The organism is Phyllobacterium sp. YR531 (genome assembly GCF_000282595.1).
Classification (GTDB): domain Bacteria; phylum Pseudomonadota; class Alphaproteobacteria; order Rhizobiales; family Rhizobiaceae; genus Phyllobacterium.
The window spans coordinates 1-57,671 of record NZ_AKIZ01000030.1; the positions used below are offsets into that span (position 1 = coordinate 1).

Annotated in this window: 51 protein-coding genes and 2 pseudogenes; 25 read left to right on the forward strand and 28 right to left on the reverse strand. The window is 52.3% G+C overall.

Annotated elements, in window-relative coordinates; all coding sequences use genetic code 11:
- Nucleotides 1-46 precede the first annotated feature (46 nt).
- From PMI41_RS17175 to PMI41_RS17225, 11 genes and pseudogenes are all read left to right on the forward strand, one after another.
- Nucleotides 47-499 carry a hypothetical protein gene (locus tag PMI41_RS17175; RefSeq protein WP_008126958.1) on the forward strand — a complete coding sequence of 151 codons (453 nt, stop codon included), beginning with the start codon at nucleotides 47-49 and terminating at the stop codon, nucleotides 497-499.
- A pseudogene (locus PMI41_RS17180) lies at nucleotides 496-783 on the forward strand (SelT/SelW/SelH family protein); the annotation flags it as partial. The gene PMI41_RS17175 and the pseudogene PMI41_RS17180, both read left to right, overlap by 4 nt.
- A 137-nt stretch (nucleotides 784-920) precedes the next feature.
- On the forward strand, nucleotides 921-1,874 hold the full coding sequence (locus tag PMI41_RS17185) for a sugar-binding transcriptional regulator (protein ID WP_008126960.1): 954 nt from the start codon (nucleotides 921-923) through the stop codon (nucleotides 1,872-1,874).
- 156 nt (nucleotides 1,875-2,030) lie between these two features.
- The gene (locus PMI41_RS17190; RefSeq protein WP_244423970.1) at nucleotides 2,031-3,296 is read left to right on the forward strand and encodes a sugar ABC transporter substrate-binding protein; all 1,266 of its coding nucleotides are present in this window, start codon (nucleotides 2,031-2,033) and stop codon (nucleotides 3,294-3,296) included.
- Between the two features lie 89 nt (nucleotides 3,297-3,385).
- Nucleotides 3,386-4,258 (forward strand): sugar ABC transporter permease, encoded by an 873-nt coding sequence (locus PMI41_RS17195; protein ID WP_008126963.1) that lies wholly within the window; start codon nucleotides 3,386-3,388, stop codon nucleotides 4,256-4,258.
- Between the two features lie 4 nt (nucleotides 4,259-4,262).
- Nucleotides 4,263-5,093: a carbohydrate ABC transporter permease gene (locus PMI41_RS17200; protein WP_008126966.1), complete on the forward strand. Its 831-nt coding sequence runs from the start codon at nucleotides 4,263-4,265 to the stop codon at nucleotides 5,091-5,093.
- A 42-nt stretch (nucleotides 5,094-5,135) separates the two neighbouring features.
- Nucleotides 5,136-6,134, forward strand: a complete 999-nt coding sequence (locus PMI41_RS17205) for an ABC transporter ATP-binding protein (protein WP_008126968.1) — start codon at nucleotides 5,136-5,138, stop codon at nucleotides 6,132-6,134.
- Between the two features lie 29 nt (nucleotides 6,135-6,163).
- Nucleotides 6,164-6,940: an L-iditol 2-dehydrogenase gene (locus PMI41_RS17210; RefSeq protein WP_008126970.1), complete on the forward strand. Its 777-nt coding sequence runs from the start codon at nucleotides 6,164-6,166 to the stop codon at nucleotides 6,938-6,940.
- A 60-nt stretch (nucleotides 6,941-7,000) separates the two neighbouring features.
- Nucleotides 7,001-8,479: a mannitol dehydrogenase family protein gene (locus PMI41_RS17215; protein WP_008126973.1), complete on the forward strand. Its 1,479-nt coding sequence runs from the start codon at nucleotides 7,001-7,003 to the stop codon at nucleotides 8,477-8,479.
- The gene (locus tag PMI41_RS17220; protein ID WP_008126974.1) at nucleotides 8,479-9,165 is read left to right on the forward strand and encodes an HAD family hydrolase; all 687 of its coding nucleotides are present in this window, start codon (nucleotides 8,479-8,481) and stop codon (nucleotides 9,163-9,165) included. The genes PMI41_RS17215 and PMI41_RS17220 overlap by 1 nt, the downstream gene beginning before the upstream one ends.
- Nucleotides 9,162-10,745, forward strand: a complete 1,584-nt coding sequence (locus PMI41_RS17225; protein ID WP_162130130.1) for an FGGY-family carbohydrate kinase — start codon at nucleotides 9,162-9,164, stop codon at nucleotides 10,743-10,745. The genes PMI41_RS17220 and PMI41_RS17225 overlap by 4 nt, the downstream gene beginning before the upstream one ends.
- 1 nt (nucleotide 10,746) lies before the next feature.
- On the opposite strand, the gene polA is transcribed toward PMI41_RS17225, so the two are convergent.
- The gene (gene polA, locus PMI41_RS17230) at nucleotides 10,747-13,698 is read right to left on the reverse strand and encodes a DNA polymerase I (RefSeq protein WP_040855670.1); all 2,952 of its coding nucleotides are present in this window, start codon (nucleotides 13,696-13,698) and stop codon (nucleotides 10,747-10,749) included.
- 415 nt (nucleotides 13,699-14,113) lie between these two features.
- On the opposite strand from polA, the gene PMI41_RS17240 reads away from it, so the two are divergent.
- Together PMI41_RS17240 and PMI41_RS17245 are read left to right on the forward strand one after the other, a co-directional pair.
- Nucleotides 14,114-15,502, forward strand: coding sequence for a M20/M25/M40 family metallo-hydrolase (locus PMI41_RS17240; protein ID WP_008126978.1), 1,389 nt, complete (start codon nucleotides 14,114-14,116; stop codon nucleotides 15,500-15,502).
- Nucleotides 15,503-15,514: 12 nt separating this feature from the next.
- Nucleotides 15,515-16,132 carry a ribonuclease D gene (locus tag PMI41_RS17245; protein WP_008126979.1) on the forward strand — a complete coding sequence of 206 codons (618 nt, stop codon included), beginning with the start codon at nucleotides 15,515-15,517 and terminating at the stop codon, nucleotides 16,130-16,132.
- A gap of 3 nt (nucleotides 16,133-16,135) precedes the next feature.
- Here the strand turns inward: PMI41_RS17245 and PMI41_RS17250 are convergent, their stop codons facing one another.
- The 6 genes from PMI41_RS17250 to PMI41_RS17280 all read right to left on the reverse strand — a co-directional run bounded on the left by PMI41_RS17250 (nucleotide 16,136) and on the right by PMI41_RS17280 (nucleotide 22,930).
- Nucleotides 16,136-17,248, reverse strand: a complete 1,113-nt coding sequence (locus PMI41_RS17250) for an acyltransferase family protein (RefSeq protein ID WP_008126981.1) — start codon at nucleotides 17,246-17,248, stop codon at nucleotides 16,136-16,138.
- Nucleotides 17,249-17,767: 519 nt separating this feature from the next.
- Entirely contained in the window at nucleotides 17,768-18,880 is a 1,113-nt protein-coding gene (locus PMI41_RS17260; protein WP_008126984.1) for a glycosyltransferase, read from the reverse strand.
- A gap of 24 nt (nucleotides 18,881-18,904) precedes the next feature.
- Nucleotides 18,905-19,939: a glycosyltransferase family 2 protein gene (locus PMI41_RS17265; RefSeq protein WP_008126985.1), complete on the reverse strand. Its 1,035-nt coding sequence runs from the start codon at nucleotides 19,937-19,939 to the stop codon at nucleotides 18,905-18,907.
- Nucleotides 19,940-19,972: 33 nt separating this feature from the next.
- Complete coding sequence (locus tag PMI41_RS17270; RefSeq protein WP_008126986.1) at nucleotides 19,973-20,653, reverse strand: hypothetical protein; 681 nt, start codon at nucleotides 20,651-20,653, stop codon at nucleotides 19,973-19,975.
- A gap of 103 nt (nucleotides 20,654-20,756) precedes the next feature.
- Entirely contained in the window at nucleotides 20,757-21,605 is an 849-nt protein-coding gene (locus PMI41_RS17275; protein WP_008126988.1) for a DUF1365 family protein, read from the reverse strand.
- The gene (locus PMI41_RS17280) at nucleotides 21,602-22,930 is read right to left on the reverse strand and encodes an NAD(P)/FAD-dependent oxidoreductase (protein WP_008126989.1); all 1,329 of its coding nucleotides are present in this window, start codon (nucleotides 22,928-22,930) and stop codon (nucleotides 21,602-21,604) included. Before PMI41_RS17280 ends, PMI41_RS17275 begins: the two co-directional genes overlap by 4 nt.
- 147 nt (nucleotides 22,931-23,077) lie before the next feature.
- Between PMI41_RS17280 and PMI41_RS17285 the strand changes: the two genes are divergently transcribed.
- The 4 genes from PMI41_RS17285 to PMI41_RS17300 are packed head-to-tail and all read left to right on the forward strand — an operon-like array spanning nucleotide 23,078 to nucleotide 26,048.
- Nucleotides 23,078-23,749, forward strand: a complete 672-nt coding sequence (locus PMI41_RS17285) for a sigma-70 family RNA polymerase sigma factor (protein WP_244423968.1) — start codon at nucleotides 23,078-23,080, stop codon at nucleotides 23,747-23,749.
- Nucleotides 23,750-23,753: 4 nt separating this feature from the next.
- On the forward strand, nucleotides 23,754-24,401 hold the full coding sequence (locus PMI41_RS17290; RefSeq protein ID WP_008126991.1) for a ChrR family anti-sigma-E factor: 648 nt from the start codon (nucleotides 23,754-23,756) through the stop codon (nucleotides 24,399-24,401).
- Nucleotides 24,402-24,403: 2 nt separating this feature from the next.
- Complete coding sequence (locus PMI41_RS17295; RefSeq protein ID WP_008126992.1) at nucleotides 24,404-25,264, forward strand: alpha/beta hydrolase; 861 nt, start codon at nucleotides 24,404-24,406, stop codon at nucleotides 25,262-25,264.
- Nucleotides 25,257-26,048: a DUF1295 domain-containing protein gene (locus tag PMI41_RS17300; protein WP_008126993.1), complete on the forward strand. Its 792-nt coding sequence runs from the start codon at nucleotides 25,257-25,259 to the stop codon at nucleotides 26,046-26,048. The genes PMI41_RS17295 and PMI41_RS17300 overlap by 8 nt, the downstream gene beginning before the upstream one ends.
- Here the strand turns inward: PMI41_RS17300 and PMI41_RS17305 are convergent.
- Complete coding sequence (locus PMI41_RS17305) at nucleotides 26,042-26,455, reverse strand: DUF2177 family protein (protein WP_008126994.1); 414 nt, start codon at nucleotides 26,453-26,455, stop codon at nucleotides 26,042-26,044. The two genes, PMI41_RS17300 and PMI41_RS17305, sit on opposite strands and share 7 nt — an antisense overlap.
- 169 nt (nucleotides 26,456-26,624) lie before the next feature.
- Here PMI41_RS17305 and PMI41_RS17310 point away from each other — a divergent pair, with 169 nt between their 5' ends.
- Nucleotides 26,625-28,799: a transglycosylase domain-containing protein gene (locus PMI41_RS17310; protein WP_008126995.1), complete on the forward strand. Its 2,175-nt coding sequence runs from the start codon at nucleotides 26,625-26,627 to the stop codon at nucleotides 28,797-28,799.
- 58 nt (nucleotides 28,800-28,857) lie between these two features.
- Here the strand turns inward: PMI41_RS17310 and glpK are convergent, their stop codons facing one another.
- Nucleotides 28,858-30,348, reverse strand: a complete 1,491-nt coding sequence (glpK, locus tag PMI41_RS17315) for a glycerol kinase GlpK (RefSeq protein WP_008126996.1) — start codon at nucleotides 30,346-30,348, stop codon at nucleotides 28,858-28,860.
- 124 nt (nucleotides 30,349-30,472) lie between these two features.
- On the opposite strand from glpK, the gene PMI41_RS17320 reads away from it, so the two are divergent.
- The gene (locus PMI41_RS17320; protein WP_008126998.1) at nucleotides 30,473-31,222 is read left to right on the forward strand and encodes an SDR family oxidoreductase; all 750 of its coding nucleotides are present in this window, start codon (nucleotides 30,473-30,475) and stop codon (nucleotides 31,220-31,222) included.
- Nucleotides 31,223-31,277: 55 nt separating this feature from the next.
- Here the strand turns inward: PMI41_RS17320 and xylA are convergent, their stop codons facing one another.
- Genes xylA through PMI41_RS17335 form a run of 3 tightly spaced genes read right to left on the reverse strand, consistent with a single transcriptional unit; the run spans nucleotide 31,278 to nucleotide 35,295 of the window.
- Complete coding sequence (gene xylA / locus PMI41_RS17325; protein WP_008126999.1) at nucleotides 31,278-32,588, reverse strand: xylose isomerase; 1,311 nt, start codon at nucleotides 32,586-32,588, stop codon at nucleotides 31,278-31,280.
- Nucleotides 32,585-34,039, reverse strand: coding sequence for a xylulokinase (gene xylB, locus PMI41_RS17330; protein ID WP_008127001.1), 1,455 nt, complete (start codon nucleotides 34,037-34,039; stop codon nucleotides 32,585-32,587). The genes xylA and xylB overlap by 4 nt, the downstream gene beginning before the upstream one ends.
- Before the next feature lie 14 nt (nucleotides 34,040-34,053).
- Nucleotides 34,054-35,295 (reverse strand): ROK family transcriptional regulator, encoded by a 1,242-nt coding sequence (locus tag PMI41_RS17335; protein ID WP_008127002.1) that lies wholly within the window; start codon nucleotides 35,293-35,295, stop codon nucleotides 34,054-34,056.
- A 206-nt stretch (nucleotides 35,296-35,501) separates the two neighbouring features.
- On the opposite strand from PMI41_RS17335, the gene xylF reads away from it, so the two are divergent.
- The 3 genes from xylF (at nucleotide 35,502) to PMI41_RS17350 (ending at nucleotide 38,728) form a co-directional block, all read left to right on the forward strand.
- The gene (gene xylF, locus PMI41_RS17340) at nucleotides 35,502-36,545 is read left to right on the forward strand and encodes a D-xylose ABC transporter substrate-binding protein (RefSeq protein WP_008127003.1); all 1,044 of its coding nucleotides are present in this window, start codon (nucleotides 35,502-35,504) and stop codon (nucleotides 36,543-36,545) included.
- An 81-nt stretch (nucleotides 36,546-36,626) separates the two neighbouring features.
- Nucleotides 36,627-37,934 (forward strand): sugar ABC transporter permease, encoded by a 1,308-nt coding sequence (locus tag PMI41_RS17345; protein WP_008127004.1) that lies wholly within the window; start codon nucleotides 36,627-36,629, stop codon nucleotides 37,932-37,934.
- A 14-nt stretch (nucleotides 37,935-37,948) separates the two neighbouring features.
- Complete coding sequence (locus PMI41_RS17350; RefSeq protein WP_008127006.1) at nucleotides 37,949-38,728, forward strand: ATP-binding cassette domain-containing protein; 780 nt, start codon at nucleotides 37,949-37,951, stop codon at nucleotides 38,726-38,728.
- Between the two features lie 51 nt (nucleotides 38,729-38,779).
- On the opposite strand, the gene PMI41_RS17355 is transcribed toward PMI41_RS17350, so the two are convergent.
- The 15 genes from PMI41_RS17355 to sppA form a co-directional block, all read right to left on the reverse strand.
- A complete protein-coding gene (locus tag PMI41_RS17355; RefSeq protein ID WP_008127008.1) occupies nucleotides 38,780-39,358 on the reverse strand; it encodes a NifU family protein in 579 nt (192 codons plus the stop codon).
- Nucleotides 39,359-39,458: 100 nt separating this feature from the next.
- Nucleotides 39,459-39,947 carry a universal stress protein gene (locus PMI41_RS17360; RefSeq protein ID WP_008127009.1) on the reverse strand — a complete coding sequence of 163 codons (489 nt, stop codon included), beginning with the start codon at nucleotides 39,945-39,947 and terminating at the stop codon, nucleotides 39,459-39,461.
- 42 nt (nucleotides 39,948-39,989) lie between these two features.
- Nucleotides 39,990-41,069 carry a tryptophan--tRNA ligase gene (gene trpS, locus PMI41_RS17365; RefSeq protein ID WP_008127011.1) on the reverse strand — a complete coding sequence of 360 codons (1,080 nt, stop codon included), beginning with the start codon at nucleotides 41,067-41,069 and terminating at the stop codon, nucleotides 39,990-39,992.
- Between the two features lie 87 nt (nucleotides 41,070-41,156).
- Complete coding sequence (locus PMI41_RS17370; RefSeq protein ID WP_008127013.1) at nucleotides 41,157-41,543, reverse strand: VOC family protein; 387 nt, start codon at nucleotides 41,541-41,543, stop codon at nucleotides 41,157-41,159.
- The gene (murJ, locus tag PMI41_RS17375; protein ID WP_008127014.1) at nucleotides 41,540-43,138 is read right to left on the reverse strand and encodes a murein biosynthesis integral membrane protein MurJ; all 1,599 of its coding nucleotides are present in this window, start codon (nucleotides 43,136-43,138) and stop codon (nucleotides 41,540-41,542) included. Before murJ ends, PMI41_RS17370 begins: the two co-directional genes overlap by 4 nt.
- Nucleotide 43,139: 1 nt before the next feature.
- Nucleotides 43,140-45,953, reverse strand: coding sequence for a [protein-PII] uridylyltransferase (locus PMI41_RS17380; RefSeq protein WP_008127016.1), 2,814 nt, complete (start codon nucleotides 45,951-45,953; stop codon nucleotides 43,140-43,142).
- Between the two features lie 90 nt (nucleotides 45,954-46,043).
- Entirely contained in the window at nucleotides 46,044-48,743 is a 2,700-nt protein-coding gene (gene mutS / locus PMI41_RS17385; RefSeq protein ID WP_052025936.1) for a DNA mismatch repair protein MutS, read from the reverse strand.
- Between the two features lie 129 nt (nucleotides 48,744-48,872).
- Complete coding sequence (locus PMI41_RS17390) at nucleotides 48,873-49,712, reverse strand: GNAT family N-acetyltransferase (RefSeq protein ID WP_040855702.1); 840 nt, start codon at nucleotides 49,710-49,712, stop codon at nucleotides 48,873-48,875.
- A gap of 164 nt (nucleotides 49,713-49,876) precedes the next feature.
- Entirely contained in the window at nucleotides 49,877-50,374 is a 498-nt protein-coding gene (gene lspA, locus PMI41_RS17395; protein ID WP_008127025.1) for a signal peptidase II, read from the reverse strand.
- Nucleotides 50,375-50,387: 13 nt separating this feature from the next.
- Complete coding sequence (locus PMI41_RS17400) at nucleotides 50,388-51,257, reverse strand: RNA methyltransferase (RefSeq protein ID WP_008127027.1); 870 nt, start codon at nucleotides 51,255-51,257, stop codon at nucleotides 50,388-50,390.
- Nucleotides 51,254-52,201: a class I SAM-dependent rRNA methyltransferase gene (locus tag PMI41_RS17405; RefSeq protein ID WP_244423972.1), complete on the reverse strand. Its 948-nt coding sequence runs from the start codon at nucleotides 52,199-52,201 to the stop codon at nucleotides 51,254-51,256. Before PMI41_RS17405 ends, PMI41_RS17400 begins: the two co-directional genes overlap by 4 nt.
- 189 nt (nucleotides 52,202-52,390) lie before the next feature.
- Complete coding sequence (locus PMI41_RS17410) at nucleotides 52,391-53,356, reverse strand: ornithine cyclodeaminase family protein (RefSeq protein WP_008127029.1); 966 nt, start codon at nucleotides 53,354-53,356, stop codon at nucleotides 52,391-52,393.
- Between the two features lie 26 nt (nucleotides 53,357-53,382).
- Complete coding sequence (locus PMI41_RS17415; RefSeq protein WP_008127031.1) at nucleotides 53,383-53,715, reverse strand: LapA family protein; 333 nt, start codon at nucleotides 53,713-53,715, stop codon at nucleotides 53,383-53,385.
- Between the two features lie 37 nt (nucleotides 53,716-53,752).
- On the reverse strand, nucleotides 53,753-54,037 hold the full coding sequence (locus PMI41_RS17420) for an integration host factor subunit beta (RefSeq protein WP_008127032.1): 285 nt from the start codon (nucleotides 54,035-54,037) through the stop codon (nucleotides 53,753-53,755).
- A 78-nt stretch (nucleotides 54,038-54,115) separates the two neighbouring features.
- Nucleotides 54,116-55,102 (reverse strand): signal peptide peptidase SppA, encoded by a 987-nt coding sequence (gene sppA / locus PMI41_RS17425; RefSeq protein WP_040855707.1) that lies wholly within the window; start codon nucleotides 55,100-55,102, stop codon nucleotides 54,116-54,118.
- A gap of 251 nt (nucleotides 55,103-55,353) precedes the next feature.
- Here sppA and lptC point away from each other — a divergent pair, with 251 nt between their 5' ends.
- On the forward strand, nucleotides 55,354-56,091 hold the full coding sequence (lptC, locus tag PMI41_RS17430) for an LPS export ABC transporter periplasmic protein LptC (RefSeq protein ID WP_008127035.1): 738 nt from the start codon (nucleotides 55,354-55,356) through the stop codon (nucleotides 56,089-56,091).
- Here the strand turns inward: lptC and PMI41_RS25485 are convergent.
- Nucleotides 56,083-56,226, reverse strand: a complete 144-nt coding sequence (locus PMI41_RS25485) for a hypothetical protein (protein ID WP_162130129.1) — start codon at nucleotides 56,224-56,226, stop codon at nucleotides 56,083-56,085. The genes lptC and PMI41_RS25485 overlap by 9 nt on opposite strands.
- Between PMI41_RS25485 and PMI41_RS17435 the strand changes: the two genes are divergently transcribed.
- Nucleotides 56,225-56,755 (forward strand): LptA/OstA family protein, encoded by a 531-nt coding sequence (locus PMI41_RS17435; protein WP_244423969.1) that lies wholly within the window; start codon nucleotides 56,225-56,227, stop codon nucleotides 56,753-56,755. The genes PMI41_RS25485 and PMI41_RS17435 overlap by 2 nt on opposite strands.
- 119 nt (nucleotides 56,756-56,874) lie before the next feature.
- A pseudogene (lptB, locus tag PMI41_RS17440) lies at nucleotides 56,875-57,603 on the forward strand (LPS export ABC transporter ATP-binding protein); the annotation flags it as partial.
- Nucleotides 57,604-57,671: the final 68 nt, after the last annotated feature.

Consider the following 57,671-nt stretch of genomic DNA (forward strand, 5'->3'; position numbering starts at 1 on the left):
GACGCAAAAGCGGGCGTGGCAACGATAAACCTCGGAGAAAATTAGCATGCGCAAACAATCATGGCCGAACGAACTCATTCCATTTTGCAAATTCATACCCGACCCGCTGCCGGAATTGCCGATTAAACGTTGGCCAAGGCATCCGGTGCAGACGGATGAGCAGTACGAGGCCCAGTGGGAAATGAACAAGCGGACTCACCGGCGCCATGTGGTTATGCTGGCGTTGTTTCAGGGCATGGCAACAGCGTACGGTTATCACAAGACTTGCAACAAGGCCGTATGCCGTCGCAAGCAATGCTGCACGGGATGGCGCGCGCGCAACTCGGTCGACAATTATGATGTCCCGCTTTTCCCGCTATGCGGAACTATTGAAATGGCTGAGCGGGCGCGAGCAGGCGTGCGTGAGATGCTGGCAATTCTGATATCCGGTCACAACCCGGTCGTTGCGCCGGACGGCACCTTACATCCCAGCGAGAAAATGGTAGTAGAGGAGACATGACAACGAAACCTCGCATTTCCATTACTTATTGCACCCAATGCAGCTGGATGCTGCGCGCCGCCTGGATGGGGCAGGAACTGCTTTCCACCTTTGGCGCTGATCTGGGTGAAGTGGCGCTTATCCCCGGCACTGGCGGCATTTTTGAAATCCATGTCAATGACGATCTCATTTGGGAGCGCAAGCGCGATGGCGGGTTTCCCGAAGCCAAGGTGCTGAAACAGAGAGTGCGCGATATTGTCTGGCCGGAGCGCGATCTCGGACATTCCGACGGGCATAAGGCGAGCGGTGCGTCCTTCGACAAGCTCAGGATGAGGGAGGAAGAGCCTGCCAAAGATGAGAGGGAGACTGCCATCATTCCTCATGGTGAGCTTGTCGAACCACGCATAACGGGAGTTCCAGCATCCCGAGATGAGGCAGGCAAATGAGTAAGCCAGAGGTTACCACAACTAAACTTGATGATGCGGCGCGCGCTGGCTGGCTCTATTATGTTGCCGGTAACACGCAGGATGAAATTGCGGCAAAGCTTGGAGTATCACGCCAGTCGGCGCAGCGCATGGTTTCACTGGCGGTGTCGGAGGGGCTGGTAAAAGTCCGGCTGGATCACCCAATTGCCAATTGTCTCGATCTGGCAGCGCGGTTGACCGCGCGTTTTGGCCTGAAAATGGCGGAAGTGGTGCCGACTGATCCGGGTTCCAATTCAACCACGCTTGGCGTTGCCGATGCGGCGGCGGCGGAAATGACCCGTTGGCTCAAGACCGAAACGCCGGTTGTTGTCGGGATAGGCACCGGGCGCACGCTGAAAGCAGCAATCGAGATTCTCTCGCCCATTGATTGCCCGCAGCACAAGGTGGTGTCGCTGACGGGGAATATCGCACCGGACGGCTCGGCTGCCTTTTACAACGTCATTTTTAATATTGCGGAAAAGATCAAGGCGCGCAGTTTCCCGATGCCGCTGCCGGTCATTGCCTCTTCGCCGGAAGAGCGCGAACTCCTGCACAGCCAGCCGATGATTCGCTCCGTGCTGGACCTTTCGGCCAAGGCTGATGTGGCCTTTATCGGCATTGGTGATCTGGAAGATGATGCGCCGCTTTATGTCGACGGTTTTATATCCAAGGCGGAGTTGCTGGCTCTGCGGCAGGCTGGCGCCGTGTGTGAAATTGTCGGCCACGCCTTTGATCGCAATGGTGTAGCCATAGAAGGTTTGACCAATGAGCGCGTCGCAAGTGCGCTTATCCCTTCGCGTGAGACTGCAATGGTCATTGCCATCGCCAAGGGTGAAAAGAAGATGCCGGGCATTGCGGCCGCGCTCAAGGGCAATCTTATCAACGGTTTGATTACCGACGAGCGCACAGCCGAAGCTCTTCTGGCGGGCTGATTTACCTCCGATTGTGCACTGCAGCGACGAATTGCACTTGACTCATTTCGCCCATGTGTGAGTATTTGCCCACACTACAAGCAATTGCTCATAACATTCGGGAGGAATGAAATGTTTAAGAGAACGCTTCTGCTCGGCGCGGTTTCCGTCGCGGCAATGGTCAGCTTTGCCCATGCTGAGACTTTGACCATTGCAACGGTCAACAATGGCGACATGGTTCGCATGCAGAAACTGACCGATGATTTCACCAAGAAGAATCCGGACATCAAGCTGGAATGGGTAACGCTCGAAGAAAACGTCCTGCGCCAGCGCGTCACAACCGATATTGCCACCAAAGGCGGCCAGTATGACGTGATGACCATTGGCACCTATGAAGTGCCGATCTGGGCCAAGCAGGGCTGGCTCCTGCCGCTCGACGGTCTGGGTGCAGATTATGACAAGGCTGATCTCCTGCCTTCGATCAGCGATGCCGTTTCGGTTGATGGCAAGCTTTATGCTTCGCCATTCTACGGCGAAAGCGCAATGGTGATGTATCGCAAGGATTTGGCTGAAAAGGCTGGTGTGACCATTCCGGAAAAGCCAACCTGGGACCAGATTGCTGAAGCTGCGAAGAAGATGACGGACAAGTCCACAGAGACTTACGGCATCTGCCTGCGTGGCAAGGCCGGTTGGGGCGAAAACATGGCGCTGTTGACAGCAACAGCCAACTCTTTCGGCGCACGCTGGTTTGATGAAAAGTGGGCACCGCAGTTCGACCAGCCAGAATGGAAGAAGGCGCTGACATTTTACGTTGACCTGATGAAGGAAGCTGGTCCTGCCGGTGCTTCGTCAAACGGGTTTAACGAAAACCTCGCTCTGTTCCAGACCGGCAAGTGCGGTATCTGGATTGATGCTACGGTCGCGGCTTCCTTCGTGACCAACCCGAAAGAGTCGAAGGTTGCTGACAAGGTTGGCTATGCACTGTTCCCGACAGGCGGTGTGGAAAACCACGGCAACTGGCTATGGGCATGGAACCTCGGCATTCCTGCTGGCACACAGAAAGCAGAAGCTGCACAGAAGTTCGTTTCTTGGGCAACAGACAAAGCTTACACGGAACTCGTAGCGAGCAAGGAAGGCTGGGCGAACGTTCCTCCGGGCACACGCACTTCGCTTTACGCAAATCCGGAATATCAGAAGGCTGCGCCTTTCGCCAAGATTACGCTGGATGCGATGACTGCTGCCAATACCAGCAAGCCGACAATCAAGCCTGTGCCTTACACGGGTGGCCAGTTCGTTGCCATTCCCGAGTTTCAGGGTCTTGGTACGGCAGTCGGTCAGCAGTTTTCTGCAGCACTGGCTGGTTCTGTAACCGTAGATCAGGCCTTGCAGAGCGCACAGGCACTGACCACCCGCGAAATGACAAAGGGCGGTTACATCAAATAGAATCCTCCTGGCTCCGGGCGGTTTCTGGCGCGAATGCCAGAAGCCGCCCGGGCCTCCTTTTTCAATAATCGCTGTATTGGATCCTGACCATGGCTACGCTTCAGACACGCGCAACTGCCCGTATCATGATGTCGCCCGCCGTCATCCTCTTGTTTTTGTGGATGATCGTGCCGCTTGTCATGACGCTGTACTTCTCATTCCTGCGCTACAATCTCCTGATGCCGGGAACAGAGGAATATGTTGGATTTCTCAATTATCGGTACTTCCTGACTGATCCGGCGTTCTTCACTGCCCTTGGCAATACGCTGCTGCTTGTTGGCGGGACGCTGTTGATCACCGTTATCGGCGGAATCCTTTTGGCGATTGTTCTCGACCAGCCATTCTGGGGGCAGGGTATTGTCCGCCTTCTGGTTATTGCGCCGTTTTTTGTCATGCCCACCGTTTCCGCACTTGTGTGGAAAAACATGCTGATGCACCCGGTCAACGGGTTATTTGCATGGATAGCGCGAACGTTTGGATTTGCACCGGTTGACTGGTTCGCCCAAGTCCCGCTGTTTTCCATTATCCTGATTGTCGCCTGGCAATGGTTGCCATTTGCCACGCTTATATTGCTCACAGCGCTGCAGTCGCTGGACGGGGAGCAGATTGAGGCGGCTGAAATGGATGGTGCCGGACCGCTATCGCGATTCATTTATCTCGTTCTGCCACATCTGTCGCGCGCGATAACGGTCGTCATTTTGATCCAGACGATCTTCCTTCTCAGTGTTTTCGCCGAAATTCTTGTGACAACAAATGGTGGTCCAGGTCTGCAGACGACCAACATTGCTTACCTGATCTATTCGCAAGCGCTTTTGCAGTTTGATGTGGGTGGAGCGTCCGCCGGCGGTATCGTTGCGGTCATCCTTGCCAACATCGTTGCCTTCTTCCTCATTCGCCTCATCGGCAAGAACCTGGAGAGGTAGAAACATGGCCCGCTCAGTTACGACGCAACGCAAGCTCATTTTCACGATCATCGGCTGGAGTATCGGGTTCCTGATCTTCTTTCCGATCCTGTGGACTTTCCTGACGAGCTTCAAGACAGAAGGCACTGCGGTTGCAACGCCGCCGCAGTTCCTGTTTTTTGATTGGACTCTGGAAAACTACCACGAAGTGCAGAGCCGCTCTGATTACGGCAAGCACGTTATGAACTCCATTGTCATTTCGGTCGGTTCGACCCTGCTTGGATTGGCACTGGCCATACCGGCAGCATGGGCTATGGCATTTTCGCCGACCAAGCGCACAAAGGACATTCTGATGTGGATGCTTTCCACAAAAATGATGCCTTCGGTTGGTGTACTCGTTCCGCTCTATCTGATTTTCCGTGATTGGGGTTTGCTGGATTCTCGACTGGGTCTGGTCGCAGTTCTGACCATGATCAACCTGCCGATTATTGTCTGGATGCTCTACACTTACTTCAAGGAAATCCCGGGTGAAATCCTTGAAGCCGCGCGTATGGATGGCGCATCATTGATGAAAGAGATCATCTATGTGCTGACACCGATGGCAGTTCCGGGCATTGCTTCGACTATGCTCCTGAACATCATTCTTGCGTGGAACGAAGCATTCTGGACGCTCAATCTGACCGCCGCAAATGCTGCACCTCTGACCGCCTTCATTGCTTCATATTCGAGTCCGGAAGGGCTGTTTTGGGCAAAGCTGTCGGCTGCATCGACTATGGCTATTGCCCCGATCCTGATCATGGGCTGGTTTAGCCAGAAGCAACTCGTTCGCGGTTTGACCTTTGGCGCCGTCAAATAACTTCTGACCTTTGGCCCGGCCAAAAGAGATGGGAATAATATTATGGGAAGCATAACACTCGAAAAAGTCTCGAAGTCGTTTGGCACCACTTCGGTCATTCCTGAGATCGATCTTGAAATCAATGACGGCGAGTTCGTTGTTTTCGTTGGGCCATCAGGCTGCGGAAAGTCGACATTGTTGCGCATGATAGCGGGTCTGGAAGACTTGTCGGGCGGGCGTATCATCATTGATGGCAAGGATATGTCGAACGAGGCACCAGCCAAACGCGGGCTATCGATGGTGTTCCAATCTTACGCGCTCTATCCGCATATGAGCGTCTATCAGAATATAGCGTTTCCGTTGAAGATGGATGGTCAGGAAAAGTCTGCTATCGACAAAAAAGTCAAAGATGCAGCGCATACCCTTAACCTGACCAGCTATCTGGATCGCAGGCCCGGCCAACTGTCGGGCGGCCAGCGCCAGCGCGTTGCCATCGGTCGCGCGATTGTGCGCCAGCCTAAGGCGTTTCTGTTTGATGAGCCGCTATCCAATCTTGATGCTGCTCTGCGCGGCAACATGCGTCTGGAGATCAGCGATCTTCATCATCAACTCAAGACCACAATGATCTATGTTACGCATGATCAGGTGGAAGCCATGACCATGGCTGACAAGATCGTTGTGCTTAATGCCGGCAGAATTGAACAGGTAGGCTCACCACTCGAGCTTTATAAAAGCCCGAGGAATGTTTTTGTGGCGGGTTTCATCGGCTCGCCGCGCATGAACCTTGTCAGTGGCGCTGCAGCTGAAAAGCACAACGCCACAACGTTGGGTGTGCGGCCGGAGCATGTGCAAATTTCCAAAACTGAAGGTGCCTGGAAAGGCACGGTCGGCGTTACCGAACATCTGGGCTCTGACACTTTCATTCATGTCGATGCAGATGGAGTTGGCAAGATAACGGTCCGCGCGGACGGTGATTTCGCGACGGAACATGGCCAGTCAATTTATCTCACTCCAGATCCAAACCGTTTGCATCGCTTTGATGCGAACGGTCAGGCCATCTAAGGCATATACGGGAAAGACAGGCATTCGAAATGAGCAGGCTTGCAGGCAAGACCGCATTTATCACGGGTTCAGCACGAGGCATCGGTCGTACGTTCGCCGAGGCCTACATACGCGAAGATGTAGATCATGTGGTGATAGCTGATATCAATCTGGAACGTGCGCAGCAGACGGCAACCGAACTGGGCAGCCAAGCTTATGCTGTTCAGCTTGATGTGAGCAGCCAGAGTTCAATAGATGCCGCTGTTTCGCAGGCTGTCGAGAAGTTTGGTGGCATCGATATTCTGATAAACAATGCCGCTCTTTTTGATCTTGCTCCCATCGTCGAAATCACCCGCGAAAGCTACGACAAGCTGTTTGCCGTGAATTTTGCGGGCACTCTATTTACTTTGCAGGCCGTTGCGAAAACCATGATCGAGCGTGGCAAAGGCGGCAAAATCATCAATATGGCCAGTCAGGCAGGACGTCGCGGTGAAGCGCTTGTTGCAGTGTACTGCGCGACGAAAGCTGCCGTTATTAGCCTGACCCAATCCGCAGGTTTAAATCTCATCGAGCATGGCATCAACGTGAACGCAATAGCGCCCGGCGTGGTGGATGGCGAGCACTGGGAAGGGGTCGATGCCCTTTTTGCAAAATATGAAAACAGGCCGCGCGGTGAGAAAAAGCGCCTTGTTGGCGAAGCTGTACCTTTCGGCCGCATGGGAACTGCAGAAGACCTGGCGGGGATGGCGGTATTCCTTGCCTCCAGCGACAGTGATTACGTTGTTGCGCAGACCTACAATGTCGATGGCGGCAACTGGATGAGTTGAGTTTGAGGCATGCAGCAATTGCTGCCCTCCTTGCATGAATGAAGAGAAGGGTTGATCCCGATGACCGTTAAACTTTCGCAAAAGGCTTTGCAGGATTTGCCCGCCAATGTCGGTGTTCCGGGCTACAAGCAATCGGACCTAAAAGCTGGCATCATCCATTTCGGCATTGGAAACTTTCATCGTGCTCATCAGGCTGTTTATCTTGATGAACTCTTCAATGCCGGAACTGATCACGAATGGGGTCTGGTCGGGGCTGGTGTTTTGCCATCTGATGAAACGATGCGCCTGAAATTGAAAGATCAGGACTGGCTGACGACGGTAGTGGAACAGGATAGCGGGCATCGCGCGGCGCATGTCACATCTGCAATGATCGATTATCTCCAGCCCGGAGATGCTGCTAACACGATCACTCGGCTTGCAGACCCGAAAATCCGCATTGTTTCAATGACTATTACTGAAGGCGGATACTTCATCGACCCCGCTTCTGGAAAGTTTAACCCTGAGCATCCGGCCATTGCTGCAGACGCAGCCAATATAGACGCACCGAAAACCGTATTTGGTTTGATCCTCGCAGGCCTTATTCGCCGGCAAAAAGAAGGCACACCTGCGTTTACAGTCATGTCATGCGACAATATTCCAGGGAATGGTCATGTCACCAGCGATGCTATCAGTGGCCTTGCTGCATTGATTGATCCTGCGCTTGCAGATTGGGTCAAACAGAATGTCGCTTTTCCAAATGGTATGGTTGATCGAATTACACCGGCAACGACAGATCGCGAACGCAACCTTTTGGCGACAGATTTTGGCGTTGAGGATAACTGGCCGGTATTTTGCGAGCCGTTCAAACAGTGGGTGCTTGAGGATCACTTTCCGACAGGCCGCCCGGCATTGGAAAAGGTTGGTGTGACTTTCGTCCAAGACGTGGCACCTTACGAGTTGATGAAAATCCGCATACTGAACGGTGGTCATGCGGCAATTGCCTATCCGGCATCTTTGATGGATATCCACTTCGTCCACGAAGCTATGGAAGAACCGCTGATACGTAATTTTCTGGCGAAGCTGGAACGCGAAGAAATCATTCCCGTGCTTCCACCGGTGCCGGACATGCCTTTCGATGAATATTTCGACTTGATCGTCCGGCGTTTTTCCAATCCGAAGATTGGAGACACCATTCAGCGGCTCTGCCAGGACGGTTCCAACAGACAGCCCAAATTTATCCTTCCAACCACTGCGGACAGGTTGAAGGCCGGGGAAAGTATTACCGGGCTCTCGCTGGTTTCGGCGCTTTGGTGCCGATTCTGCGCCGGTACAACCGATAGTGGTAAGCCGACGGACTATCTGGATGCCAGTGCTGAACGTTTGAAGATTGAGGCTCTGAAAGCCAAGGATGATCCGAAGGCATTTCTTGCCATGACCGATATTTTTGGCGATGTAGGAACAACGCCGGTTTTCGTCGAATCATTTTCGCGTATTCTCCGGACACTCTGGGAAAAAGGCGCGCGCGAAACCTTGAAGCTCTATCTCGAAGACAGACTGTGATGCCAGATCCCTCGCTCGTCATATTTGATTGCGATGGAGTGCTTGTCGATAGCGAGCCGATTTCGATAGCCGTATTGCTGGAGATGATCGGCAAGAGTGGCGTTACCATGTCTGAAGACGAAGCCTATGATCGTTTTCTCGGTCGAAGCATGGCAACCATCAGCAAGGTTCTGCACGAAGAATATGGGTTTGCCGCGAGTGAGGCAGACCTGGACGAGATGCGGAACAACCTCTACAGCCGCTTTGGATCGGATCTTAAACCTATCCCCGGTATTGCCGAAACACTAAAATGTTTGCATCTTCCCCGTTGCGTGGCATCCTCAAGTCAACCTGAGCGCATCCGATTGTCGCTAGAGTTGACGGGTCTGATTGATCTGCTCGATCCCCACATTTTCAGCGCGACAATGGTTAAGAACGGTAAACCTGCTCCGGACCTGTTTCTTTTCGCAGCCAATACCATGAATGTAGATCCGACTGACTGTGTGGTTATTGAGGATAGCCCGGCAGGTATTCAGGCCGCCAAGGCCGCAGGTATGCGTGTGTTTGCATTTACTGGTGGAACGCATTCACGTGGCGGCAGGCTTGAGTCAAAGCTTGCGTCTCTTGGCCCAACCCTTATATTCAACGACATGTTGCAATTGCCAGGCCTACTCGCATCGCAGGAAGCCGTACTGAAAGTTCGTTGATGCCACAATTTGTCTGCGCTGTAGATGTTGGCACAGGAAGCGCCCGTGCGGGCATTCTGGATGCAAAGGGCAATCTTCTTGGCCGCGTTGAACACCCGATCCTGATGAATCGTCCGATGGGCGATCACGCAGAACATGATTCGGAAGATATCTGGAAATCCGTTTGCATAGCCGTTCAGGGTGCCGTTGCTGCGGCTAAAGTCAGCCCCGCTGATGTTGTTGGATTGAGCTTTGATGCTACATGTTCATTGGTCGTGCGTGATAAGCAAACGGAACAGCTTACCGTATCAACCTCCGGCGAACGGCGCTGGGATACCATCGTGTGGCTGGATCATCGCGCGCTTGATGAGGCTGATGAATGTACGGCAACCGGCCATAAAGTTCTCGATTTCCTGGGTGGCGTTATGTCTCCGGAAATGCAAACGCCAAAATTGATGTGGCTGAAACGCCATCTACCTGCGACATGGGAAAAGGCAGGCTACTTCTTTGACCTTGCTGATTACCTCAGTTGGAAAGCGACGGGTTCATTGGCACGGTCGCAATGCACATTGACCTGCAAATGGACTTATCTTGCCCATGAGGAGCATGGATGGCAGGCGGATTACCTGAAAACGATTGGTCTGGAGGACTTACTTGAACGTGGTCACCTGCCGGAAGTTGCAAGCCCTGTAGCAACCGATCTTGGCGCGTTGACCAGTGAAGCAGCAAAGGCATTGGGCCTCACAACCAGTTGCCAGGTAGGTGCTGGTCTGATTGATGCTTTTGCTGGTTCGCTTGGAGTCCTTGGTGGCTTTGCTGGTGATCTTTCGCAAATTGACCGCCATCTTGCATTGATAGCTGGAACATCAAGCTGCCTGATGGCGCTGTCACAGGAGCCAATTTCTTTCCGTGGCGGTTGGGGGCCATATCATGGTGTTGCGCTTCCGGATGTCTGGCTGAGTGAGGGAGGTCAATCCGTGACCGGTGCCCTACTCGACCATATCATCCGTTGGCATGGTGCTGGTGGTGAGCCCAATGGTGATCTGCATAGAAAAATCACAGCACGAATCATGGAGCTTCGCGCTGCAGAACCCGATCTTGCAAATCGCCTGCACGTCTTGCCAGACTTTCACGGCAATCGGTCACCGCTCGCAGATCCCCACGCGGTGGGCGTTATCAGCGGCCTGACGCTGGATTCATCATTCGACAGCCTCTGCCGTCTGTATTGGAGGACTGCCGTGGGCATATCACTTGGCGTGCGGCACATTCTTGATGCCTTTAATGACAAGGGTTACGCCATTGATACGATGCACGTTACCGGTGGGCACATCAAAAGCCCATTGCTGATGGAACTCTATGCTGATGCAACCGGGTGCACGGTTATCACCTCTGCAGCGGAAGACGCAGTACTTCTCGGCACAGCAATGGTCGCGGCAACTGCTGCCGGTATGTATCCCGATCTACCCTCAGCCTGCACTGCGATGAAACAAGGCGGGCGAGCCTGTCAGCCTGACCCGGCAGCACGCCAGCGGCTTGATCGCGACTATCGCATTTTTGTTGAAATGCACGCCCAGCGCAAAGCACTGGACGCGATACAATAGATTAGTGCGCAGCTTCCCAGTTTGAAGCTGCGCGTGCATCAACCTGTAGGGGAACAGAGAGGGAAATTGCGGGCATAGCTGCATTTTCCATTACTTCACGGATGACTGGTAGCGTTGCATCTACCTCCTCGTCACTTGTTTCGAAAACGAGTTCGTCATGTACCTGAAGCAGCATACGTGCTGAGAGCTTGGCTTCAACAAGTGCAGCGTCCATGCGCACCATGGCACGACGGATAATGTCGGCAGCAGAGCCTTGGATAGGTGCATTGATTGCTGCACGCTCATTGAACGCCCGCAGTTGCGGATTGGATGAGCGAATTTCGGGATAGTGCGCACGGCGACCGAAAATGGTTTCGACATAGCCGTGCTGGCGGGCAAAGGCTTTGGTTGCTTCCATATAGTCCTTGATGCCGGGAAAACGATCAAAATAGGTACGGATATACTGGCTGGCCTCTTCGCGGGGGATTGATAACTGGTTCGCAAGACCAAAAGCGGAAATGCCGTAGATAATGCCGAAATTGATAGCCTTTGCACGGCGTCGCACCTCAGAAGGCATGCCTTCGACGGGGACGCCAAACATCTCTGAGGCGGTCATGGCGTGAATGTCGATGCTGTCAGCAAAGGCTTGAGTGAGCTGCGGAATTTCAGCCACATGCGCCAGCACGCGCAGTTCGATCTGGCTATAGTCGGCAGATATCAGTTTGTTGCCCGGTGCTGCAATAAAGGCGGTACGAATCTTGCGGCCTTCGCTGGTACGTACGGGAATGTTTTGGAGATTTGGTTCTGACGAAGACAGGCGCCCCGTCGATGTCGCAGCCATCGCATAAGAAGTATGCACGCGCTTTGTTTGCGGGTGAATATAGCCAGGCAAAGCATCGGTATATGTTGATTTCAGCTTGGTAAGTTGCCGCCAGTCTACAATCTTGCGCGGTAGTTCATGGCCCTCAGCTGCAAGATCTTCAAGGAGTTGTGCCGATGTTGACCATTGTCCCGTCTTGGTCTTCGAACCACCGGGCAGGCCCATTTTCCCGAACAATATATCGCCCATCTGCTTGGGGGAACCAATGTTGATTTTCTCACCGGCAAGTTTGTAGATTTCTTCCTCGATCGCGGCCGCTGATTGTGCGAGGTCCCCTGATAGCCTCGACAATATCTGCCGATCAACACTTATGCCTCGTTCCTCCATCCGGGCAAGGACAGGAATAAGAGGGCGCTCCAGGCGCTCATAAACCGAAGCGAGACCATCGGCAACAAGGCGTGGCTTCAGCAATCGCCACAGACGCAAAGTGACGTCGGCGTCTTCGGCTGCATATTCAGTAGCACGTTCAATCTCAACCTTGTCAAATGTAAGCGAAGACTTACCAGATCCAATCAAATCCTTGTAGGCCAGCGGTTTATGGCCCAGCCAGCGGTCACAAAGACTATCCATGCTATGATGACCTTCACCAGCATCAAGCACATAAGAGATAAGCATGGTGTCATCGACGGGACGTAGATCGATGCCATGACGGTGCATCACCAGCCATTCATACTTCATGGAGTGAGCAATTTTCAGAACCGATGCATCTTCCAACATTGGTTTTAACAGGCGGAAAACTGCAGCTTCAGGGATCTGGTGCTCAAGAAGACCACCACCGAGCAAATCGCCATCACGTGACTTGTGGTTTATCGGGATATAGGCGGCACGCCCAGGCCGAGTGGCCAAAGACAAGCCAACGATTTCGGTCTGCATCGGGTCAGCAGATGTTGTTTCCGTATCGAAGGCCACAATACCTGACGCCATCGCCTCGTCGATCCAGATTTGCAGTGAAGCAGTATCGCGAATGGTTACATACGCGCTGCGATCAATCTTGCCCGAGAGTGCCTCGTCGGTGCGTGCTTTGACCAGATCAGCTGGAGTCGCGGCAATATTGGATGAACTGGGCTTGTTTGAAACGACTGTTTGGTCCGACGGTGTAGAAGCTGGACGGTTTGCGCTAGCTTCGCTTTTATCAAGATCGGGGCCATGTGCCTCTGCAACGGCTTCAATCTTCAGATTGGTTGCCTCAATCGCGCTGGCATCAACGCCAGTTGCTTCTGCGGCCCTGCGTGTCAGGGAGTTAAATTCCATGGATTTCAGGAAAGCCACAAGCTTGGGACCGTCCTGTGGTTCAAGTACGAAATCTTCCAGACCTATATCAATCGGGGTATCAGTTTTCAAAGTAACAAGCTGGCGTGAGATCAGCGCCTGCTCGGTATATTGAATGATGTTTTCGCGTCTTTTCTGCTGCTTGATCTCGCCGGCACGCGAAAGCAATGTATCCAGATCACCAAACTCCTCCAGCAACTGTGCTGCAGTTTTTGGTCCAATGCCGGGGATGCCAGGGACATTGTCGGTAGAATCGCCCGTCATTGCCTGCAGATCGATCATTTTTCCCGGCGGTACGCCCCATTTCTCGACCACCTCGGGGATACCGATCTGTTTATCCTTCATACTGTCGTACATGGAGACAAGTGGTGTCACCAATTGCATCAGATCCTTGTCGGAAGAGATGATTGTCACCTCTGCACCTGCAGCCTCCGCCATGCGGGCATAGGTGGCAATCAGGTCATCGGCCTCATATCCCTCTTTCTCGATACAAGGCAGGTTGAATGCTTTCGTCGCTTGCCGGATCAAGCCAAATTGCGGGATAAGGTCTTCCGGCGGAGCAGAACGGTTTGCTTTGTATTCCGGATAAATTTCCTTCCGGAAGGTTGTCGAAGAATAATCAAAAATGACCGCAAAATGTGTTGGCGTATCGCGCACCGAGGTATCACGCGCCTCGCGCAAAAGCTTCCACAGCATGTTGCAAAAGCCTGAAACTGCACCGACGGGCAAGCCATCCGATTTCCGCGTCAGCGGAGGAAGGGCATGGTATGCACGGAAAATATAGCCGGAACCGTCGACGAGGAAGAGATGATCACCTTTTTTCATGCAAACAGAAATAAATGAACATCCGCGAAAAGGGAATGATGAGTTGTGTTGTTTCACGCAACTCCTGTGGGCATCTTGACAGTCGGTATAGTTCACGCGTTTGTTACAAAGATGTAATCTTCTGTGCCCTTGAATTGCCACGGTTTGCCCCCCAAATCCAGTTCATCGACATTAGATCGATCTCTGGTTTTTAAGGCTCGTCCCCCGCCTGATACCAGTGTCGCAGTCACCCCATCCCCCTCTCCAGGGTTGACTGCAAATGAGTGTAGTAGTGATCTGGTCGCCTCTGGTCCCCCCGCCAAGGCGGCCATTTCTTTTGTGGCTACCTGCATGGCACTTTTTTGTGCTCCTTTTGCCAAAATGCGATAAGAAGAACTCCCTTCACGAATCCGGTCCACCAAATTCAGGAAATGCTATGTCCGCTTTAGAACCCGTGTTGAACGTGCTTGATAACAATCTCGACGAAAGCCTGAAGCGCCTCTTCGATCTGTTGCGAATCAAATCCATCTCAACCGATCCGGCATTCAAGGCAGAATGCCGCAAAGCTGCCGAATGGCTGGTTGCCGATCTCCAATCAATTGGTTTTGAAGCAAGCGTACGGGACACGCCTGGGCATCCGATGGTTGTGGGACACCATGCCGGGCCAAGCGAAGATGCACCACATGTGCTTTTCTACGGACACTACGATGTCCAACCGGTTGATCCACTCGAATTATGGGAAAACGACCCATTTGACCCAGCAATCAAAGATGCCGGTAATGGGCGCAAAATTCTCACAGGGCGAGGAACGTCAGACGACAAAGGACAATTGATGACTTTTGTCGAAGCCTGTCGTGCTTACAAGGAAGTACACGGCAAACTGCCGATAAAGGTTTCCATTCTATTTGAGGGCGAAGAAGAATCGGGCTCGCCGTCGCTGAAGCCATTCCTTGAAGCGCATAAGAACGAGTTGAAGGCTGATTTTGCACTCGTATGCGATACAGGTATGTGGGATCCTGAAACCCCTGCCATTTCAGTTGGATTACGAGGGCTTGTCGGCGAAGAAATTATTATCAAAGCGGCGGATCGCGATCTTCATTCGGGTATGTTCGGTGGTGCAGCAGCAAATCCGATCCGTATACTGACGAAGGTTCTTGCCGATATTCACGATGAAAACGGAGCTGTGACTATCCCCGGTTTTTATGATGGGGTGGAGGAAACACCGACCCAAATATTGCAGATGTGGGAGGGGCTGGGGGCTACGCCTGAAAACTTCCTTGGACCCGTAGGACTTTCTGTGCCATCCGGCGAAAAAGGACGTTCGGTGCTGGAGCTGATCTGGGCACGGCCCACGGCCGAGTTTAATGGTATAACCGGCGGCTATACCGGGCAAGGTTTCAAAACCGTCATTGCAGCGCAGGCTTCGGCAAAGGTTTCGTTCCGTCTGGTCCACAAGCAGAATCCGGTAAAAATCCGTGAAGCATTCAGGGCCTTCGTTCAGGCACGTATTCCAGCCGATTGCACGGTGGAGTTTCATGAACATGGCGGCTCGCCTGCCATCCAGCTTTCCTATGAATCACCGCTGCTATCCAAGGCAAAAAATGCCTTGAGTGATGAATGGCCAAATCCGGCCGTGCTGATTGCCATGGGTGGCTCTATTCCAATTGTAGGCGATTTCCAGCACATGCTCGGAATGGAATCGCTGCTTGTGGGCTATGGCTTGGAAGACGACCGTATTCATTCACCCAACGAGAAGTACGAGCTGAACTCTTTCCATAAGGGTCAGCGGTCCTGGGCACGCATTCTCGACGCTTTGGCCAAATAATAGGAAATTGATATGACGATCCGTTTTCATCGGAATGATTTGCCGGACTTGAGTAATTATCAGGTTGATGCCGTTGCAATCGATACAGAAACACTCGGTCTTAATCCGCATCGCGACCGGCTCTGTGTTGTCCAGATTTCACCCGGCGATGGTACCGCGGATGTTATTCAGATCGACAAGGGACAGATTGCAGCCCCTAACCTGGTGAAGCTTCTCGGAGATGATGCCATCACCAAGATTTTTCACTTCGGAAGGTTTGATCTTGCCGTATTGTTCCACACCTTCAAGGTTATGCCGAAGCCGGTATTCTGTACGAAAATCGCCTCGCGTCTGGTTCGTACTTATACGGATCGCCATGGTTTGAAGGAGATTTGCAGCGAACTGCTTGAAGTCAATCTTTCCAAACAGCAGCAATCGTCCGATTGGGCAGCGCCCCAGTTGAGCCAAGCCCAATTGGAATACGCTGCGTCTGATGTTCTCTATTTACATCGGCTGCGAGCCATTCTTCAGCAGCGTCTGGAGCGTGACAGCAGGGCTGAAGAAGCTGCTGCTTGCTTTGAATTTCTTCCTACGCGTTCCAAACTGGATCTGATGGGCTGGGACGAGCAAGATATCTTTGCTCACAGTTAGTCGTCACCGCGCAGCAGTTGCCACAACCGCCTCATTGCGTGGAGCGCGATCTATGTGCGCCCACGCTGGCCGTTTGAACAAAAACTGGCCATACCCGGTCAATTGGATGAGGCCATATAGAATTACCGGACCAATGACGCCGGATATCAGTGTCAGGAAAGATATTGTGCCGATATCCGAAATGATGCCACTTTTGAGCAAGACAGTGCGGGCTATCGCCATGGGTAGGAAGAACGCCAGATAAACGACGATAGAATGTGCCCCAAGCCAGCGAAGAGGCGAGGTAATCTGCTTCCAGGGTAAAGCTGCCATAAGGGAAGAGATTGAGACTATGGCTAATGCCCCGGCAAAACCGGCGATGAGTGAAATGACTGGAACAGTCGCCCACCCCCCGAGACCGCCGGAAGTATAGCTTTCCAGCGGTATCCAAGCGTTGAATGGTGTAGATGCGGGGTGGAAGACCAGCCAACCATTCAATACTGCCCATATGCATAAAATGATCGCCGCGACTGCTGGCCTTGCACGCAAAGTCTCTGCAAGTTTGAAAATAGCAGGCGCGAAAGCATATCCTGCATAGAAATAGACATAACGGCTGCAAAACTCGTCAATGACGAGCCAGCCCGTATGGATAGGTAATGTTTCCAGGAACGCAGCTGCTGCAAGGATCAGCCAGATGTTGGCTGCCTTCAACAGCCGGGTAACAATGAAGAAAATTGGCAGGAGATATATGAACCACAAAGTGCCGAACGGCTGCACGAAGGCCACTGCATAGGCCGTTGCAGCACCCGAGACGCCCGTTTCGCCGACAATGCCCGGGGCTTTGAACAGAAATTGAATGGTCAACCAAAGCACGTAAAAATAAGCGAAGTGCACGACCTTTCGGTCAACGTAGCGCAACCATGAGCGGTTGATGACAATGCTGAGAAAAAGACCGGAAATGAGGAAAAAGTCCGGCATGCGGAACGGTTGTGCAAAAGCAACAACGGGGTGCATCCATCCTGAAGCCCCAGCTTCGTTCTCGACACCCAGCACCGAATGCATCATTACGACAAAAATAATGCAGATGCCCTTGGCAATATCGACCCAGTCGACGCGTATCCTCTCCGCGGCATTCATTGATGTGCTCCCTGACCCCAGTTCGATCTTTGATACACGAAGAGTGAAAATAGGAAGTAAAATTCGGGTGATGCATATGGGGCGATGGGAAATAGTACAAAAACAAAAAAGCCGGGCAAGAGCCCGGCGAATTGTGAACGCTAATGCGTCCAGAGGGGAACACATAACGAGCGAAAAAATGGGAGGAGAACCGCTCGTTACGCAAGGAATAAAGTATAGCCGATAAAAGGAATTTTCAAGAGGCTGCAGATAATAATCTTTTGCTATTGAGCGGGTGCATCCTGCGTCTCTAATTGCCGCATATCTTTGCACACCCCATGCCCGCGCAGCTGACATCCGCCAAGACGGTACTGAGCTTCTGAATCGGGGGAGGGGCTAAGCCGCTTGATGGCGCCGCCGCCACAGCCGCTAATAGCAAGAGTAAGACCTGCAAGAATGAGATAGCGCATGAACGATTTCCTGATTGGTGGACCAAGACTAATGCCTTCGCGCTTGTTTCTCAATCGGCGCGGGGTCAAATCAAAGCAGCGCGCAGAACTTTCCCAAAGAAGGCTTTTCCGGAAGACGCGCGAGTTCTTCAAGTTGATCCATTGATCCGGCGAGGGTGAAGCGCTGATAGAGCCAAGGTTCAATCTCATATGGCGAGGATTCAAACGCCCGGATTCTTTCTGATAAAGCGTCAGGGTTTCCTGTCGGAACCAGCCACTCTGCGTAAGGGCCTGTTAAAATCTCGGACGGACCATAAGGGCAATCAGTGGATATGACCGGAGTTCCCGAAATGAAACTCTCGACCAGAACGTTGGGAAAGCCTTCAAGGTCGGATGAGAGTAACAAAGCTTCCGCACCAGCCATATACGCAAAAGGATTGTCGCGAAAATCAAGTGCCAATACACGGCCATCCAGTGCATGTTGCCGCGCCAGATCAATTGCTTCATCAGGCTTGTCCGTCAGGAGCAGGAGTTTGCGTGTCGACCCGCTGCGCCTCAAGCCCTCAAACAGCACGTCATGTCGTTTGGCTGCAGCAAAGCGACCAACGTGGATGTAATATGGCTCAGCAGGTAAATCGGCAGGCTTTTGCGCTGCCAACGCCTTTATATGTTCTACATCATAGCCATTGTGTACGAGGGTTGCTCGGGAAGGAGTGGCATTCAGTTTTGCGAGATCGTCAATGACGCCCCGAGACACGCCTATAACAGGTTTTCCGTGATAGATGGCGCGTAACAGCTGTCTGCGGCGTTGCCTTTTTTTCGGATTTGCAACACTGGCGATAAGCTCGGACGTAGCAATGTGAATCCAATGATGCACATTTATAAGTCCTGCTCTGGCGACGACACGGTCCGCTGGTGTCAACGAGGAAGAAACAAAATCAAAAGGCTGGATGCGGGTGGCCCGTTTGAACCATTGTCGCAGCCGCAGGGCAGATTTGATTTGCTGGATGATCCCGCTTAGTCGGTTCGTCGATCGGTCCAGAATTTCGAACTCAACACCATCGGGAATGGGCCTTGTTTCGCCATTGACCAGGGCAAGAATGGTCACGGAATGGCCACGCCTCGCGAGTTCACCAGCATAGCGCAGCCTTGAATAGGTTACTCCGTTCGGCCCCAGATCAGCTATGATAAAGAGAAAGCGCATCTAGTTTTGTCCCCTGTCGGAGCATTACGGGCGTCTAAAGAATCCCAACTCGGCGAACTGACGGGAGCTTTGGAAAACCAATGAGTCCGGCCCAGTCAGACTGGCGTTCTCGTTTGAACCAAGCACATCAACTACATTCTTGTAGATATGTGCGCCACCATAATATTGCCCGTCAGCTACAGCTGCTTGCGCAAAAATCAGGGCATCGCTGAAAAACTTGAAATGAAGCAATGCCCCGCAAATGGGCGAAAAGTTTCTGTAAAATGGAAGCGGCTTATGGATGCTGGACGCAAATGCCATCGGCGTTTCCACATACAGAAGGGGATATTTCATCAACTCGACATGCTCGTCGAGGATACGTCCGCGAGGTCCACCAGTTAGCGACATGAAACGGTTGCTTACACTGATATGATAGCCGGCAGCATCAAACATATCCGCAATTGTCCAAGGCATGATATCGCTGGAACCATCAAATATTGCTGATGAAAGCGGACCTGATGGATAAAAGTCGATCATCGGCGCAGGGCAGTGCCGGATACCTTTTACTTCGAGTTCCGCAATCAACTCGGGTAAGTTTTTGTCTTCATACCCTTCATAGATGAAGTACTCGTCGCAATCGACATTCAGGTACCATCGGTCGATACCGTAAAGTTTCAACAGTTCGTGGCGCCAAAACTTTCCACGATCAGCTTCTCCATAGCGCGCGGGAGACTCAAACAAATCCACGTCGGGCTGTTCCAGCAGAATATCGCGGGTTGCATCAGAAGAGCGATCATCAATGCACAAAAAGCGGGTCACACCGATCTTGCGGTAGTGTGCCAGAAACGAAGGTAAAAAACTCACGCTGTTTCGGGTCAGGAAAATAAGAGGGATATCGTTTTTGTGCAGAGGACGTATGCCTGAACCGAGCGGCTTAATGACCGCTGTCTGATTTTTACGGCGTTTGAGCCGAGCCTCTATTCGGAAAGAATCGATGCGGCTTACCAGTCTCTGCAAAAGACTGCGTTTGATTTCCGGTGAACCCTTTGTATCGGGAAATGCCCAAATCGTTTCTGACAATGTGAAAAACGTATCCGATTGCGATAATGGAATTTATGCCAGTACGTAAAGACCATGCACATAGGCGCCAGCAAACACCAAGACAAAAACGCTGATGATAAGGGCGTTGATGCCGTTTTTATGTTCGCTAGCGCGGGAGTACTGGTAGCACACACCAGCAGCCGTAACCATCAACGCCAGATAACTTGCGCTCTCGGCAATCTCTTCCTTGATCTGCATGGCTACTGTTCCGTGCTGTGAATCGCAGTAAGCTCCAATCAGCAGGAAGATCGCTGCAACGTAGAACGGCCACGCATTCGGGCTGAACACGAAACGTGCGATTTCACCGACCATACGCCAGCGAAAAGCCAGATAAGCACATGCCACGCCGATAACGACGATTGCTTCGTGAATACGGAATACCTTGCTGTTCATATAGGTTGTGATCGGTCCCACACGGTCTACCTCAAGTTCGCGCAAGAAAAAGACAATGCAAAGCACGGCCATACCAATGCAGAACATTCTGCCAGCTTTATGCTGCAACAATCCGGCAATGAGGAACAGCGCAGTCGCCCCGGCGATATAGGCCAATTGAAAGGTTTCGATAGCGCCCGATTCATCCAGCGAAACGGACACGTCACGCGGGTCAATCGTAAAAGCAAAGTAACCGATGTTGAGGACGAGTGCAGCGAGCAAAAGCAGTGCGAAACCCGTTGTGAACTTTGCCTTTTCCATATCGCGGACCCTGTAAGACAACCAAGCGCCGAGACCTAAAGGAAGCTGCTCATTATCGCAACCCTTTAGTGTAGCTGATTACAAAAAGCTCCGAGAACCTTGTCTATGCAGATTGACGAATATTACGAGCAGGTACGTGCCGCAAATCGGTCTCTGTTCCAGAGATCACCGATTTTGTTTGTCGGGGCGCGGTTGGACGAATGGTGAGTCGAACTCCTTTGATCCACAGTCGTAAAGCTTCCCAGTGAATGCCGAAAATTACCTTCAATGTCAAAAGCGGATAGGCAAAAATCAACCTCGATAAAGCTCGATCGCCGAATGCAAGACGCTTGCCGGTGAACGCTGTTGCGATGATCAAGCCTTCATCGTCACGGGCATTTATTACGATGGACGCATCACTACCCGGCTGGGTAATAGTGAAGTCATACCCAAGTTCCATTTCAAGAAATGGCGAGACGTAAAACTCCTTATTACATTGCTGATGCAACGGACCAGCCACATCCACGCCATGCCCAAGAGGAAAAATATAGCTATGACGCTGCCCGAAAGTGTTGTTCACCTCGTAGATCAGCACTCGTAGCCTTTGGCTAAGGTCGTAGCAGTAATAGACGCTAAGAGGATTAAACACGTAACCAAGTATGCGAGGCATTGTCATGAGCTGAATTTTGCCACCATCGGGCGTGATTCCCGCTTCACTCATGCGATTTTCAGCATAGATTCTCAAATGCTTATCCGCAGCATCAGTGCTCGATTTATAACCATGATCCTTGTTGAAAAAGCTGAAGAAATTGAAACGGTTATAAGAGAACAGCCGGCTTTTCTCCGACAATGCGCCAAGCTCATCAATATCGAAAAACATGTAAAACATACGATAGCGCAAGAAATGCGCCTTTGGTCTCAGCCGCTTATGGGTAACCTTTCCAGCGTAAATCGCTGAGTTCCATGAGTTCATGCTGCGATCTCCAAACCATAGTTCCGTGGCACGCGGACAATACGGGATGATTCGTTCTCTACCATCCACGGTCGCCGCAATCCTCCAAGATCTTCAGCGACAGCAAGCCCAGCCTGCAAACCATCTTCATGAAAGCCGGATCCGAAATATGCACCACAATACCAGGTGTTGCGCTCACCCTGCATTTGCCAAAGCTGCTTCTGCGCCTGCATCGCCTGACTATCAAACACCGGATGCGTGTAGGTCTGTGTATGCAATACCTTTTGCGGGTCAGGTTGGTGACGTGGATTGAGCGTCACGAAGTACTGCCGATCCGTTTCCAAGGTTTGTAGCCGATTCATCCAATATGTCACACACAACTGGCTGCCAGCATTGGCCTCTTGCCGGTGACCAAGATAATTCCAGCTTGACCATACAGAGCGCCGTGTGGGCATCAGGGACTCATCTTCGTGCAAGACGGCATGGTTTATCGAATAGCGAAATGCCGAAAGCAGGTGCTGTTCCATGGGTGAAGGATCAGTCAGCAAGCCAAGCGTCTCATCAGCATGGCTGGCCATGACAACATGATCAAAGATTTCAGTTTCGCCATTAACATCCTTTATCTCGACATGATTGAAGCCCCGCTGCACAGACAGGGCAGCGCACCCGACCTTGACGCGATCCTTATAGCTGGCTGTCAGGCGCTCAACATAAGAACGACTTCCGCCTTTAACCGTGCGCCACAACGGCCGGTTGGATAATTTCAGCAAACCGTGATTGTCGCAAAATCGGATGAATGCCTCGGCGGGATATTCAAGCAAGGTGGATGCAGGTGCGGACCATATGGCGGCAGCCATGGGAAGAAGATGGTCATCGCGGAACGCTGCACCATAACCCTCGCGTTCAAGAAACTCACCAAGTCCAATCAGGCCGAGTTTACCCGCATGAGATGGCGTATCGCGGTAAAAGCGGAGCAGGTCCCGCAGCATCATCCAGAAACGCGGATTGAATAAATTACGCTGCTGGGCAAATAGCCCACTGAAGCCTGTGCCGGAATATTCGAGCTTTCCGCTATCGAGCGAAACTGCGAATGACATTTCGGAGGCGGCGGTTTCGACATCAAGATGGGCGAAAAGTGCTGTAAGGTTTGGGTATGTGTGCTCGTTGAAAACTATGAAGCCAGTATCAACTGGTAAAGGGCGTTCATTGTCTCTTTCGATCAGGAAAGTATTGCTGTGACCGCCAATACGGTGTTCCCGCTCATACACGGTGACATCATTATTCTGCGACAACAGCCACGCGGCTGACATTCCAGAAATACCGGTCCCTACAACAGCAATTTTCAACGAACACTCTCCCGCGCATTTGTCCAAAGAAACAAACGCTTTATGTTCGTTCAGGCGTTGTCTCTTGTGGTTGCAATCAATACGTTGGAGATACGAAAATGGATCAGGATAAGTTTCGGCGCTGATCCATTTTCGTGATCTCCCCGTATGAGCGGTATGCATGACGTCAGCACATTTGGTTTTATCGACATACACAGCACAGAGCGCATCTTGCTTCGCAGCAAGTTCAATGGTTGCGAACAAAAGGCTGGTGCTGGGCGTTATGTACGCAGAATGAAGAAGATCGACGAAAATTCGGCACGGATCGTACGCATTGCCCAGCATGCAGATAAGGCGGCATTTGCCGAACTGTTCAGTTTTTATGCTCCGCGTATAAAAGGTTTTTTCATGCGCGGGGGTATGGCGGCAGGGCAGGCAGAAGAGCTGGCGCAGGAGACGATGCTGACGGTCTGGCGAAAAGCGGCGCTGTTCGATCCCGCCAAAGCCGCCGCCTCCACATGGATATTTACCGTAGCCCGCAATCTGCGCATCGATCTTATTCGGCGGGAACGCTATCCCGCTCAACATTTGCTGGAAGAGCATGATCCGGAATATGAACCGACGCCTTCCGAAGGATTATTGAAAGCGGAAAGTGAAGAGCGCATTCGTACAGCAATAAAAGCGCTTTCGCCCGAGCAGATACGCGTAATCCATCTGCATTACTTTGACGATAAACCCCACAGTGAAATAGCCGAAACGCTGGATTTGCCGCTTGGAACGGTGAAATCCCGCCTGCGTCTGGCGGTGCAGCGTTTGCGCAGCTTGATCGGGGAGGATTAGAATAATGAATAATCGTCCATCTGATGAAATTTTGATGGCCTTCGCATCGGGTACTTTATCGCAAGGCCCGGCGGTTGTTGTAGCTGCTCATTTAGCTCTCTGTTCCGAGAGCCGCGCGCGAGTTCGCCAGTACGAGGCTGTTGGTGGCTTTATGCTTGATGATTCTCCGACCGTAACCATGTCAGCAGATTCTCTGGAAAAAGTGCTGGGTCGGTTGGATATTTCATCCGCTGCACCAGTGCGCGACAAGGGAAAATGGCTTGCTGAAATGCCGGACGGTCTGACGTTACCCGATCCGCTTCAGCATTATGATATCGGCAAGTGGAAGTTTCTTGCTCCAGGTGTTCAGTGGAGTTCCGTTGGCAAGGGAGGACCGTCCCGGTCCCGTCCCATGCTGCTGCGCTCCAAGCCGGGAATGGTTCTCCCCGAGCATACGCATGCCGGGACAGAGTATACACTGGTGCTGAAAGGTTCGCTGCACGATGAACTGGGCGACTATGGGGTTGGAGACCTTATTATTGCCGACGCCAGTCTCGAACATGAGCCACGGGCAGGGCCCGACGAAGAATGTATATGTCTGGCCGTGGTTGACGGGCGATTGCGCATGAAAAGCCTCATCGGCCGCATTGTCCAACCACTGATGGGATTTTGACAGTGCGCAGCATCGTGACGGTTTCGGTTGTTATTGCGGCGGCGCTGGCATTTGCGGCCTGTTCTCCGGCGCGTATCCTCAACATGGCAACATCGGCCAATGGTGCGGATGTTCAGAAGAACATTGCTTATGGAGAAGGTCCACGCCGTACGCTCGATGTGTATGCGCCCAGCGGTGCCAGAAATGCACCGGTCGCTGTGTTCTTCTATGGCGGTAGCTGGCAAAGCGGGGAAAAGCAGACTTACCAGTTTGTTGCATCTGCATTTGCCGCGAAAGGTATTGTCACGATCGTTCCTGACTACAGGCTTTCTCCGGAAGTACACTATCAGGGCTTCCTGCGCGATGGCGCGATGGCGGTCAAATGGGCCAGAAACCATGCGAAACAATATGGTGGTGACCCTTCCAAGCTCTTTCTCGTCGGGCACTCTGCAGGCGCTTACATCGCTGCGATGTTGGCACTTGATGACGAGTGGTTAGATAGAGAGGGACTAAGTCCTGCTCGCGACCTCAAAGGTTTCGTGGGTATCTCGGGACCTTACAATTTTCTGCCATCGGATGACAAAAAGATTGCAGATATCTTCGCTACCGAGAAGTCGTCCGGTGCATCGCAACCCATCAATTATGCAGGCGGCAGAAACCCTCCTGTTTTGCTTCTGCACGGTACGGGCGATAATACAGTCTATCCGCGCAATAGCACTGGTCTTGGGGATGAGTTGCGCGCAGCAGGCAGTTCTGTTGAAGTGAAATTATATCCCGGTGTAGGCCATCTCGGAATAATTGGTGCCATGGGCTCACCCGCGAGATTCATTGCACCGACATTGAAGGACACCACGGATTTCATATTGGGCCAACCCAATGGGTGAGGCAGGGCTTCTGCTATTTTCTGCAGTAGCTTTCTGTCTGATCATGGCGGTTGCCTGGCAAATGCAACGAATAACCGGGAATGATGGTTGGGCGGACGTATTCTGGTCTTATGGCGTCGGGGTGACAGGGATCGGCGTTGTATTGATGTCGCCTGGCGCATCGCCTAGTCGTCGCTGGTTGATTGCCACTATGTTGGCTGCTTGGTCCCTACGCCTTGGTACCCACATTTTGCTGAGAACCTTGAAGAGCCATGATGATCCCCGCTATGCGGACTTACGCAAGGAGTGGGGAGATCATGCACCATGGCGCATGTTCCTGTTTTTGCAAAGTCAAGCGGTTGCCGGATGGGTACTTGTCTCTTGCATCTACATTGCCGTGAGCAGGCAGGGTGAAGAACTCGACATTTTCGACCATGCGGGTGCGTTTATCATGGTTATCGCAATTGCGGGTGAAGCCATTGCAGACCGGCAATTGAGAGATTTTGCGCGTAACAATGCGAATCGAGGCAAAGTTTGTGATGTCGGCCTATGGCGATGGTCTCGCCATCCGAATTACTTCTTCGAATGGCTGGGCTGGGTATCATATGCCGTCGTCGCAGTCGGAAGCTTGCTGCCATATGGCTGGCTTGCGCTTGCTGCACCCACCATCATGTATATTTTATTGCGGCACGTGTCGGGCGTGCCACCTTTGGAAAAGCATATGCTGCGATCGCGCGGTGAGGCTTTCCGTGAATATCAACGGCGCACCAGTATTTTCTTCCCTGTTCCGCCATCCGCTTATTGAAGCTTTGCCAGTATCCATCCTGTCAGGACAAAGCTGAGACTAGCCGATACAGCGGAAGCAAGAGTCCCCCAAGCCATATCAACAACCGTAACAGCCGTTGACCACTGTTTTAATGTTGCCTGATTTGTAAGATCGTAGGTCGCATAGGCCATGAAACCGAATAAAGCGCCATAAACGAGTGCAGTCGTCCAACGGCCAGTTTGCAGTGCAGGACTGACGGCGAAGATGACAATACCTGCCACAAAGATCAGGTAAAACAGAACCGCCGCCGTATAATTTACGTCTGTACTTATAACGTCCGGGAGACGGTTGCGATAAAAACTTGTCGCAACGGTGCTTAGCCAGGCAAAGTCCAGAATGAAGAAGACAACCGCAGTAGAGAGATAGGCAACCGCATATTTGAGCATTGGCGTTCCTTTTCCTGTCTATACGCAAAGAGACGTTGCCCGGATCAGCCTCGCCAGCATTAAGAGGAATTAACCTTCCCGCTCTTTAACCGCACCTTAAATCGCCGCATTTACTCTGCAACGCGTGTCTCTCATTACTGGCGGCACATCGGGGCGGAATTTGTAATCAATGGCACCACGCGACAAAGGCAGGCAGCGTATCGAACCCGGCTTCGGCTCTGATCGGAGTTCCGGCAATGATATGCGCGCAGATCCAGAGGATAGGCCCGTGGCGAAACGCAAGGCAACATCGCGCAAATCCCAAAAATCAAAGCGTGGGAGTTCGCGGCGCAGTAGAAGCAGCGGCGGTTTTGTCGGGTTGGTGCGCCGCGCTTTATATTGGTCTTTCGTTCTGTGCATTTGGGGTGGCATCGCACTGGCAGGTACGGTCCTCTATTTCGCAGCCAAAATGCCTCAGACAACCACATGGGCTATCCCAGATCGCGCACCCAACGTCAAAATCGTTTCGGTTGAAGGTGAACTGATTGCAAATAGGGGAGCATCCGGTGGCGAGGCCATCGGCCTGCATGATATGTCGCCCTATATACCTGAGGCCGTGATCGCCATTGAGGACCGTCGGTTCTATTCGCATTTTGGTGTTGACCCTATCGGCTTCGCCCGCGCCATGGCCACAAATATTATTTCTGGCCGTCTGGTACAGGGTGGCTCAACCATTACACAACAGCTTGCAAAGAATCTTTTTCTGACGCCTGATCGAACAATCGAACGCAAGGTGCAGGAAGTGCTGTTGGCGTTGTGGCTTGAACAGAAATACACAAAAACGCAAATTTTGGAGATGTATCTCAACCGCGTTTATCTGGGTTCGGGCTCCTATGGTGTGGCTGCAGCGTCGCACCGATACTTTAACAAATCGGCCAAGGAAGTGACATTGCCGGAGGCTGCTCTTCTTGCTGGTCTTCTCAAGGCACCGTCCCGCCTGTCTCCCGCCCGAGATCCGAAAGCTGCCCGCGAACGGTCGCAACTGGTACTGGCGGCGATGCGCGAGCAGGGGATGATCGGTTCTGACGAATTAAGCGTTGCGATGAAGCAACCGACAACCCGTGCCGCTTCCTATTGGTCAGGATCAGAACAATATGTTGCCGACCGCGTCATGGAAGAATTGCCCGAGCTTATTGGTGAAATACCGAATGATATCGTGGTCGATACCACAGTCGATCTTGGCCTGCAGAAGCTGGGAGAAGCTTCGATCCGCGATCTTATCAGCACCAATGGCGAAAAGCTCAACGTGTCGCAAGGCGCGCTGGTCTCGGTCGATGGAACAGGTGCCGTACGGGCTCTTGTCGGTGGTTATGATTATGCCAACAGCCAGTTTGACCGGGCCAGCGAGGCAAAGCGTCAGCCGGGTTCAGCTTTCAAGCCTTTCGTTTATCTTTCTGCGTTGGAAAAGGGACTTACGCCTGAATCCATTCGCAATGATGCGCCAATTCGTATCGGCAAATGGACACCCGGAAACTACAATGGCAAATATTTCGGCCAAGTGACCCTCGCTGAAGCACTTGCCCGATCGCTCAATTCCGTCTCGGCGCAATTGGTCATGGAAGTTGGGCCAGCGACGGTCGTCTCCACGGCACACCGGTTGGGTATCGATTCCAGCCTGACCTCAAATGCTTCTTTGGCACTCGGTACATCGGAAGTAACGCTACTCGAATTGACGGATTCCTTCGTTCCGTTTGCCAATGGTGGATATAAGGCGCCGGTCCACATCATAAGCCGCGTCACCACAAATAGCGGCAAGTTGCTTTATGAGTATAAGGGACCGGCACCGAACCGTGTTGTCAGCCCGCGCAATCTCAGCATGATGAATGCGATGCTTAGCCAGACCATCGAAACCGGCACCGCGACGAAAGCCAGATTTGGCTGGCCAGCGGCAGGCAAGACCGGAACCAGCCAGAATTTTCGTGACGCCTGGTTTATCGGGTATACGTCCAATCTGACAACAGGCGTCTGGTTCGGCAATGATAATGGCAAACCCACCAAAAAGATCACGGGTGGTTCGCTACCGGCCATTGCCTGGAAAGACTTCATGATAGCGGCCCATAAGGGGGTTCCTGTTGCACCGCTTCCTGGAGATTATCGTCTCGATAAGCTTATTGAGGAAGGTAATGACATTCTGCCGGAATCAGGCGTCGACCCATCGGCACCATCAGCCCAACTTGATCCGGGCGCGCAGGTTGGCCTTGGCGACCAGACTGGCTCTACGCGACCTGTTCCACCCGGAGACGTCGGTCAAAATGGCCAGACAGGCCGCAAGACAACGCTTTTTGATTTGATTATGGGCAATTGAGATTGCCGTGGGGCGACAACGCACAGCGTAGACGCTGACCTCGAAACGCCTCGGAAGCTCAGCTTGTCAGCGTTCGTTTTACTGCAGTTTTCCATCCGGCGATTTTTGCCTTGCGGGTTTTCTCGTCCATTTTCGGCGTAAAACGCGTATCCCTCTCCCATGTCTTGGAAAACTCACGGCGGTTAGGCCAGAGGCCCGCCTTGGAACCGGCAAGCCAGGCAGCGCCTAATGCGGTTGTTTCAAGGATGGTAGGCCGATCCACGGGCGCGTCGAGAATGTCGGCGAGACGTTGCATTGTCCAGTCAGATGCAACCATTCCGCCATCGACGCGCAGAACTGTTTTTGTATCGGAAGTTTTCCAGTCCTTGCGCATGGCGTCGAGCAAATCGCGGGTTTGATAGGCTACTGATTCGAGCGCTGCCCTTGCAAATTCTGCCGGACCTGAATTGCGTGTCAGTCCATATATGGCCCCACGTGCCTCAGCATCCCAATGGGGTGCACCCAGGCCAACAAAGGCAGGAACAAGATAAACATTCTGGCTGGGATCAGCTTGATCGGCCAATTTTCCGGTTTCCGGTGCAGACCCGATAATTTTCAAACCATCCCGCAGCCATTGAACCGCTGCTCCGGCAATAAAGATGGACCCCTCCAGTGCATAGGTGGTCTTTCCATTAAGGCGGTAGGCGATGGTTGTCAGAAGCCGGTTCTTCGACAAAACCATGTCGCTCCCCGTGTTGAGCAGCGCGAAGCAACCTGTGCCATAGGTTGACTTGAACATGCCTGGTTCAAAACAGGCCTGCCCGATGGTTGCCGCGTGCTGATCTCCTGCAACACCCAGAATTGGAATTGTTGCGCCAAACAAAGAGGCTTCGGCAGAACCAAAATTTGCCGCACAATCCTTTACCTCTGGCAGCATGGCGCGTGGGATGCGAAGAATTTCGAGGAGTTCGTCATCCCACTCATTCGTTGCAATGTTGAAAAGCAATGTGCGCGAAGCGTTCGTAGCATCGGTTGCATGAATTCTGCCGCCGGTAAGGCGCCATATCAAAAAGCTATCGATGGTTCCAAAAAGCAGCTCCCCATTGGCAGCACGTTTGCGTGCGCCGGGAACTTTATCCAATATCCATGAAAGCTTGGTACCGGAGAAGTAAGGGTCCAAGAGCAAACCTGTCTTGCGCGTGAACTTCTTTTCCAGTCCCTGCTTTTTCAGTTTCTGGCAAAGTGAGGCCGTTCGCCGGTCCTGCCAGACAATGGCGTTGTGTATGGGTTTGCCTGTTGTCTTCTCCCAGACAATCACTGTTTCACGCTGGTTTGTTATGCCGATAGCAGCAACATCACCTGCCTGTATTTTGGCGTTTTCAATTGCCACTTCACATGTAGCCAGAACGGACTGCCATATTTCATCAGGATCATGCTCTACCCAGCCCGATTGCGGGTAGATCTGCGTGAATTCTTGTTGGCTCTTGCCGACAACCTTGCGGTTCTTATCGAAAATGATGGCGCGGCTTGATGTAGTGCCCTGATCAATCGCCAATATATATCCGCTCATGCTTCCTCCCGCAGTTTTGTTTGACGTTATTGGTTTCGATAGACGGGATCAATCACGGAGCGAATGTTATGCCTCGATATTCAACTCCTGATCGGCTAAGGCTTGTGATAACGGAGTAATTTTCATGAGTGACAAAGAGCCTCGCAAGGTCCTCGTACTAACCGGTGCAAGCCGCGGTATTGGCCATGCCACTGTTAAGCGTTTTTCTAGGGCGGGTTGGCGTGTAATCACGTGCTCGCGCCAAAGCTTTGACGACAATTGTCCTTGGCCGGCGGGCGCAGATGATCATATCAAGGTTGATCTGGCCGATCCTGCCGATGTCGACCATGCAGTATCGGAAATCAGGCAGAGGCTAAAAGTCGAAGGCGGCATGCTGAATGCCTTGGTCAATAATGCGGGTATTTCACCGAAAAACGGATCAGGCAATCGACTGGATTCCATTGAGACGCCAATGCAGACGTGGATGAGCGTATTTCAAGTGAATTTCTTCGCGCCCATCATGCTTGCACGTGGATTGTTCAACGAGCTTGAAGCGGCGAAAGGGTCTGTGGTCAATGTGACTTCCATTGCCGGCAGCCGTGTGCATCCTTTTGCTGGTACAGCTTACGCCACGTCCAAGGCTGCGCTGGCTTCTTTGACCCGTGAGATGGCATCGGATTTTGGTCCGCACGGCATTCGTGTTAATGCCATTGCCCCCGGCGAGATCGACACGGCGATCCTTTCGCCGGGCACTGACAAATTGGTCGAACAATTGCCACTGCGCAGGCTAGGCAAAACTGCCGAAGTTGCTGAGACCATCTTCTTTCTATGTTCCGAAGCCTCGTCCTACGTGACGGGTTCGGAAATCCATATCAATGGTGGTCAGCACGTTTGACAATGGTGAGTGGAATAAGTTCTCAGCTGAGAACTTATTCCTATAGATAGGCTGTTTAAACGTAACGGTTCACCACATTCTCCAGATATTCCTGACGGCCAGAAATTGGCTGCGGTTGCAATGCGGCGCTCTCAACTTTCTTAGCAATTTCTTCAAGGGAAAGTTTACCTGAGAGCATTTGCTGTGCTTCAGGCTTCGACCAACCAGCATAACGATCTTCGACGAATCCACTCAGAACCTTGTCTTCGATCATCTTCGCCGCAGCCTTGAGACCCCGGGCACAAGTATCCATCCCACCAATATGAGCAATCAGGAGGTCTTGCGGATCGAGTGACTGGCGGCGCAGCTTGGAGTCGAAATTTGTGCCGCCGGAGGTAAATCCGCCAGCTTTGAGAATTTCGTAGTAAGCGAGCGCGACTTCCGGAACGTTGTTCGGAAACTGGTCGGTATCCCAGCCGGACTGATAATCGTTGCGGTTCATATCAATCGAACCGAAGATGCCCAAAGCAGCAGCGGTGGCAAGTTCGTGCTCAAACGAGTGACCAGCAAGAATTGCATGGCCCTGTTCAAGATTGACCTTGACTTCATTCTCAAGACCAAACCGCTTGAGGAAGCCATAAACCGTTGCCGCGTCATAATCATACTGATGCTTAGTCGGCTCTTGCGGCTTCGGTTCAATGAGAATCGCGCCCTTGAAACCGATCTTGTGCTTGTAGTCGACCACAAGGCTCAAGAAGCGGCCCATCTGATCAAGCTCACGCTTCATGTCGGTATTCAGCAGCGTTTCGTAGCCTTCGCGGCCACCCCAAAGAACGTAGTTTTCGCCCTTTAGCTTCTGGGTGACATCAATGCAGGTTTTTACTGTTGCCGCTGCATATGCAAAGACATCCGGATCGGGATTGGTTGCTGCGCCCGACATGTAGCGGCGATTGGAGAAGAGATTGGCAGTACCCCAAAGCAGCTTGGTTCCGGTTGTTTCCATCTTTCCGGCAAAATAGTCGGCAATTTCGTGCAGACGCTTATTGCTTTCCGCGAGCGTATCACCTTCGGGACGGACATCTGCGTCGTGGAAACAGAAGTAGGGCGCGCCAAGTATTGAAAACATTTCGAAGGCGACATCGGCCTTTAACTTTGCACCATCCATGGTTTCATTGAACCATGGACGCTCGAATGTTTGACCGCCAAAGGGATCGCCACCCGGCCAGACAAATGAATGCCAATAGGCGACAGCGAAGCGCAGATGATCTTCCAGACGCTTGCCAAGAACGACTTCATCCGGATTGTAAAAACGATAGGCTAGCGGATTGGTGCTGTCCGGCCCCTCATATTTGACTGGTTTAGCATCGCCGAAAAATCCGCTGCTCATGATTGAACTCCTTTTAGTGCTGGATAGAGATTGTGATATCGCTGGTAAGCCGCATCAAATTGCGCGGTCAGGTTGGTTTCTGGTTCGACCGTTGAATCAGTAGAAGGCGCAACACAGATTTCGCGCGGACTGGCTTTCTCAGCGGCAATGAGACCGAGCCGAGCCGCGCCAAAAGCCGCACCAAAATCCCCATCGGCGGGGACATCGACTGGAATGTTCAATGCTGTCGCAATTGTTTTCAACCAATAATTCGAACGTGAGCCACCGCCAACAGCCGTTACTCGCTCAAGTTTGGTACCTGCAGCAGCTAATGCATGCAGACAATCGCGAAATGCGAAAGCAACGCCTTCCAGAACGGCCTGCGTCAAGGCTGCCCGGTTGCTTGCATGCTCCAGCCCATAGAATGATCCGCGAATGGCCGAATCATTCAGTGGCGTGCGTTCGCCCGATAGATAGGGCAGGAATGTCACGCCGGATGGCTCGCGCAAATCCTGTCCCAGTTCTGTGGTGAGTTCGGCTGGTTTACGCGAGGTGATACCCGCATACCAGTTCAATGCATCGGTTGCAGAGAGGATAACGCCCATCTGGTGCCAAGTATCCGGTAGAGCGTGGCAAAACGTATGAACTGCACTTTCCGGATTGGGCAAGTATGAATTGTTTGCCGCAAAAAGTACGCCGGACGTGCCTAATGAAATGAATGCGTGACCTTCGCCGACAGTACCCATTCCGCATGCGGATGCAGCATTGTCTCCTGCTCCACCGGCTACGACAACATTGCTACCTATGCCCCAGCGTGAGGCAATATCGGATTTCACCACGCCGGACACATCAGTGCCTTCGACAAGCGAGGGCATGTGATCAAGACTTAGACCTGTTGCTGCCAGTAACTCGGAAGACCATTCACGCTTGCCGACATCGAGCCATGAAGTGCCCGCTGCATCTGACATTTCGGAAACATGTTCGCCCGTCAGCCAAAGACGCAGATAGTCTTTGGGCAATAAAATGCGCCGGGTCCTGTTAAAGATGTCTGCCTCATTGTTCTTTACCCACAGGACCTTTGGCGCTGTGAAGCCCGGGAAAACAATATTGCCTGTCAACGACCGGAACCGCGGATCGGCGTCCAACTCGCTTGCCTCTTGATGGCTTCGCGTATCATTCCAGAGCATGCATGGACGCAGAACCTGATCGTTCGCATCGAGCAATGTTGCACCATGCATCTGACCGGAAAGCCCAATGCCTTTGACCGCGGCAAGTTCCTTGCCATGCTTTGCCTGCAGCTCCATGACGGCATCTTCGGTTGCTCGTATCCAATGCGCGGGGTCTTGCTCCGACCAGCCGGAATGAGGACGCGAGACCTCCAGCGTTCCGTTGCCAGAACCAATGATCCGCTGGTTTTCGTCTATCAATAATGCCTTGACACCTGATGTGCCGAGATCAAGACCGAGATACATAAAATTCTCCTGAATTATGCCGGGATTGCCCTTTTGACCGGTGCGTCGCCGGGAGCAAAAATTTGTGTGTCGAGATGGAGCAGAGATGTCATCATGCACCCTTGCAGAATGAGCGGATGCTCATCGGGATAGCAGCGAATATTGAGGTCTTGTGTAGCGCCCCAGCCGGATGTGCCGGAAACAATTGCACGAAGATCCTTTTCCAGAAGATCAAACACACCGGCTCCCGGACCAACAAGTGCAACAGGAACAGGATCAATCAGCGAGAAAAGACTGCGCAGCCCGGACCCAATCGCTTGGCCGGCCTTGCGAAAAGCGTTTCGCTCCTTGCCGTCTTTTGCGCGTGCAATGTCAGCAACCTTGTTGAACTCTACAGTGTTGACATCCTGCGTTGGTTGCGCGTTTTCATCTTCGCCCGCGATATCACGCAATATTGCGTAATCACTGGCATAAGCTTCAATGCATCCATGCCGTCCGCAACGGCACAGAGCACCGTTTGGGACGTGCAGCATATGGCCGAATTCAGATGCGGAAGAATAAGCACCCAGAAAAGGTTTGCCCTTCAGATAGAGGCCCATGCCAATACCGTGGGAAAGAAGAATTGCAGCAAAGTCCTCCGCGTAATTCTCGGGGTCAGTCCAGCGGAGGGCTTCTGCTATCATATTGCAATCATTGGCTACTGCTACTTTGACGCCGTAGCGTTCCGATAGCGCTTGGCCAAAAGCAATATTGCTGTCCGGCGTGATTGGGGACCAGAGCATTGTTGAGCTTGCCGCATCCGTCACGCCTTGCACGCCCATGGAAATGTGGAGCAGGGGACCAGCACGGGTTGGGCTGTTTTCGATGAGTTCGTCAAGCATTGAAGAAACAGATTTGATCAGATCATCCGTGCTTGCTTCAAGGGTGGGTATACGCTGAAACTGTTCAGCTATAACCTGCCCGGTGTAGTCAAACAGCACGGCGTGAACGAGATTGAGGGCAAGCTCGACCGTTGCCACAGTGGCAACCTCGGGCGATAATGCGAGCGCGATCTGGGGCCTTCCGCGTCTGTTGGACCCGGCTTCGGTGTCACGGCTCTCGCCAATTATCCCCTCGGCAATCAACGCGGTTGTGATCGCCGAAACGGTCGAAGGGCTCAGGCCGGTATGGGCAACGATATCTGTTCGCGACAGCAATCCGTACTGCCGCATGGCCCCCAATATAAGCCGCCGATTCTGGCGGCGGACATCGTCCGGTCGCGCAATTTCATCCAGCAACAAATGACTTCCTCCCGAAATCTTTTTTGTGCGGCGCAAGAAAACTGTTGCGGTGCAATAACTTACGTCGCCAAGAACCAAGTTGACACGGAAATGATTTTAAGTCACTATTTTTTTCGAGCCTCGAAATAAAGAGGTTTTATTGCTGACTGGAGGTGAAAGTCAGCATTGGGCAGTCAATGTGCCAAGCGCACTGGGAGGATATCATGAAAAAATATGCGGCCGCATTAGCGGGGGCAGCAGTTCTGGCTATCTCGTATGCAGGACCTGTTTTGGCAAAAGACAAAATTATCGGCGTGTCGTGGTCCAACTTCCAGGAAGAGCGTTGGAAGACCGACGAAGCTGCGATCAAGAAGGCTTTGGAGGCAAATGGCGACAAGTACATTTCCGCCGATGCGCAATCTTCCGCATCCAAGCAGCTGACCGACGTTGAAAGCCTCATTTCGCAGGGCGCAAATGCTTTGATCATTCTGGCGCAGGACTCCAGTGCAATTGGGCCAGCTGTCGAAAAGGCAGTGGCCGAAGGCATCCCGGTTGTGGGCTACGACCGTCTGATCGAAAACAAGGACGCGTTTTATATTACGTTCGACAACAAGGAAGTCGGGCGCATGCAGGCCCGCGGTGTTCTTGCTGTAAAGCCGGAAGGCAATTATGCCTTTATCAAGGGTAGTTCTGCTGATCCAAATGCGGATTTCCTTTTTGCAGGTGCTCAGGAAGTGCTGAAAGATGCCATCGACTCCGGCAAGATCAAGAATGTCGGTGAGGCCTACACCGATGGCTGGCTGCCAGCCAACGCGCAGAAGAACATGGAACAGTTCCTGACTGCCAATGACAACAAGATTGATGCTGTCGTTGCCGCCAATGACGGAACGGCCGGAGGTGCTATTGCAGCGCTGCAGGCACAGGGTCTCGCTGGCACCGTTCCGGTTTCTGGTCAGGATGCTGATTTTGCTGCGCTTAACCGCGTTGCTCTTGGCACACAGACTGTAACGATCTGGAAGGACTCCCGTGAACTTGGCAAGGAAGCCGCCGGCATTGCTGCTGCGCTGGCCGATGGCAAGAAGATGGAAGAAATTCCAAACGTCCAGAAGTTTGCTGGCGGTGCCAACAAGGTCGAAGTCAATGCAGTATTCCTGACGCCAGTTCCGGTTACCAAAGACAATCTCGGCGTTGTCATTGATGCTGGTTGGGTCAAGAAGGAAGTTGTCTGTCAGGGCGTCAAAGCCGACGCAGTCGCAGCCTGCAAATAATCTGACCGCAACATAGCAATATTTGACGCCGCTGGTCCTTTGGGTCAGCGGCGTTCAAACAAGTAAACTGGGAGAAAACTCATGAGTGATCCGGCTGTTAGCCTCGACCGCGCTCGCGCTTCCGAACTGGGCGTCGTTGCCCGCTTCTTCAAGGCGACAGAACTCGACACACGCCTGCTTGGTATGATCGGAGCACTTGTGGTTATCTGGTTGGCTTTCCAGTTTTTGTCAGGCGGTCAATTCCTGACTCCTCGAAATCTCTGGAACCTGTCTGTGCAAACCTCTTCGGTAGCGGTCATGGCAACAGGGATGGTTCTGATCATCGTCACGCGGAATATCGATCTTTCGGTCGGTTCCGTGCTGGGCTTCGTCGGTATGATCATGGGTGTTACTCAGGCCGAATTTCTGCCGAAATTGATCGGATTCGAGCATTCAGCAACCTGGCTGATCGCGCTCGCCATTGGTGTCGTCACCGGTGCAGTAATAGGTGGTTTTCAGGGCTTCGTTATCGCATTTCTTGGAGTGCCTGCATTTATCGTTACGCTAGGCGGGCTTCTCGTTTGGCGCGGAGCTGCATGGTGGGTTACTTCAGGCAGGACAGTGGCACCAATGGACTCCACATTCCGTTTGATGGGTGGCGGTCCGGATGGCTCGATAGGCGCTATGTGGAGCTGGATCGTCGGGCTTGTTGCCTGCGTCGCTCTCGTGGTCATGATCATTAATAGCCGTCGCCAGCGCAAAAGGTTCAATTTTCCGCGCCGCCCGGTTTGGGCCGAAGTGTTTATGGGTACGGTTGCCTGTGTTTTGGTTCTCGGTGCCGTTGCGGTTGCAAACGCCTATTACTGGCCTATCGGCATCGTGCGCAAATATGCAGAGGCAAACAGCATCACCATTCCCGAAGGCGGGTTGTTCATATCGCATGGTATTGCCGTACCGGTTCTTATCGCAGTTGCGACGGGCATCATCATGACTTTCGTCACAACGCGCACGCGCTTCGGCCGCTATGTATTTGCCATGGGCGGTAATCCGGAAGCGGCTGATCTTGCTGGTATCAATACCCGTTGGGTGACAATGAAAATCTTTATCATCATGGGTATTTTGTGCGCGATAGCGGGTGCTATTTCAACAGCGCGTCTGAATGCTGCGACCAACGCGCAGGGCACGCTGGATGAGCTTTTGACAATTGCTGCGGCCGTTATTGGCGGCACATCACTGGCTGGCGGTGTAGGAACGATTGCGGGAGCAATGATTGGTGCGCTGCTGATGCAGTCATTGAGCTCCGGAATGGTGCTGCTGGGCCTGGATACTCCATTGCAAAATATTGTTGTCGGTGTGGTTCTCGTCATAGCAGTTTGGCTGGACACGATTTATCGCCGCCGTACGGCTTGAGAGAGGAGAAAATCATGACAAATAGGCAAACCGCTCTCATCGATATGGAAAATATCTCGATCGCATTCGGCGGTATCCGTGCGGTTGATGGTGCATCAATTGATCTTTTCCCGGGTGAGGTTGTTGCCTTGCTCGGGCACAATGGCGCTGGAAAATCCACATTGATCAAAATTCTGTCGGGCGCTTACAAGCGCGACAGCGGTACGATCAAGGTCAATGGCGAAGAAGCTTTAATCAGCAATCCGCGAGACGCAAAAGCTTACGGTATCGAGACGATCTATCAAACTCTCGCTTTGGCGGATAATGTAGACACGGCAGCTAATCTCTATCTGGGCCGTGAATTGATGACACCGTGGGGCACACTCGACGATGTGGCCATGGAACACAGCGCGCGTGAAGTTATGGGCCGCCTTAACCCACGCTTTCAACGTTTCAAGGATCCGGTCAAGGCCTTGTCGGGTGGTCAGCGGCAATCCGTTGCTATCGCCAGAGCAATTCTCTTCAATGCCCGTATTCTGATCATGGATGAGCCTACAGCTGCCCTTGGTCCTCAGGAGACTGCGCAGGTCGGAGAATTGATCAAGCAACTCAAGAACGAAGGAATTGGTATCTTCCTCATCAGCCACGATATCCATGATGTCTTTCATCTGGCAGATCGTGTTGCCGTGATGAAGAACGGTCAGGTTGTGGGAACTGCAAAGGTTGGCGATGTGAACGAGGACGAGGTGCTTGGCATGATCATCCTTGGAAAATGCCCGCCCGGAGCAATCCCCGGGCCTGGAGCCGTAAACTGAAACAAAAAAGCCCGCTTAAAGCGGGCTTTTTTGTTTCACTGACGATGAAAATCAGATGGCTTCGACCTGCTGCACCTCTGGAACAAAATGCTTCAGGAGGTTCTGAATGCCATGCTTCAATGTTGCCGTAGACGAAGGACAACCTGAACAAGCACCTTTCATGTGAAGGAACACCGTGCCGTTTTCAAACCCGCGGAATGTGATGTCACCGCCATCTTGAGCAACGGCGGGGCGGACGCGTGTCTCAAGCAACTCCTTGATCGTATCGACGATCTCGGTGTCCGCACTGTCGAAGAATTCGCCTTCGGTTTCACGTTGTGCACTATCAGCAATATCCGTTGCGTTTGCCATGACTGGAGCGCCGGACATGAAATGTTCCATAATGGCGCCGAGAATGGCGGGCTTCAAATGCTGCCATTCAGGAGCGTCTGTTTTGGTGACAGTTACAAAATCATATCCAAAGAAGACTCCTGAAACGCCGGGAACCGCGAAAATTTTTGCGGCGAGAGGCGACGCTTCACCTGCAGCAGCCGCATCACGAAAATCGGCTGTGCCTTCCTCAAGCACTACCTTTCCAGGCAGGAATTTCAATGTTGCCGGATTAGGCGTAGCTTCGGTCTGGATGAACATGGCAGATATCGCGTCCCTAGTTTAGAACTATTCAAAGAGGCATATAGGCCTTAAAACCATTCTCTTCAAGTCAAGATTATATCACATTTTGGGGACGCGATCATGTTATGGCGTCGAGGTCCTCGTCGGAAAGATTATAAGGGACTACCGTAACGGGTATGGAGAAGGTTTCGCGGCCTGCCAGAGATTGAACGAGAGGGCCAGGACCATCCTTGCCCGAGCCTGCCGCCAAAACCAGAATGGCGATATCCTGATCTTCTTCGATAAGTTTCTGAATTTCCTCCGAGGTTATACCCTCACGCACGGCGAGTTCGGATTCGATACCTATGCTCTCACGGACACTTGCGGCAAACTTGCTGAGCGTGGAATTGGCAGTCTCTTCAGCTTCGGCCCGCATGATTTGTTCAACACCGAGAAACGCCTGAAAGTCAGCGGAATCAATGACGAATAGCAGTAACAACACGCCGCCGGTGGTTTTTGCACGGCGTGCAGCGTAAGCTACTGCCCGCTCACATTCTGGCGTTTCATCGATAATGGCCAGGAATTTACGGCGATGGCCAGCTTCGCGACTGAGACGTTTTGATACCATTTGTGCAACCTGCCTTAAGCGTTGATTGTCTGCAAGTCCTGTCTAGTCTTGAAGGAAGCCAACAATATCGCGAACATTTCGCATGGTCTTTTCCGCAAGAATGCTCGCACGCTCGCCACCATCCTTCAGCACCGCATCGACAAAGCCCGGATCGGCAGAAATGCGGCGCATCTCAGCGGCGATTGGTGAAAGCTTTTCAACAGCAAGCTCAGCAAGCGCAGGTTTGAAAACAGAAAATTGCTGCCCGCCAAAGTTGTGAAGAACGGTTTCCTTGTCGCTGTCAGTCAAGGCCGCATAAATACCAACCAGATTGTCGGCTTCCGGGCGGTCTTTCAGACCGTCGACTTCTGATGGCAAAGGATCAGAGTCCGTCTTTGCCTTCCGGATTTTCTTCGAGATAGTGTCGGCATCGTCAATAAGATTAATCCGCGACAGATCAGACGGGTCGGATTTCGACATTTTCTTGGTGCCGTCGCGCAAGCTCATAAGTCGGGCAGCGGGACCGCCAATGACAGGTTCTGTCAGAGGGAAAAAGCTTGAGATCGTTTCATGGCCCGACTGCGTTTCAACACCAAGCCCAAGTTCCGAAATCCGGTCTGAAAAGTCAGTATTGAACTTTTGTGCGATGTCGCGCGTCAGTTCGAGATGCTGCTTTTGATCTTCTCCAACGGGCACATGCGTGGCGCGATAAACGAGAATGTCAGCAGCCATCAGGTTAGGATAAACATATAGGCCCACCGACGCATTTTCGCGATCCTTGCCGGCTTTATCCTTGAACTGGGTCATGCGGTTCAGCCAGCCCATGCGGGCGATGCAGTTGAACACCCATGCGAGTTCAGAATGCTGACGCACGCGGCTCTGATTGAAAACAATGTGCTTTTTTGGGTCCACGCCAGCGGCAAGAAACGCAGCAGTTACTTCACGCGTGTTGCGCAAAAGCTCCGAAGGGCCGCCCCAGACCGAAACCGCTTGCGTTATTGCATGCTGATCGACCACGCAATAGATGCAATTGTTGTTTTCCTGCAAGGCTACCCATCGGCGAATAGCGCCAAGATAATTGCCAAGATGCAGATTGCCGGTGGGTTGAACACCGGAAAAAACGAGCGGTTCAAACGTGCTCATAAGTCGTCCTTAATTCTTCTTGGGCCAAGCATTATAGCCATGACGTGCGGTTCTGGCAGAGCGAAGCGTGGGATTCAAGCCCTACCTTCATTTGAGCTGCAGCAGGTCCCATTTATTGCCGTACAGGTCCTCGAAAACAGCAACACTTCCATAGGCCTCATGTCTTGGGTCTTCGAGAAACCGTACACCCGCCTTCAGCATTTTCGCGTGATCGGCAGAGAAATCGTCCGTGTACAGGAAGAGTGCGACTCGGCCCCCGGTCTGGTCGCCGACGGCTTTCATTTGCTGTGGACCGTCGGCTTTCGCCAGAAGGAGCTTCGCGCCATCGCGCTCCGGCGAAACGACAACCCAACGCTTTATTTCCGAGAGCTTCGTATCGGTTACAAGAGTAAAGCCGAGCTTGTTTGTATACCAAGCTATTGCCTCATCGTAATCATTCACAATGAGTGTGATCAGGCCAATGCTGCGGCTCATGGCGATGGATTCTCAGTTGGAGGTTCCGGATTTTTTGCGCGGCGTTTCACATTTCGGCGGATCATGCCAAGGCTCGCACCACCAGTGCCAAAGGCAAGCGCAAAATACACAATCATGGACATCAAAATCAGCCCGAACACACCGGCCGCCTGAACATGTACAGGAGCCTGTGCGGCAAGATATGGAGCAGCCCATTCGATAGCATAGGACAGGGCAATGGCCATGATCGCCGCAGCAATCATCAATCTTGGGATGCGGGTCAAAAGCGGGATGTCGCGTCCCCAATGGCCTCGCCAGATCAGGGTAACAAATAACAGGATTGCGTTGACCCAGCCCGCTGTTACCTCAGCAGTGGCGATGCCAGTTTCTGCCAGAATGGGGAACAGCGTGAGAGCCATGGCAATATTGATCACCACCGAAACAGCAGCGAAAATCATTGGTGTTTTTGTATCCTCGCGGGCGAAAAAGCCCGGGATGAAAGCTTTGATCAGAACGAATGCGGGCAGGCCCAAGCCATATATCGCCAGAATGCTCGCCACGCGGCTGGTAGACTCAGCTGTGAACTCGCCACGTTCCAGCAACAGCCGAATAATTGGTTCGGACATGACCAAAAGAGCGGCGGCGGCGGGCAGAGTAAGGAACAATATGAACTCAACCGAGCGGTTCTGCAGATTGCCAGCTTCCTTCAGATTGCCGGAGCGCAAGGCGCGGGCAAGTTCCGGCAAAAGCACTGTTGCGACCGCAATACCCACCACGCCAAGAGGCAGCTGATACACGCGATCAGCGTTCGCCAGTGAGGTAATCGCACCTTCTTTTCCCGAAGCGATATTGGTATTTATCAGAAGGTTGATTTGCGTAATGCCGCCTGTAATAGCTGCGGGAAGAGCCAGCACCAGCAAGCGTTTTACATTCGGAGTCATGCGGGGGCGGCGAAAACCAATTGTAATGCCGGCATTACGAACCGCAAACCAGACAATTGCCAGTTGTACTAACCCGGCGGCCATGACACCCCAGGAGAGACCATAGCCAATGGCGATACCGTCGTGCCCTGCATACCAGGCATAGGCAAGCACTCCGATCAGAATGATGTTCAGGAAGACAGGCGCAACGGCGGCAGCGAAGTAACGATGCAGCGAGTTCAGCATTCCACCCATCATGGCTGCAAGCGACATGCAGGCCAGATAGGGAAACATGATAATCGCCATCGAAACAGTGTTGCTGAATTTTTGCGGGTCATCGACAAAACCGGGAGCGATTACTGTTCGCACGATGAGCGGCATGGAAAGTTCCATGATGATGGTCAGTGCCATCAAAACGCTGAAGAGAACACCGAAAACTTCCTCTGAAAATCGTTTTGCGCCATCCATGCCATTCGCTTCGATCTCTTTGGCAAAAAGCGGAACAAAGGCTGCATTGAATGCACCCTCCGCAAATAGCCGACGGAAGGTATTGGGAAACCGGAAAGCTGCATTGAACGCATCGGCAACCGGACCAGTTCCGAGCGCCGCAGCCATGAGCATTTCGCGGGTCAAACCGAAAACACGGCTCATCAATGTGCCCGATGCAACAGTGGCGAATTTCTTGACGAGGCTCATATCATTCTGCCGTCATGAGAACGTTTTGCCGCTGAGGCTGGGCGGTGATGATGTCACCCTCACCAAAAAGCGCGAGAAGCTTTTTGCGGATGCGGCTTTGGCGGGTGGTATTGGTAATCTGATGGCCAACAAGATCGGTCACATAGAAAACGTCAATCACTTTTTCACCGAATGTGGTCACGTGTGCCGAGGCAATATCCAGTGAAAGGTCTGAAATAACCCCGGTTATCTCAGAAAGGACGCCCGGCCGGTCCAGACCTTCGACCTCGATAACCGTAAACTTGTTCGACAGCGTGTTATTGATTTCTACGCGTGGTGTGATCTTGAATGCTTTTGCCGCGCGCTTGGGCTTCGTTCTTGCGGCAAGCATTTCGGGCAGATAGGTTTTGCCAGACAGCACGTCTTCAATCAAACGGCCAACCCGGGTGGCGCGGCGGCGTTCATCATCATCAGTCGAAAACTCGCGACTGATCAGGATTGTATCAAGCGCGCGCCCATCGCTCGTTGTAAAAATCTGCGCGTCAACGATGTTGGCACCAGCCGCAGCGCAAGCTCCTGCAATGACGGAAAGGAGGCGCGGATGATCCGGGGACAGAACGGTAATTTCGGTAACGCCCTCAAAATCATGGGTTTTGACCATGGTCGCAAGGGTTTTTCCGCTCGCATCGGATTCCCGAATGAAGCTGGCGTGGCGTAACTGATCAGCGATGCTGACAGTCAAAAGATAGTTCTGATAGTGCAGTGCGAGATAGGATTGGCGTTCAATCTGCGGCCAGGACGATAGCGCGTGCTCAAGCTGTGCGCGGGCATGATCCGTGCGTTCCTTGCGCGATACTTCCGAGAAGCCGCCCGTGAGCATCAATTCTGTTTCATAGAAGAGGTTCCGCAATAATTGCCCCTTCCAGCCATTCCAGACACCGGGCCCAACGGCCTTGATATCGCATATGGTAAGGATCAGCAGCAGTTTCATGCGATCGAGTGTCTGTACGATCTCAGCAAAGTCCTCAATTGTCTTGCGATCATTCAGATCACGCGATTGCGCCACCATACTCATGGTAAGGTGCTGTTCCACCAGCCAGGAAACGGTTTGAGTATCGGCTTTGGAAAGTCCAAGGCGCGGACATATTCGTTTTGCTATGCGTGCACCTGCAATGGAATGATCTTCAGGCCGGCCTTTGGCTATATCATGCAGCAGAAGCGCTACGTAAATGAGATTGCGATCTTTTTTGAGCCCCGGCATGATCTGATTGGCCAGCGGATGCTCCTGCTCAAGATCGCCACGCTCGATCTCGGACATAACTGCAATACACCGCAGCAGGTGCTCATCGACAGTGTAATGATGATACATGTTGAATTGCATCATCGCGACGACTTTGCCGAAGTCCGGAATGAATTTGCCCAACACGCCGGATTCATTCATGCGACGCAGGATAAGTTCCGGATTGCGCTCCGAAGTCAGAATTTCCAGAAAGAGTTTGTTTGCTTCCGGGTTTTCCCGCAAATCGGCCTTGATGAGAGATAGTGAGCGTGTAACCAACTGCATCGCATCCGGGTGGAATTCCAGCCCATGCTTGTCGGCAAGATGGAAAAGACGGATCAAATTGACTGGGTCCTTATGGAAGACTCCATCATTGGCGATTGTAATACGGTGATTGTCGACTACAAAATCGGTTGTGCCAGCGAGTTTGCGCTTGCGCCGGGAAAAAGTGAGGAAAATCCGGTTGAAGCCGGGAACATGCTTTGCCTGCTCTTCTTCCAGTGCAGCACAGATAATGCGTGTCAGGTCGCCGACTTCCTTTGCTACCAGGAAGTAGTGCTTCATGAAGCGTTCGACATCCCGCTGTCCGGGATGTGCTGTATAGCCAAGACGTCGCGCAATCTCGCTTTGAATATCGAACGATAGCCGCTCTTCCGCTTTGCCCATAAGAAAGTGCATGTGGCAGCGAACTGCCCATAACAAATCTTCTGCTTTACGGAATATATTATGTTCAGCGCGTGACAGAACACCCAGCTTGACCAGTTCGTCGCTCGTTTTGACGCGATAATAATATTTCGCGATCCAGAACAGCGTATGCAGATCGCGCTGTCCGCCTTTGCCTTCCTTGACATTGGGTTCGACAAGATAGCGGGTTGCGCCGGATTTCTTGTGTCGGGCATCTCTTTCAGCGAGTTTGGCTTCAATGAACGCCGGGCCGGTGCCTTCGACAACTTCCTTGTCAAAGCGCTCGACCAGCTTGTCAAACAATTCCTGATTTCCGCAGATATATCGCGCTTCAAGAATGCTTGTGCGTATGGTCATGTCCGATAGTGACAGGCGGACTGATTCATCGAGATTGCGGGTGGCATGACCGATCTTCAGTCCGATATCCCACAGCATGTAAAGAATATATTCGACGACCTGTTCGCCCCAAGGTGTTTGCTTATATGGCAGGAGAAACAGGAGATCGATATCGGAACCGGGCGCGAGGCCGCCACGGCCATATCCTCCGACCGCTATGATGGTCATCCGTTCCGAGGTGGAAGGATTGATCGCCGGGTAAACGTGCCGGGTTGCAAAATCGTAGAGCGCAGTGATGATTTGGTCCATCAACCATGAGAGCCGCACGGAGCACCGTGTTCCGCGCGCATCTTGCATCAGCATGGTTTCGGCGCTCTTGCGGCCAAGTTCCAGCGTCTGCTTGATGAGGTTCAGAACGTCTGCGCGTTCGACAGAGGGCTTGCCCTGTTTGTTGGCTGCCTGGACAAGATCTTCAAATTGCTGATGCAGCCTTTCCGGGCTGACAATCTGTTCCAGTTTCAGGTCTGTGGCGCTCATGAACACGACTTTACAAATGATGGCCGCACGCTATAGCGCGAATTTGCGTTAAACAAAATGATTACATTTTGAGGTGGTACGCAATCTACCCTAATTGGCGGTCAGCCCTTTTAAACGATAAAGAACTTCCAGCGCATCCCGCGGTGTCAGCTCATCAGGGTTGATCGCCGAAAGTGCCGTAAGCAGGGCACTGTCTTTTCCCTGAACAGGTTTGGGAGCTTGACGCTTAACCTCCACTGAGAAGAGTGGCAAATCATCAATCAGCTTGTCGGCTTTTCCGGATGTTTCACCAGCTTCCAATTGATGAAGAACATCCCGCGCCCGATTGACAACGGCCTCTGGTAAACCTGCCAGACGCGCTACCTGCACGCCATAGGAACGATCAGCAGCACCCTTTGCAACTTCATGCAAAAACACAACTTCGCCATCCCACTCCTTTACCCGCATTGTTACATTGCTCAGGCGCGTTAGTTTTTCCGAGAGCGAGGTCATCTCATGGAAATGCGTCGCAAAGATCGCGCGGCATTGGTTTTTCTCATGCAGATATTCCACTGCCGCCCAAGCGATGGAAAGACCGTCAAATGTTGCAGTGCCACGGCCGATCTCATCCAGAATAACGAGTGAATGATCGGTTGCCTGGTTCAAAATCGCGGCAGTTTCCACCATTTCGACCATGAAGGTAGAACGTCCGCGTGCCAGATCATCGGATGCGCCGACACGGGAAAACAGGCGATCCACAATTCCTATATGGGCCGAGCCAGCGGGCACAAATGAGCCCATTTGAGCGAGAATGGCGATCAGTGCATTTTGCCGCAAGAAGGTAGATTTACCACCCATATTGGGCCCTGTAAGCAACCAGATCGCTCCCTTACCGCTTGTAAGCGGTGAGAGATTGCAATCATTGGCAACAAAGGGGTTTGCCGCCTTTCGTCTTAGTGACTGCTCAACGACCGGGTGACGACCAGCAACAATCTCGAAAGCCACGCTGTCATCGACAACTGGCCGGCAATATCCCTGCTCGTCGGCCAAAGCGGCCAGAGCAACCGAAACATCGAGCGTTGACAAAGCCAGAGCGCCAGCACGTATGAAATCGGCATTGAGAATTGTCTCATTCGTCAAGGCATCGAATATGCCAAGCTCGATCGATAGAGCGCGTTCTGCTGCATTTGCTATTTTTGTTTCGAGTTCCGCGAGTTCAGTGGTGGTAAATCGCATCGCATTGGCGATTGTTTGGCGATGGATGAACTTGCCTTTTGCCTCATCGCTGTCAGTCATGACCGAGGAGTTGTTGGCAGTAACCTCGATGAAGTAACCAAGCACATTATTATGTTTGATTTTCAGGGACCGGATGCCCGTTATTTCCATATAGTCAGCTTGCAGACCAGCTATAATCCGGCGTGAGTGGTCGCGCAGCGCCCGCATCTCGTCCAGCTCGGGATTATACTCTGCTCGAACAAAGCCTCCGTCACGTTTTAGCAAGGGCAGTTCGTCGGCGAGAGACCGATCAAGATGAGCGGCAAACTCGACCGGCAAGCTGGCAAGACATTCGCGGACACGCGCCAGTTCCGGAGGCAGTGCTTCACTTAGAAAGAGCTGGGAAATCTCGGATGCCGCTTCCAGACCTCGCGCCAGCGCCCCAAGATCACGGGGCCCGCCGCGCCCTACTGCCAACCGCGACAATGCCCGAGGCATGTCGGGGACACCTTTCAGCGCACTCTGCATCAGATCCGCGAGAGACTGCCGGGCAAGGAAGAAAGAAATAGAATCAAGCCGTTCCGCAATAGCGGATGGGTCGGTTAGTGGCGACGTCAGCCGTTCGGCCAAAAGCCGGGCACCGCCGCCCGTTGTCGTCCTGTCAATTGCCCGGAGCAAACTGCCTTCCCGTTTACCGGAAAGGGTACGTAGAAGTTCCAGATTGCCACGCGTTGCCGGATCGATGAAGAGCGAGGAACCTTCGGACTCGCGCTCGGGGCGCATCAAAGGCGGGCGTTCGGCGAGCTGTGTTTTTTCAACATAGGCTATTGCGCCGGAAATGGCGGCCAGTTCTGCGCGCGAGAACTGGCCGAAGCCATCCAATGTACCGACTTCAAAATAGCGCTGTATGCGGTTCTCAGCTGTAGCGCTGTCGAAGAGGCTAGGCGGTTGCGGGCTGACAGCTCGACCGATGACATCGAACACACCACGCAGTTCCGGATCGTGAAAAACCGTATCGGCGACGATCAGCTCACGAGGGTCGACACGTAGGATATCAGCAAGCAATCGAGAGGCATCCGATTCACCAACACGGAAGGTTCCAGTCGAGATATCGATCCATGCAAGAGCATACTGGGATTTGTCAGCTCCTTTGACCCGTCCCAAGGTCATCAGATAATTTGCTTCGGATGGATCGAGCAGCTTTTCTTCGGTGATGGTGCCCGGTGTGACCAAGCGGACGACGTCACGTTTTACGACGGATTTCGAACCGCGTTTCCGTGCCTCGGCAGGGTCTTCAACCTGTTCGCAAACAGCAACGCGAAATCCTCGCGCTATCAATTTCTGCAAATAGTCATCGGCGGCATGGACTGGTACACCGCACATGGGAATATCTTCACCAAGGTGTTTTCCACGCTTCGTAAGGGTAATTCCAAGAGCGCGGGACGCCTCCACGGCGTCATTAAAAAACAGCTCGTAGAAATCGCCCATTCGATAAAAAAGCAGGCTGTCAGGATTGGTCGCCTTGATCTCGATATACTGCTCCATCATCGGCGTGGGACGCACCGATTGGTCAGCCTCATAGGGGGATTGTTCCATTACGGACGGTGCCAGTTCGGCCAAAACTTGTCTCCTGAGCTATAGCAGGAGCAATCTATGCGTTCTCGGCAGATTTACACACCTCTGCAGTGCCGAACTGTGGTTTTCTCCACAGATGATCAAACGCTTTTATACGAAGCGTTTCGCTTCGGCTGCGTAATGACTGACGTAGCGCTCGGAGATGCGGCTGACCGGTAAAATGATGCACACGTCCGTGGTGCCAAAATCATGATCGATAACAGCGCCATCACCGATCATCGCGCCAAGGCGTAGATAGCCTTTGATCAATGGCGGCATGGCAAAGAGCGCTACACGGGCGTTGATCGCTTCGCTCGGCACCAAGTCCATAGCCTGATAGAGGGAAGGCAGAGCCCTGACATCCCAATCGGCTGTTGCCCGGCAATTATGGTGCAGGAAAGACAGCGGCAAAGCGTGGGCGGCTGGAACAGTGCCCTGAAATGAGGCGCATCCGAACATCACGCCAATCGAATGAAACCGGCAATAGGTCCAGATACCCTGCCACAACAATTCAACAGTGCGTTTGGAGCGATATTCGGGGAGGACGCAGGATCGACCTAGCTCAAGGAATCGCAATTCAGGCTTGGCTGCAACAAGACGTTCAATCGAAAACTCGCTAGCCGTATAAAATCCGCCAGTCTCGAAAGCTTTTTCCGAGCGCAGAAGCCGGTATGTCCCTACAATCTGTTTGTGCTTGGGGCCTGGAATTGCAGTGTCATAAACGAGCAAGTGGTCACAGAAGGGATCAAACCGGTCAGCATCACGCTGCTCCAATGTTGCAGAGCCCTTGGCGCCAAGTTCATCAAAAAATACTTTGAAGCGGAGTTGTTGGGATGAGGCAATTTCATCTTCGGTTTGAGCAAGGCAAACCTCCATTGTTCCAATGCGACCAAGCACTGAAACGATTTGAGGCGCCGTAAACGGCAAGGACGTTGAATCAACCTGCGACATAATGCTTTGATCTTTAGTGATTGAAGCGGATTCAAGCAAGGAGATGTCCATATCGATTTAACCCTCGTCGGAGGTTGACCGGTAATCGTTCCAGCTCTCATTACTACGATTGGATGACGGCAACATGACGTAAAATACCGGCTAAGAATATGGTATTTTACGAGCTATTCTGCTTGATCAGGCTGCTTTTTTCGCTCTTTGATCCAAGCAAAAAGTTCTTCGATCACGACCAGTGCTGCGCCAACTGAAATATAAGCATCGGCTAGATTGAAGACGGCAAAGGACCAAGACGGCAGGTGGAAAAGAATATAGTCAATCACATAGCCATGGACACTGCGATCAATGAGATTGCCTATTGCGCCGCCAATGATCAGGGCAAAACCGGCTCGGGAAACCCAGCGATCCGGGCTAGTGCTCCACCAAAGATAACTCACGAAGCCTATGACGACGACTGTCAACGCAATCAGCGCGATGTCATGCATTCCGCTTAACATCGAGAAAGCGATACCTTCATTGTGAACGCGGAATAAAGCCAGAAAAGGTAGGATATCGATCTGCTGCTGATAATTCATACCTGTTTCGACAAGATACTTGATGATCTGGTCGGTCAGAACCGAAACAAGAATGATTGTAGTAAGGCCGAAAAAACGTTTGCTGCTCATAAACGAATATTTCTCAATTAATTGTGTCAAGTTTCAGCGCATCACGCCGGATTTCAAACAGCATTACACCGGTAGCGATAGCGAGATTAAGAGAGTCGGCGCGCCCCTGTTGAGGAATTCTTGCAAGCCGATCACAAGTGGCTGCCAACTGGTCGGGTAGGCCTTGCTGTTCATTGCCCATCAGCAAGACAACCGGCTTATTGGCGTAGGGAATGGTTCTATAGTCGACAGCACCTTTGAGGTGCGTTCCGATGATCAAACCCTGAAAGCCTTCCCTCCATGCGAGAAATTCGGATTCCGTAGCCCGGATAAGAGGAACCGCAAACACCGATCCCATTGTTGCCCGAACTGTCTCAAGCGAGAAGGGATCTGTGGTATCCCCAATCAGGATGATGCCTTTTGCCCCTGCAGCATCAGCCGTACGAATAATCGTACCGAGGTTGCCAGGATCGCGAACCCGGTCCAGCGCGACGAAAACATCATTGCCTTCCGGGCGGACAGCTGACAACGCGTGCAGGTTTTGCTGGAAAACGCCAACGACCATTTGCGGATTATCACGCCTAGTTATCGCCGAGATGATCTTTTCGTTGACCTCAAGCACATCGCCGCCTTTGGCGACGGTTCGGGCAGCAACTTGTTCGACAAGCGAGTTTCCCTTGCCGGCTTTTGAGTAGACCAAGGTTTTAATGGTCCAGCCAAGGTCCAGCGCATCAATAACAAGCTTCAGGCCTTCTGCGAGAAAGACACCTTGTTGATCGCGAAACTTCTTCAATGCAAGTGAACGCAAATCCTTGACGATAGGATTTGTAAGGCTGGTTACTTCCTTGACTTTACCCGGCTTGGCAATGCCGGTGCCACGATGGTGGTCGTCCTGTTTGGTCATGATGCGCCCCAGCGGCTGAAAAGAGATGTGGAGAGGGCGCGGTTTGAGGAGCGCTCTCGAAGAATGAGCTCGCCGGACTGCACTTCGCCGCCAAGTCCCGTAAATGTATCCCGCATCAATTCGTGAATGGCGAAGAATGATGCGCGGATGGAATAGGCAGTCAGAACAACGCCCAAAGGATTTGGAGTGAGGATCGAACGGCACAAATCAATCATTTCCGGCAGATTGTCGAAAAGCTGCCATACTTCACCATTGGGGCCACGCCCATAGGCCGGCGGGTCAAGCAGGATGATGTCGTAACCATTGCCCCGCCGCTCTTCCCGCGCAACAAACTTCATTGCATCTTCACATATCCAGCGAATGGGTTTACCAGACAGGCCTGCCATTTCCTGATTTTCCCGTGCCCAAAGAATGGCCTTCTTCGAGGCATCGACATGCGTGACCTCAGCACCTGCGCGCGCAGCTACAAGAGAAGCAACGCCCGTATAACCAAACAGATTGAGCACTTTCACGGGGCGTTTTGCATTGCGGATCAAACTGTCCATATGAGACCAGTGTGTACCTTGCTCTGGAAATACGCCCACATGCCGAAAGGAAGTGAATCGTCCGAAAAAGGGTATGCCTTCATATGCTAGAGGCCAGGTTTCACCGAGTGGTACTTTGGGAAAATGCCAACGGCCAACGCCTTCTTCATCGGTATTTCCGGTAAAAATTGCATCGGCCTTGTCCCATTCAGCCTTGCTCCATGCGGGAAGCCAGATTGCCTGGCCTTCGGGCCGCACGATCCGATAGGGACCATATTGCTCCAGTTTCAAACCATTGCCGCTATCGAGAAGCGCATAATCATCAGATGGAAGTGTTTCGAGAATAAGTCCCGTTTTTTCCTGCGGACGTGCGCCAGTACGACGCGTGAGGATACGTTTGGGCGTTTGTTCCTGACGCAGGGCAACACGCTCGGAATCAACTTCCGTTGACCGCTGTGTTTTTGCAAACTGCGGGCGTGGCTTCGTTACACTTTGCCGCTGCACGGCATTCTTTGAAACGTCGCCTTGGCGGCCACCGCTTTTTGTTTTTCTGATTTTACCGCCAGACGATTTCAAACCGTATTTTCCTTGCAACCTTTTTCAAGGTTACTACGCCATTGCCTTTTCATAGACAAGGATACCAGCCGCAAGGTCTTCGAGCGCCGCGCCGACAGATTTGAACAATGTGATCTCATCGGCAGACTGACGGCCCTTAATCGTTCCTCGTGTGAGGTCAAACAAATCACCAATAACGTGGCTGGAATCGACCACCCCTGCTTTTATGGGCTGGACGATATCGCCGCCTTCCTTCAATGCCCCGTCCTTTGTATCGACGAAAACACGTGCACGCTGGATGCACTCATCATCACTTTCGCGCATTGTTGGAGTGAATGCTCCGATCAGGTCCACGTGAGCACCCGGTTTCAGGTGCTTTCCAAGTATGAGTGGTTCCGTAGATAATGTCCCGGCGGTTATAATGTCGGCCTCAGCTATAGCCGCATCCTTGTCTTTGATGGCTTTGGCATTGAAACCTTCAGCCACAAGCTCGGCTGCCACTTTTTCAGCCCCGGCAAAAGTTCTGTTCCAGATCGAGATTTCCTCAATTGGACGTATGGCACTGTGAGCGCGGGCCAAAAAGCCTGAAAGCGCTCCTGCGCCCAAAACAACCAGCCGTGATGCATCTTTCCGAGCGAGATACCGTGCAGCAAGTGCCGAAGCACCAGCTGTCCTCCATAATGTGAGGCGCTGGCCATCTATCAACGCCCTTGGTTCACCGGTCTTGCCATCAAGCAACAAATAAACACCCATCACAGCAGGTTTCGAGACAGCTCCATTGTCCGGTGAAACAGTGACAATCTTTACACCCATATAGCCCTTGGAAGAGTCGCCCAACGCATCAAAATCCGACCATGCGGGCATGAGCAGCAATGTCGAGGCGGCCCCGTCCGGTCGATCAACAGTGTGATGGTGCCGTACCGGTTGGATCATGCCTTGGCGAAAAGCCAATTCGATTGCACTGATCATGTCAGGCCAATTCAATAAGGAATCGACCTCAGCAGGGGAGACGAGTTTCATTACGAGTCCTTGGTAGAAGGTAGAATTTAATGCAGTGAGGGCAGGTTTGGCGTCGAGGCGGTTTCAGTTGTTGCCTTGCGCGCTTCCTTACGCAACATTTCCGCCTCAAGCTTGCGCTGCCGGGCCAGCTTGCGGTGTTTGCCCTGATTGGACCAGGTAACGAGACTGCCAATGATGAGCCCGATGATCAAAGCGGCGAATAACCAGACAAACAGCGGTGCCGAATAAGACAGTGCCGGATTACCTGGATTAAATGGGTCAATCGTGAACAGGGCATGGCCACGATTGGCAACCGACAGGGCGATCAGAACTATCGCGATCGGTACGAGAACAAGTACGGCGACCACGCGATTAATCATGTCAGAGCCTCATTTGCTTGCTTGCTAAATTGCGCGTTCAGCCGTTTGCATTCAACCTGTCGCGTAGTTCTTTGCCGGTTTTGAAAAACGGTACCCATTTTTCTTCGACATCAACGCTTTCACCCGTCCGCGGGTTGCGTCCGCTGCGGGCAGGTCGGTTTTTCACGGAAAATGCGCCAAAGCCGCGCAATTCGACACGATTACCTTCGGCAAGGGCATCGGTGATTTCATCGAAGATTGCGCCGACAATATTCTCCACATCGCGCTGGAATAAGTGCGGATTGCGGTTGGCAATTATTTGCACGAGCTCTGATTTGATCACAGCAAAATTCCCTTCTGGTTTTGAGACCAGGATACACAGTCAATGTGGACTATGCTACTGATCTTATATGCGAATAGCTTATTGCGCCCCTGAGGGCTTGCCGTCAACGTGCCAAACCGAAACGAGTCCGTCAAGAAACATCCTGTCTCCTGTTATTTCGTCAAGAATTCCGGTGCTGGACTCGGGCAAACCAAGAAGTTTGGCGACCATCTTCATTGCGGATTGTGAGAAAAGCGAACCGAAAGTCGACTTCTGGACCGGCTTCCATTCCACTACTTTAAGTTGCGCATCCACTCCTTTTCCGGCAAGCCAGTCAAGAGCCTTCTCTTCACCGCCGAGCGCATCGATGAGTTTGTTCTCCACCGCTTGGCGCCCCGTAAAGACGGAGCCGTCGGCGAGCGCCAAAGCCTGCTCGTGGCTGAACTTACGACGGTTTTCGACAAGTCCGACAAACCAGTTGTAGGAATCGATGATCATGCGATGGATCATCGCCTTGGCATCGTCGCTGGCAGGATTAAAGAAGTTGGGTTCGGCCTTTAACGGGCTGGATTTGATGGTTTCGACTTTGACACCGACCTTTGTCAGAAGTTCGGATATGTCCGGGTACTGAAACAATACACCGATCGAACCGACGATGGAGGATTGCCTCGCAACAATGTGATCTGTTGCAATGGCAATCATGTATCCGGCTGAAGCGGCCAGGGTGCCGACCTGTGCCACCACAGGCTTCTTTTCAGCAATTTTGCGAACAGCCTCATAGATTGCTTCGCCGCCGGCGGTGGTGCCGCCAGGTGAATCGATGGAGACGATCACACCTTTTACAGCGTCGGACTCGCCGATATCTTTCAAACGCTTGAGCAGTTCTTCATCTTCGAGGATCGTTCCCTCAACGCGTATTTTCGCAATATGTGGAACGGACTTGCTCGTATAGGCTTCCGGGCCGGTAGTAACGAGGTAGAGTGCTATCACAGCAAGCACTGCCAGCAGCAGAGCAGCAACACGCCAGAATGTCACTTTCCGCCGTAGTTTGCGTCGGTCAATAATTGCGTCTGCTGTGTTGGCCATCATTTTCGTCCATTTCGCCGATGTATGTGATACTCTTCTGCGATATCATCCGGTGGAAGTCCAGACATGCCGTCTCAATCGACTAGTGAGGATAAGTGTATTGGTAAATTGACCTTGTAACTGGCCACCTGACCGCATACTTGTCCTTGCACGCACCGCGTGTGCTCTAAAACGCGTCTATTTCATCGAAAAATAACCATATTGGCGTTGAACTAGCTAGAAATATTATAAACGGTAACAGCAACCAACCTATGTCTATTGAAAAAACCGATATCAATGGTGCGCGCAATGCCGCCGCGGACGCCGAGCATCATGCTACGGTTGCACGGCAGTTTGCTGCATCCGACAAGGATTCGACTGTCTTCAAGGCTGCTGAACGTCATTCGCGCCGTGTGCGGCTACTGAAGTTCTCGTTGCCGGCAATTGCACTTGTTGGCGCGGCGGTATTCTCGTGGTTTACGTTCTTTTCGGCTTCCGGCGTCCCAAACAATATTGCACTGGACGGCGCCGGGATAGAGGATGGCAAGCTTGTGATGACCAATCCCAAGCTTGACGGCTTCACCAAAGACAAACTTCCCTACAAAATGAGCGCTGTGAGGGCTTTGCAGCAGGTTGGAAACAGTTCGGTCATATCGCTGGAAGGTATTGACGCAGAAATCCCGATCGGCAAAGAGATGCGCGCCGAAGTGAAAGCAAAGTCAGGTGTATTCGACAATGCCAACAGGCAACTGAAACTCGACAGTGAAATATCGCTGGTCACTTCAGACGGTATTACGGCTCAGTTGCAATCTGCTGATATTGATATTGCCGGGAATACAATGTCTACCAATGACCCGGTCAGCGTTAAAAATCGTAACGGCAGCATTGTCGCCGATAGTATGCAGATCACTGATGGTGGTAAAGTAGTGACGTTTGAAAAGCGTGTAAGGCTTGTCATTCAACCGACAAAGCTGCAAGAAGGTGGCAATGAGGTAAAATCGTCAAACTGATTTACGGTTGGCGATTGTTATTTTGAAGAAATTTCTCGGATTAGGAGAGAAAACGATGTCTTTCGGGGCGAAACTGATCAGGATCTCATCTGTTTCAATGAGTTTATTGGCGTCCTCATTGGTTGTCCCTGCCATGGCGCAGCAGACTCCAGATGCAGCGCCCGGTGGCATAAAGCTATCCGGCGACCAACCAATTCAAATCGATTCCGACAAGGTTGTGCTGCATAATGATGCAGGCACTGCGACATTCACAGGGAATGTGACTGTCGTTCAGGGCGCAACGCTCTTAAAAGCGGGCTCAATGGTCGTCTATTACGTCAAGGGCGGCAATAAAGATGCCGCAAATGCAGAGCCCTCCAAAGTATCGGCAGGCGTGGCTGGCGCAGGTGCGCAGGATATTGATCATCTTGAAGTTAGCGACAAGGTTTACGTCAAATCCGAAGATCAGGTTGCGACAGGCGATCGCGGTACGTTCGATATGAAAACCGAGGTATTGGTACTGACCGGCAGTAAGGTTGTACTCTCTCAAGGCGACAACGTAGCCGTCGGGTGCAAGCTCACTGCCCAGTTGAAGACTGGTGAAGCTCAGTTGGAAAGTTGCAAGAGCGGTCAGACCGGACGCGTTTCAATTGTCGTAGCGCCTAAAAACGCGCAAAAGAATTAAAACTGCCGGAAGAATCGTAAGTGTCCCTATTTTCACGCCGCTCACCCAGCAAGAATGCCGCGCGACCAAACTCCAGTGTTTCACAGGAGAAGCGTCCGGCTGATCCTTCTGCGGTAGATCGCATGAAAGGCACTCTGGTAGCTCGCGGTATTACGAAGAGCTACAATGGCCGTCAGGTTGTCAATGGTGTTTCCTTCGGGGTTCGCTCTGGCGAGGCAGTTGGTATTCTTGGTCCTAACGGCGCTGGCAAGACCACCTGTTTTTATATGGTGACCGGACTCGTACCCGTCGACAAGGGCACAATCGAAATCGACGGCTTCGACGTTACCACGATGCCAATGTACCGGCGGTCACGACTCGGTATCGGCTATCTTCCGCAAGAAGCCTCGATTTTTCGTGGATTGTCTGTGGAAAACAATATCAAGGCTGTGCTTGAGGTCGTCGAAAAAGACCGGCATGCACGAGCGCAGGAACTGGACTCCCTTTTGGAAGAGTTTCACATTGCTCATTTGCGCAAAGCTCCCGCGATTTCCCTTTCAGGTGGCGAACGCAGGCGTCTTGAAATTGCCCGCGCATTGGCATCACGGCCAAACTTCATGTTGCTCGACGAACCGTTTGCAGGTGTCGATCCAATTGCCGTCGCAGATATCCAGCAATTGGTTCGGCACCTGACCGGTCGTGGCATTGGTGTTTTGATCACAGACCATAATGTCCGTGAGACTCTTAAGCTCATTGATCGGGCTTATATCATTCATGCGGGCCAGGTTTTGACCCATGGCCGTCCGGACGAAATAATTGCCAACCCTGACGTGCGCCGACTTTATCTCGGTGACGAATTTAAGCTCTGATTGAGCCAATTACTCACTTGGTGAGAAGAAAATCTCAATTTACGCACGCGTCTCGGTTGAAAATAGCG

Bases quoted from the DNA above. Each gene is read 5' to 3' on its own strand.
- PMI41_RS17175 (WP_008126958.1), top strand. From the start codon at position 47: ATGCGCAAACAATCATGGCCGAACGAACTCATTCCATTTTGCAAATTC.
- PMI41_RS17185 (WP_008126960.1), top strand. From the start codon at position 921: ATGAGTAAGCCAGAGGTTACCACAACTAAACTTGATGATGCGGCGCGC.
- PMI41_RS17190 (WP_244423970.1), top strand. From the start codon at position 2,031: ATGGTCAGCTTTGCCCATGCTGAGACTTTGACCATTGCAACGGTCAAC.
- PMI41_RS17195 (WP_008126963.1), top strand. From the start codon at position 3,386: ATGGCTACGCTTCAGACACGCGCAACTGCCCGTATCATGATGTCGCCC.
- PMI41_RS17200 (WP_008126966.1), top strand. From the start codon at position 4,263: ATGGCCCGCTCAGTTACGACGCAACGCAAGCTCATTTTCACGATCATC.
- PMI41_RS17205 (WP_008126968.1), top strand. From the start codon at position 5,136: ATGGGAAGCATAACACTCGAAAAAGTCTCGAAGTCGTTTGGCACCACT.
- PMI41_RS17210 (WP_008126970.1), top strand. From the start codon at position 6,164: ATGAGCAGGCTTGCAGGCAAGACCGCATTTATCACGGGTTCAGCACGA.
- PMI41_RS17215 (WP_008126973.1), top strand. From the start codon at position 7,001: ATGACCGTTAAACTTTCGCAAAAGGCTTTGCAGGATTTGCCCGCCAAT.
- PMI41_RS17220 (WP_008126974.1), top strand. From the start codon at position 8,479: ATGCCAGATCCCTCGCTCGTCATATTTGATTGCGATGGAGTGCTTGTC.
- polA (WP_040855670.1), bottom strand. From the start codon at position 13,698: ATGAAAAAAGGTGATCATCTCTTCCTCGTCGACGGTTCCGGCTATATT.
- PMI41_RS17240 (WP_008126978.1), top strand. From the start codon at position 14,114: ATGTCCGCTTTAGAACCCGTGTTGAACGTGCTTGATAACAATCTCGAC.
- PMI41_RS17245 (WP_008126979.1), top strand. From the start codon at position 15,515: ATGACGATCCGTTTTCATCGGAATGATTTGCCGGACTTGAGTAATTAT.
- PMI41_RS17250 (WP_008126981.1), bottom strand. From the start codon at position 17,248: ATGAATGCCGCGGAGAGGATACGCGTCGACTGGGTCGATATTGCCAAG.
- PMI41_RS17260 (WP_008126984.1), bottom strand. From the start codon at position 18,880: ATGCGCTTTCTCTTTATCATAGCTGATCTGGGGCCGAACGGAGTAACC.
- PMI41_RS17270 (WP_008126986.1), bottom strand. From the start codon at position 20,653: ATGGAAAAGGCAAAGTTCACAACGGGTTTCGCACTGCTTTTGCTCGCT.
- PMI41_RS17275 (WP_008126988.1), bottom strand. From the start codon at position 21,605: ATGAACTCATGGAACTCAGCGATTTACGCTGGAAAGGTTACCCATAAG.
- PMI41_RS17285 (WP_244423968.1), top strand. From the start codon at position 23,078: ATGAGCGGTATGCATGACGTCAGCACATTTGGTTTTATCGACATACAC.
- PMI41_RS17290 (WP_008126991.1), top strand. From the start codon at position 23,754: ATGAATAATCGTCCATCTGATGAAATTTTGATGGCCTTCGCATCGGGT.
- PMI41_RS17300 (WP_008126993.1), top strand. From the start codon at position 25,257: ATGGGTGAGGCAGGGCTTCTGCTATTTTCTGCAGTAGCTTTCTGTCTG.
- PMI41_RS17305 (WP_008126994.1), bottom strand. From the start codon at position 26,455: ATGCTCAAATATGCGGTTGCCTATCTCTCTACTGCGGTTGTCTTCTTC.
- PMI41_RS17310 (WP_008126995.1), top strand. From the start codon at position 26,625: ATGGCACCACGCGACAAAGGCAGGCAGCGTATCGAACCCGGCTTCGGC.
- glpK (WP_008126996.1), bottom strand. From the start codon at position 30,348: ATGAGCGGATATATATTGGCGATTGATCAGGGCACTACATCAAGCCGC.
- PMI41_RS17320 (WP_008126998.1), top strand. From the start codon at position 30,473: ATGAGTGACAAAGAGCCTCGCAAGGTCCTCGTACTAACCGGTGCAAGC.
- xylA (WP_008126999.1), bottom strand. From the start codon at position 32,588: ATGAGCAGCGGATTTTTCGGCGATGCTAAACCAGTCAAATATGAGGGG.
- xylB (WP_008127001.1), bottom strand. From the start codon at position 34,039: ATGTATCTCGGTCTTGATCTCGGCACATCAGGTGTCAAGGCATTATTG.
- xylF (WP_008127003.1), top strand. From the start codon at position 35,502: ATGAAAAAATATGCGGCCGCATTAGCGGGGGCAGCAGTTCTGGCTATC.
- PMI41_RS17345 (WP_008127004.1), top strand. From the start codon at position 36,627: ATGAGTGATCCGGCTGTTAGCCTCGACCGCGCTCGCGCTTCCGAACTG.
- PMI41_RS17350 (WP_008127006.1), top strand. From the start codon at position 37,949: ATGACAAATAGGCAAACCGCTCTCATCGATATGGAAAATATCTCGATC.
- PMI41_RS17355 (WP_008127008.1), bottom strand. From the start codon at position 39,358: ATGTTCATCCAGACCGAAGCTACGCCTAATCCGGCAACATTGAAATTC.
- PMI41_RS17360 (WP_008127009.1), bottom strand. From the start codon at position 39,947: ATGGTATCAAAACGTCTCAGTCGCGAAGCTGGCCATCGCCGTAAATTC.
- trpS (WP_008127011.1), bottom strand. From the start codon at position 41,069: ATGAGCACGTTTGAACCGCTCGTTTTTTCCGGTGTTCAACCCACCGGC.
- PMI41_RS17370 (WP_008127013.1), bottom strand. From the start codon at position 41,543: ATGAGCCGCAGCATTGGCCTGATCACACTCATTGTGAATGATTACGAT.
- murJ (WP_008127014.1), bottom strand. From the start codon at position 43,138: ATGAGCCTCGTCAAGAAATTCGCCACTGTTGCATCGGGCACATTGATG.
- PMI41_RS17380 (WP_008127016.1), bottom strand. From the start codon at position 45,953: ATGAGCGCCACAGACCTGAAACTGGAACAGATTGTCAGCCCGGAAAGG.
- mutS (WP_052025936.1), bottom strand. From the start codon at position 48,743: ATGGAACAATCCCCCTATGAGGCTGACCAATCGGTGCGTCCCACGCCG.
- PMI41_RS17390 (WP_040855702.1), bottom strand. From the start codon at position 49,712: ATGTCGCAGGTTGATTCAACGTCCTTGCCGTTTACGGCGCCTCAAATC.
- lspA (WP_008127025.1), bottom strand. From the start codon at position 50,374: ATGAGCAGCAAACGTTTTTTCGGCCTTACTACAATCATTCTTGTTTCG.
- PMI41_RS17400 (WP_008127027.1), bottom strand. From the start codon at position 51,257: ATGACCAAACAGGACGACCACCATCGTGGCACCGGCATTGCCAAGCCG.
- PMI41_RS17410 (WP_008127029.1), bottom strand. From the start codon at position 53,356: ATGAAACTCGTCTCCCCTGCTGAGGTCGATTCCTTATTGAATTGGCCT.
- PMI41_RS17415 (WP_008127031.1), bottom strand. From the start codon at position 53,715: ATGATTAATCGCGTGGTCGCCGTACTTGTTCTCGTACCGATCGCGATA.
- sppA (WP_040855707.1), bottom strand. From the start codon at position 55,102: ATGGCCAACACAGCAGACGCAATTATTGACCGACGCAAACTACGGCGG.
- lptC (WP_008127035.1), top strand. From the start codon at position 55,354: ATGTCTATTGAAAAAACCGATATCAATGGTGCGCGCAATGCCGCCGCG.
- PMI41_RS17435 (WP_244423969.1), top strand. From the start codon at position 56,225: ATGGCGCAGCAGACTCCAGATGCAGCGCCCGGTGGCATAAAGCTATCC.
- PMI41_RS25485 (WP_162130129.1), bottom strand. From the start codon at position 56,226: ATGGCAGGGACAACCAATGAGGACGCCAATAAACTCATTGAAACAGAT.